Origin of the sequence: Hymenobacter artigasi, assembly GCF_012275535.1 — a bacterium.
GTDB lineage: Bacteria > Bacteroidota > Bacteroidia > Cytophagales > Hymenobacteraceae > Hymenobacter > Hymenobacter artigasi.
Genome location: NZ_JAAVTK010000004.1, coordinates 170,386 through 226,721, shown reverse-complemented (window position 1 = coordinate 226,721; position 56,336 = coordinate 170,386). Strand labels below are relative to the sequence as shown.

Genomic DNA, 56,336 nt, shown 5'->3' with positions numbered 1-56,336 from the left:
TCATATCGTGCTCGTAGCGCCAGTTTTGCTGCCGGATACGGGCCAGCATCACCTGCGGGTGCGTGCCGGTAAAGCGCTGCAGGGAGTCGACCTGGCTGTAGTCAAATTCCTCGGCGGGAGCCACGTTCTGAGCCACCCACTCGTCGGAATGCCACAGCTTATTGAAGGTTTCCTGCTTGCGCTGCATGGCGGCGGGCGTTTTCACCCAGCCGTAGTGGTGCACGGTGGCATCGAGCAGCTTCACGCGTAGCTTGCTGTTATCGGCCAACCGGAAACCCTGCGCGTCGCGGTACGAAGCCACGCCAATGCCGGGCCGCACAATGCGGATTTCGCGCCGGTACCAGCGGTAGGAATCGCCCACGTAGTCGTAGGAGCCGTAGAAATGCCGGTAATTCAGCAGCAGCCCCTGCACCGATTTATCATCTTTCCAGCGTTCCATTCCGACCCGGAGGGTGGCGTAATCGGATTCGTGCAGTACCTCATCGGCTTGCAGGTAGATGGCCCAGTCGGCATCGGCCGGCACGGCGGCCAGCGCTTTGTCGGTTTCCACGGCCAGCACCCGGCCGCCCTCGCGCAGAGAGTCGTCCCACACGGTTTCGATGATGCGGATTTTGGGGGAGTTGATTCTTTGAATCAGACCCAAGGTGTCATCGTCTGAATTGCCTACGGCTACTACTAATTCATCGCAGAGCGGCAATAGGGAATTGATGCTTTCGAGCACGGGGTAGTCGTACTTGATGGCGTTACGAACGAACGTGAAACCGACTACTTTCATACTTGGCCCAGTCGTTTCAACAGTCCTTCCTGCACCTGTTGCCATTCGTTAGGCTCACCGCCTTCCTGCCATAGTTCTTGAAGCTCCGATTCCCGCAGTACTTGCTTGACAGCTTTTCGAGCTTTTTTTAACATTTTATCGTCAACTGTCAACCCTATTTTTTGGATTGAAGCCGGCAACTCTTCCGGCACATCAGTAGCAGCCTGGCCCAGAGCAGCAGCGACAATCTCTGCTGCTGCTAACGCTGCTGAAGCCTCATCTACTTCAATGTATTCTTCCTCCGCACCCGCCTCGATAACGACCGAAAGCGCCTCATTGATAACGTCAAGACTCGGCGATTCTATGAATTCACCGACAAAATCCATTGCCGAATCATTTTCAAAATTCTGATGTCCCCAAGCTCCCATAAACGCTGTATTTTAATTAGTTATATGCAAATTATTTACCGCAGCTTCTCCTTCAGAATCTCCAGCTCCACGGCCGGCGAAATCCGCTCGTACAGAATATTAAACGCGGCATCCGTTATCGGCATGGTCACTTTGAGCTTCTTATTCAGTTCGTGAATAGACTTCACAGCGTAGTAGCCTTCGGCCACCATGTTCATTTCCAGCTGGGCCGATTTCACCGAGTAGCCGCGCCCCACCATGCTGCCGAAGGTGCGGTTGCGCGAGAACTGCGAGTAGGCCGTCACCAGCAAATCGCCGAGGTAGGCCGAGGCCGAGAGGTCGCGCGGCTGGGGGTTGATGGCCTGCAGGAAGCGGCGTATTTCCTGCACGGCGTTGCTCACCAGCACGGCCAGAAAGTTGTCGCCGTAGCCCAGGCCGTGGGCAATGCCGCCGGTGAGGGCGATGATGTTTTTCATAACCGCGCAATACTCGATGCCGTCGAGGTCTGTGGCGGGGTGGGCACTCACGAAGCGGTTGCGTAGCAGCTCGCAGAAAGCCAGCGCCAGCCCCGCATCGGGCGAGCCGATGGTGAGGTAGCTTTGCTTTTCGAGGGCCACTTCTTCGGCGTGGCACGGCCCGGCAATCACGCCCAGCTGCGTGCGCGGCAGTCGGAACCGCTCGGCCACGTAATCGGTCACGAGCTGGTTTTTGCCCGGAATCATGCCCTTGATGGCCGAAATCACGTTTTTGTGCTTCAGGGCGTCGCGGTCCAGCTTGTCGAGTACGGGCTGCACGAAGGCGGCCGGCACGGCCAGCACCAGCCAGTCGGCTTCCTCAATGGCTTCTTCCAGGTCGGTGGTAGGGTGCACGCGGTTGAGGTCGAGCTGCACCGCCGAGAGGTAGCGGGGGTTGTGGCGGGTGCGCAGCAGGTGCTGCACATCGTCTTTCGAGCGCAGCCACCAATCCACGCGGGAGCCGTTTTCGCTGAGGATTTTGGTGAGTGCGGTGGCCCAGGAGCCGCCGCCGAGCATGGCAATTTTTTCCAAAATGGATGGCTGAATAGTGTTGCGGTGGGAAGTTGAAGCGTCAAAGAACGGAAACTCCCCTCCTTTTTTAAGGAGGGGACATTTTGCAGAAAGCAAAATTGGGGTGATGAACCCGTTGAACGATGCGGGAACGACTCGCGCAAGGCATCGTTCGGGTATCGTTCAACGAGGCCAGCCACCCCAATCTCAGCTTTGCTGAAATGTCCCCTCCTTTTTTAAGGAGGGGAGTTTTCGTGTTTACTTGCCCGCTTCGGGGTCGTCCTTCAGCGCTTCTTTATTGAGCGATTTGGCATCCTTTATTTCCACGACGGAGCCATCTTTCAGGGTTTTGGCCACGGCCCGGAACGGCCCGCTCACCACCTGCGCCCCGGCCGGCACGCCGCTCAGAATCTCAATGTTCTGGAAGTCGCTGATGCCGGTTTTCACCGGCGTCATCACTGCCTTGCCGTCCTTTATTACGAATACCACTTCCTGGATATCGGCCTTTTTCGCGTTTGCACTCGGGTCCACGGCGGTGGCAGTGCCTACCCGGCCGCCCCGGCTGGGGCCGTTTTTGGCATCGTCGGTTTTGGCCGAGTCTGAGCGGGTGGTTACGGCAGCCAGCGGCACGCTAAGCACGCCGCCCTTGCGTTCGGTGATGATGTCGACGGAGGCCGTCATACCCGGGCGAAACGGCACCACAATGTGGCCGCGCACGTTGCGCAGCAGGTGCTGGTAGCTCTCGGGCAGCAGCCGGATGCGCACCTCAAACTCAGTCACGGCTTCGGCCGTGAGGGCGTCCTTAGCCGTGTTGGCAATGTTGGTCACGAGGCCCCGGAACTTCTCGTCCTTGTTGCTGTACGCGTCCACTTCCACTTCCACCGAGTCGCCGATGCTCACGTTGTTCACATCGTTCTCGTTCACGTTCACACGCACCTCCATGTTATTGAGATTGGCAATGCGCATGATTTCGGTACCGGCCATTTGGGTGGTGCCCACCACGCGCTCGCCCTTCTTCACGTTGAGCTTGCTCACGGTGCCGCTCACGGGCGCGTAAATCGTGGTTTTGTTGAGGTTTTTGCGGGCTTCCTCCAGCGAGGCCGAGGCCGCGCTCACGGTGCTTTGCGAAGCCCGGATAGTCTGGCGGGCGCTGTTGATTTCCTCCTGCGAGGCGTTGTAGGCGGCCTGGCTGGCTTCGTAGTCGGCCTGCGAAATCACCTTCTGCTTATACAGCGAGGAATTGCGGCGGAACGTGAGCTCCGTTTGCTTGGCCGAGGCCATCAGCTGCTGGAGGCGGGCCTGGGCCTGGCCCACATTGGCGCGCTGGGTGCCCACCTGGGCACTTTGCACGGCCACCTGGGCTTGGTAGTTATCGGGCCGAATGCGGAGCAGCAGCTGGCCCTTGCGGACAGAATCGCCTTCCTGCACGTAGAGCTCGATGATTTCGCCGGACACGTCGGGCGAAATTTTCACTTCGGTTTCGGGCTGCACCTTGCCCGAGGCGCTCACTTTCTCCACGATGTTGGTGGGGCCGGCCTTGGCCATCAGCACTTCCACGCCGGGGGTTTTGCCCACCCAGCCTTTTTTCTTTGCCACAATGTAGCCCCCGATGAGCACGAGCACCAAACCCAGCAGAATGTACAGTAAACGGTTGTTTTTCATAAGGTTTCATTTAACATTTATCAATTAACATGTAACAATTCACGCGTAATCGCACAGCTGTTAAATGATAAATGTTACTTGTTAAATGATTAGAGAGTCAGCGGCTTGCCCTGATAGAAATCGAGCACCTTGCGGCGGAAGAAAAATTCGTACTTGGCCTGAATCATGTCCGATTCGGCGGCCGTGAGGTTGTTGCGGGCGATGTTGAAATCGGTGCCGTTCAGCAGGCCGTTGTTGAAGCGGATTTCGGCGTTGCGGAAGGCCAGGGCCAGCGCGTCTACCTGCCGCGAGCTGGCCGCGAACCGGCGCTGGGCCGCCAGCGCATCGGCGTAGCTCTGCTCGATGGACTGGCGCAGCTGCAGCCGGACCTGCTCGGCCCGCACCTCGCTTTGCTGAATGTTGATTTGGGCCCGCTGCACGCCCACCCGAGTTTGCAGGCCGTTGAGGAGGGGTACGGTGAGGTTAAACTGCAGAAACTCGCCCCGGTTGTCGCGTAGCTGGTCCAGGAATTTGTAGGGCAGCACATCGAAGGCGGGTTGCACCGTCACGAAGTTCGAGGGCACAATTCCGGTCGGGGACGAAGGCGAAAGCTCAAAAACCGGCACCTTCGTAAACTGGTCGGTGCGCAGCGTCTGCTGGTTCCGTACCGACGAGAAGCCCGTCGAAACGCCCCCGGCCATGGTCAGGCGCGGATAGTAAGCGCCCCGGGCAATTTCGAGATTGCGCTGGGAGCTAAGCACACGCAGCTCGGCCGCCTTTATTTCGGGCAGCTTCTGGCGGGCCATTTCGTAGGTCGCGTTGGGGTCCAGCTCGGCATCGGCGATGGCCAGCTGGGTGGGGTCGGGCAGGGTGGGCGCCACTACTTCGAAGCGGCGGGCGTTGGCCGGGTCGAGGTTCATTTGCTGCACCAGGGCCAGCTGAGCCAGGGCCAGCTGGTTTTGGGCCGTCACGAGGGTACGCTCCTCGCCGGCCTGCTGGGCGCGGCTGTCAAGCAGGTTGCCTTCGGCCACGGCCCCGGCTTTCAGCAGCTTTTCGCTGCGGCTCACCTGCTCGCGCACGGTGCTCATGCGCGCCTCGGAGGCCCGGATGAGCTCCTGCGCCAACAGCAGCTGCAAAAACGACGAGGCCACGTTCAGCGACAGGTCGTTGCGCGCCTTCTCCACGTCGGCCCGCGTGGCCTGCGCATCGAGCTGCCCCTGCTTAATGGTATTGCGCAGCTGAAAGCCCGAAAACAACGTGACCTGCCCCTGGGCCGAGAAGTTGTTGGCCCGCACATTCACGGCCTGAAACTGGTTGGTGAAGGGGTCTTTGTTGGTGCCGAAGCTAAAGCTCTGGCTGCCGTTGAGGGCGGCCGTGGGCAGCAGGGCGGCGCGGTTCAGGCGCGTCACGGCCACCTGCTGCTGGGCGGTCAGCTCGCTTTGGCGCACGGTCAGGTTGTGCGTCACGGCGTAGTCAACGGCCGCTTGCAGCGTCCAGGGGCCACTGGGGGCCGCCGCGGGCTGGCCCAGGGCCGGCGGTGGCGCGGGCATGGTCTGGGCCTGGGCGCTGGCCGTGGCCAGCACCACGCCGACCATCAGCGCCAGCGGCCGGGGCCGCACCCGATGAAAAAATGGCGTATTCCTTCGTTTCATTGCGCAGAAAAATTGGTGCTTCTGTGGAGGTGGTATAATCGGTGGGCCGGGCATTTTATTACATGCCCCGGCCTTATTCCAGCGTTGGAATGTAGGTGATGCCCTGCACCCAGCTTAATTGACGCAGGTAGGCCAGGGTTATTTCTTTAATCGGGCTGTCCATTTCAATAAACTGCCGGGCGGCATCGTTGCGGCCCTTGCGGCTCACCATCATGGTGGCAATGTTGCACTGGTCGTGGGCAATAACCGAGGCGATGAAGGCAATGGAGCCGGGCACGTCGTTGGCATCGATGATGAGCGTGTGCAGCGCCCCCGAAAAATCGGCCGGAAAGCCGTCTACTTCCACAATGCGGATTACACCGCCGCCCCGGCTCTGGCCCACTACTTCCACGCGGTGGCCGGTGGCCCCATCCAGCAGGTTCAGCTTAATGGTGTTGGGGTGCATGGTGGACGCATTGCCCACGCTCTGAAAGGTATAGTGCAGGCCGGCCGCCTCGGCATGGTCAAACGCGGTGCGGATACGGGTGTCGTCGGGCGCGTAGCCCAGCAGGCCGGCCACAATGGCGCGGTCCGAGCCGTGGCCCTCGTAGGTGCGGGCAAACGAGTTGTAGAACGTGACCACCGCCTCGGTGGGCACGGCCCCCAGAATGCGAATGGCGGCCCGGGCAATACGCACCACGCCGGCCGTGTGCGACGAGCTGGGCCCAATCATCACGGGGCCAATCATATCAAAAATGCTGGATTTTTCAGCCATGGGCAGATGCCTTCGGTGCGGTTTGGAAAGCTAAAAGTAGCGGTTGCGCAGTGGACTACGCGGTTATTCAGGCTGGTGCCTGGCGCGCAGAAATTTTCCGGCGCAAATTCTTTTCTTCCGGAACTCAGCGACAAAGATGCGCGCCAACCGTTTGGGTTGCGAATTGTTCGGCCCGCCACCTGAAATCGCGCTTTGCAAACTCAGTATTTTAACGATATTTGTTGCGGGCCACCCAGCCTTTTCCCACCATCCCACTCACTCCCCTCTTCATGTCCCCCTCTCCCACCCAGGAGGAGTTTTCTCCCGCCGTGCTGGCGCAGCTGCGCCGGCTCCAGGAGAAATACGCCCCCGACGGCCAGGACCTGGCCGCCTACCTCGAAGGTCTCTACCACGCTAAATACATTAACTACTGGGATTACATTGAGTTAGACACCCTACTCTCCCTCCAGCGGCCGCTCACCAACATCCCCGACGAGCGGATTTTCATCATGTACCACCAGATTTCGGAGCTGTATTTCAAGCTCTGCCTCTGTGAATACGAACAGATTGGCGACCTCCAGCAACCGACTTTGGGTGAAGTTGTGCTGCGCCTAGGCCGCATCAACCGCTATTTCGACAACCTCATCGACTCGTTTGATGTGATGGTGGATGGCATGGACAAGCAGCAGTTCCTCGACTTCCGCATGGCCCTGATGCCCGCCTCGGGCTTCCAGAGCGTGCAGTACCGCATGATTGAGATTGCCAGCACCAGCCTCGAGAACCTCACCGACGAGGCCAAGCGCCAGGCCCTGGGCAAGGCCTCGGCCTACGACTACGACGAGCTGCTGGGCTGCATTTACTGGAAGGCCGGGGCCACCGTCGAAGCCAGCGGGGCCAAGGCCCTCACCCTCATCGAATTCGAGCGCAAGTACACCGCCGACCTCGTGCGCCACGCCGAAGCCTACCACCACCGCAACGTGTGGGCCGTGGTGCAGCGCCTGCCCGCAGAAGAACGCCAACACCCGCGCCTGCTGCGCGCCCTGCGCCAGCTCGACATCAGCGTGAACGTGAACTGGCCGCTGATGCACTTCAAATCGGCGGTGCGCTACCTGCAGCGCAACCCCACCGACGTGGCCGCTACGGGCGGTACCAACTGGCGCAGCTACCTGCCCCCCAAGTTCCAGCGCCGCATCTTCTACCCCCAGCTCTGGACTGCCCAGGAGCTGGAAGACTGGGGAAAGGGATGGGTGGATAGCGTGCTGGAGGAAACGGGTATAGGCGCGTAAGCGCAACCAGCGGCCGTAGCATTCAACTTTTACTACACTTATGAAATGGCACGCCAATTTCTGGATGTTCGTATTGCTAGGCAGCAATATGGGAGCTGCCACGGCTCAAGTAGCGAGCGATGGTAATATTAACCTGATTCCGATGTACGGCGGATTCAAAAAAAGCCGGGCACTGCAAAAAGCAGATGCCCGACTTCTCGCTGATTTTCCTGACCGACGGGTAGCCGCAACTCAATTTGCGCAACGGGGCTGGGATTTCTTTTATGCTAATGATTTTACAACGGCCATCAAACGGTTCAACCAAGCGTGGCTATTGGACAGCACCAATGCGTCTGCTTATTGGGGCTTCGGGGTAATTGAAGGTCAGCGCCAACACCCTACCGATGCCCTGCGCTATTTCCAAATCAGCCGGCGCCACAATCCCGCTAATCGGCGCTTATTGATTGATATGGCGCAGGCGTTGCTCAGTCGATACGATGTAACTCATCACTCGCCGGATTTGGATACGGCCGTAGCCAAGCTTCAGGAGTATCTGGCAGATACAAGTGATGCAAAGGGCACCACCGATGCGTACATGAAAATGGCTGTAGCTTATTTTTTCAAGCATGATTACAGCAATGCCTGGAAATACGTGGACTCGGCCAGTGCCCTGGATGCAACGGCCACGCACAACTGGGAATTCATACCCGAGCTTCAGAAAGCCTCCCCGCGCTAATAGATGGCGCCCAGCAAAAAACCGGAACCTGTCCAGCTGTATCCAGCGACAGGTTCCGGTTTTTCATTTTTGAACAGTTGTTACTCCGTCATCCGGCCCTTCTCGGCCCGCGTTTCGCCCATGCGCCAGTACACCAGCAGCGAGAGCAGCGCGCAGCCCGTTACGTACCAGTAGAACCATTCTTCCACGCCGTGCTGCTTGGCGAACAAGGCCACGTACTCGGCCGTGCCGCCAAAAATGGCCACCGTGAGGGCAAACGGCAAGCCCACGCCCAGGGCCCGGATTTCAGTGGGAAAAAGCTCCGCCTTCACCACCGCACTGATGGACGTGTAGCCGCTCACCACAAACAGCGCCGCGATGAGCAGGCCCGCCGCCACCCACGCATCCTGCGTGTGGGCCAGCTGCCGCAGCAGCGGCACCGTGCCCAGCGTGGCCCCAATACCAAACATGAGCAGCACCGGCCGCCGCCCCACCTTATCAGAAATAGCGCCCAGCAAGGGCTGAAACAACAGCGCCACCGCCATCACCCCGAATGAAATCAGGGTAGCCTGCTCCTTGGAAAAACCGGAGGTATTGACCAGGAATTTCTGGGCGTAAGTGGTGAAAGTGTAGAACGCCAGCGTACCGCCCAGCGTGAGGCCCACCACGGTGAGCACGGCCCGCGGGTGCTGCATCAGCATGCGAAACTGGCTGGGCGAGGGTGCCCGGCCCTCGCCTTCGGGGTCGGCTAAAAGGGCGTTTTGCTGCTGCTCGAAAGCGGCGGTTTCGCCCATGTGGGTGCGCAGGTATAGCGCGCCCAGCGCCGCCAGCGCCCCAATGACGAACGGCACACGCCAGCCCCAGGCCCCCAGCTGCGCGGGGGTGAGCAGTTGCTGCAAACCCAGCTGCACCACCAGCGCCAGCAGTTGCCCGCCCATTAGGGTGAGGTATTGAAAGCTGGACCAGAAGCCCCGGTGCTTCGCGCCGGCCATCTCGCTCAGGTAGGTGGCCGAGGTGCCGTACTCGCCCCCCACGCTGATGCCCTGCACCAGCCGGGCCAGCAACAGCAGCGCCGGCGCAAGCACTCCAATAGTAGCATAGCCCGGGGCGACCGCAATCAGCAGCGAGCCGCAAGCCATGAGCTGGACCGAGAGCAGCAATGCCGCCCGCCGGCCGTGGCGGTCGGCATACGCACCCAGTACCCAGGCCCCCAGCGGCCGCATCAGAAACCCCACCGCAAAAATCGCGGCCGTGTTCAGGAGCTGCGCTGTAGCACTGCCCTGCGGGAAGAACACGGGAGCGAAGTAGAGGGCGAAAGCCGAATAGGCATACCAGTCGTACCACTCGACAAGGTTGCCAATGGAGCCGCTGACAATAGAGCGCAACCGCGACACCGGTGCTGAAAGGGTAGTTGTAGTCATAGGGCAAATAAACGATTTGCGGCCCGCGATGGCTGAGGCCTCCTGATTTTTTGTGCGCCGGCTGCGCTGCTCCGGCGGCCGTAACTTTGCAGCAATGCCGGGCAACAACAAGCCTATACCCAAAAGGATAGCCACCTTTCATATACACAAATGTTAAAACAAGAATTAGAAGTACTTCTCGCCCCCGAAGTTGCTTTCGATGAGTTGGCGCGGTACGAAGCCATTTTGCAACAGGCCGGCCTGGCTCCGGGCGAAGCTGATTTTGTGCACTTACGCCGGCGTTCTATTGATGCCCGGGGCCGGCAACCCCTGGTGCGACTACGCGCCGACATTTACCAGAGCGCCCCACCGAGCGAGCTATTCGGTCCATGGTTTGTTTATCCAAATGTGAAAGCTAATAACCCACGTGTACTCATCATCGGGGCGGGTCCGGCGGGCCTATTTGCGGCGTTGCGCTGCCTGGAGCTGGGCCTGAAACCAATAGTGCTGGAGCGCGGGCGCGACGTGCGCGCCCGCCGTCGCGACCTCGCCGCCATTAACAAAGACCAGTTGGTAAACCCCGATTCCAATTACTGTTTTGGCGAAGGCGGAGCCGGCACGTATTCCGATGGCAAGCTCTATACCCGCGCCACCAAGCGCGGAGATGTGGGCCGCGTGCTCCGCCGCCTGGTGCAGCACGGCGCGACGCCCGACATTCTGGTGGACGCCCACCCCCACATCGGCACCAACAAATTGCCAGCCGTGGTGCAGGCCCTGCGCGAGGCCATCATCGACGCCGGCGGCGAGGTGCATTTCGAAACCCGCGTAACCGACCTGCTGCTCGACAATAACCAGCTGCGCGGCGTGGTGACGGCCACCGGCGCGACCGTTGAGGCGGAGGCCACCATTCTGGCCACCGGCCATTCGGCCCGCGACATTTATGAGCTACTGCACCGGCGCGGTGTGCTCATCGAGGCCAAGCCCTTTGCGCTGGGTGTACGCGTCGAGCATCCGCAGGAGCTGATTGACCAGGCCCAGTACCGCCGGATTGACCGCGGCCTGCTGCCGGCCGCCTCCTACTCGCTGGTACACCAAACGGAGGTGCGCGGCGAGCAGCGTGGCGTGTTCTCGTTTTGTATGTGCCCGGGCGGGTTCATAGTACCGGCGGCCACGGCCCCGGGCGAGGTCGTGGTGAACGGCATGAGCCCGAGCCGCCGCGACTCGCGCTATGCCAACTCCGGCATTGTGGCCGCCGTGGAGCTGGCCGACATGGACGTGAAGCAGTACGGCCCGCTGGCCGGCCTGCACTTTCAGCAGCAGATTGAGCAGCTGGCCTGCCGGGCGGCAGGCGGCACGCAGCACGCTCCGGCCCAGTTGCTCGGCGACTTTCTCAAAAACAAACAGTCTGCCAGCTTGCTCGAAACCTCTTACCAGCCCGGCCTGGTGTCGGTGCAAATGGACGATGTGCTGGGGTCGGTGCTGGCCGAGCGCCTGCGCCAGGGCTTCCGCGATTTCGGCCGGAAGATTCCCGGCTACGCCACCAACGCCGCCCAGATTGTGGGCGTGGAAAGCCGGACCTCGGCCCCCATCCGCATCCCGCGCGACAAGGACACGCTGCGGCATCCGGAGGTGGCGGGGCTGTACCCGTGCGGCGAGGGCGCGGGCTACGCGGGCGGCATCGTGTCGGCCGCGATGGACGGCGAGCGCTGCGCCGAAGCGGTGCGGGCGGCGGTGAGCCGCTAGGTTTTGCCGCTTCGGGCAGGCGGGGCACCCTTCGGCGGGGTGGCGCGTTAGGCTGGCTGAAACAGTGGCCTTTTCGTACTACTGAACTTACCTCAACAATCCGCACCCGCCCGCCGGGTGCCCGTTACCATACCATTATGAAAAAGACTCTTGTTCTCGGTGCTTCCGATAATCCGGCCCGCTACTCGTACCGGGCGGCGCACATGCTCAAAAACCACGGCCACGAAGTAGTGCCCGTCGGCATTCGCAAAGGCCAGGTGGCCGGGCTCGACATTCACACCGACCGGCCCCAGGAAACCGACATCGACACTGTGACGCTCTACGTGGGCCCGCAAAACCAACCCACCTGGTACGACTACATTCTGGACCTGCAGCCCAAGCGCATCCTCTTCAACCCCGGCACCGAAAACCCCGAGCTGGAACGCCTCGCCCAGCAGCGCGGCATCCAGACGGAGGAAGCCTGCACGCTGGTCCTGCTCTCGATTGGGCAGTATTAAATAAAAGCAGCATTTCGAATCGCGTGCCCCCCGAAACCCAGTTTCGGGGGGCACGCTTGCTTTAGTGGGATTTGCCAAAGGCCCTTGGGGAGGGTGTAATTCTGCATCTTTTTGGCCTGATTACGTACTGGAGCCGGGGCTGGTACGCCCGAATTCTGTACCGCCTAACGGAGGCCATCCGAAATGCCAGCAGCCCGCGCAAATACCTATTCGTCGTAGTTAAGTAGTACGTCGTGCTCCAGGGTGGTTGGCCTGCCGAGCAGCATAGCTCCCAAACAGCGTAAATGCCTGCGATTAATCACCCCTGCCAACTCACTCTATATTATGAAACCTCTTCTTCTCACTTCTCTGGGCCTGTTGCTGGGCACTTCGGCCTTGGCTCAGCACACCGGCATGCCGGGCATGGATATGTCGACGCCGATGCCCGCACCCAAGGCAAAGGCCAAGCCAGCTGCGCCCCGGCCCAAACCAAAATCAGCTGGCACGGCTCCGGTGCCGCCGCCCAGTCCCGCCGCCTCTTCGCCGGCTGAATCAACACAGCCCAAGCCCGCCGCGCCGGCCATGCCGGAAATGAATATGCCGGGCATGAACATGGGCACGGCCGCCGACAGCAGCGGCGACACGATGATGGACATGCGCAACTCGTTCTCGAAAAACCTGCCGATGACGCGCCAGGGCTCGGGCACGAGCTGGCACCCCGATTCCTCGCCGATGTACATGCAGATGTACCAGTCGAAGGGTTGGGACGTGATGCTGATGTATTCCGCATTCCTGCGCTACACCAGTCAGAATTTCAACCATAGCCAGCTACGTGGCGATGCTAATTTCCGCGCCAACACCTACGTAATGGGCATGGCCAACCACCTGGTGGGCCAGCGCGGGCTGTTCAGCATCCAGGCCATGGTGTCGGCCGATGCGCTGACGGTGGGCGGCGCGGGCTACCCGCTGCTGTTCCAGACCGGCGAGTCGTGGAAGGGCGAAAAGCTGTACGACCACCAGCACCCGCACGACCTTGTGAGCGCTCTGGCCGTGGGCTACACCTACGCCGCCAGCCAGGACGTGGACCTGACCGCCTACCTCGGCTACCCCGGCGAGCCGGCCATCGGGCCGCCCGTGTTCATGCACCGGCCCTCGGCGGCCAACCTGCCGGCGGCCCCGCTGGGCCACCACTGGCAGGATGCCACCCACATTCAGTTCGGGGTGGCCACGCTGGGCGTGCGCTACCGCAACGCCAAGCTCGAAGGCTCGCTCTTCACCGGCCGCGAGCCCAATGAAAACCGCTACAGCTTCGATAAGCCGCGCTTCGACTCCTACAGCGGGCGCCTCTCGGTGAACCCTTCGGATAATCTGGCGCTGCAGGTTTCGGCCGCCCACCTCAAGAGCCCCGAGGAGTTGGAACCCAACGACAACGTGGACCGCACCACAGCCTCGGTGCTGCACAACGCGAATGTGGGCAAGGCAAGCATCCTGTCCTCCACCTTCGTGTGGGGCATGAACCGGCACAGCGGCAGTGGCGAGGAAACGACGTATTCCAATTCCTTCCTGCTCGAAAGCAACTACCAGGCCCGCCAGTTCAACCTGTTTACCCGCCTCGAAACCCTCCAGCTGAACTACGACGAGCTGCTGCTGCCGGCCGCTACCGACGAGGCCGGGCATGCCAACCGCCAGGTATCGGCCTTCACGCTCGGCGCTTCGAAGTACATCGCCAAAACCAAAGCCGGCTGGCTCGACCTCGGCCTCACCGGCACCCTCAACACCTATAATATCGACAACGCCGCGCTGCTAAGTGCCTATGGTAAAAACCCGCTCTCCTTTGAAGTATACCTGCGCTTCATCGCTCCGCGCATGAGCATGCACATGGGCCACGGCGGCATGAAGCACGGCGGGATGAAGGGCATGAAAATGTAGCGTTGATAACCGGTCAGAATCTAAAAGCAGCGCCCGGGTCCCGGCGCTGCTTTTTTTGTTTGCTCCGAGGCCAAGGCAATGCCGACAAACGCCGTTTATATTTGCCCCAGAATACGGTGATGGATTGCCACCGCGAACCGCCGGAGCCCCGCGCCCCGCGCTGATGATTCCTACGAAACGGGCGGCCACCGGGGCCGCGCCGCATAGCTCATCATACCGTTCGCCCCCGTGACCCCACGCTTTGCCCTCGCCCGCCTGCGCACCCTCGGCACCACCGCCACCCTCCTTTTTCTATTGCGTTGGCTGCTGATTTGCGGCCTGATTGGCGCAATGGCCGGCACCGCCTCGGCGGGGTTTCTGGTAGCGCTCGACTGGGCCACGCGCTGGCGCGAAGCGCATCTGTGGGTTTTGGCGCTGCTGCCGGTGGCAGGCCTGCTCATCGGCGGGGCCTACCACTATTTTGGCAATAGCGTGGTGCGCGGCAACAACCTCATTCTGGATGAAATCCACCGCCCCAGCCAGCAGCTGCCGTTGCGCATGGTGCCGCTGGTGCTGGGCGGCACGCTGGCCACGCACCTGTTTGGCGGGTCGGCGGGCCGTGAGGGCACGGCTGTGCAGATGGGCGCGGCCCTGGCCGACCAGCTCACCCGCTGGCTGGGCCTGCGCCCCCGCGACCGCCGCCTGCTGCTCATCGCGGGCATGAGCGCGGGGTTTGCTTCCGTGTTTGGCACGCCGCTGGCCGGGGCCGTATTCGGGCTCGAAGTCTTTCTGCTGGGCTCCATTCGCTACGAAGCCGTGCTGCCCAGCTTCCTGGCGGCTGTCATGGCTGACTTCGTGACGCGGGCCTGGGGCGTGGGCCACACCCACTATCCCACGCTGGGCGAGCTGCCGCTCACGCCACTCCTATTGGGCTGCACCCTGGCGGCGGGCGCACTGTTTGGGCTGGCAGCCAGGGCCTTTGCTACGCTCACGCACACAATCAGCAAGGTTTTTGGCCGCATTGCCTATCCGCCGCTGCGGCCGGTGGTAGGCGGCGTACTGGTGGCCGGGCTGCTGTGGGCCGTGGGACCGGTGCGCTTTGGCGGGCTGGGCGTGCCGGTTATCGTCGAGGCCTTTCAGCACCCGCTCGTGCCCACCGACTGGGCCCTCAAGCTGGTGCTCACGGCCCTCACGCTGGGCTGCGGCTTCAAGGGGGGCGAGGTCACGCCGCTGTTTTTTATTGGCGCGGCGCTGGGCAGCGCGCTGGCCGTGGTGCTGCCGCTGCCGGTGGCGCTGCTGGCGGCCATGGGCTTCGTGGGCGTGTTTGCCGGCGCGGCCAATACGCCCCTGGCCTGCACCCTAATGGGACTAGAGTTATTCGGGGGCCATGCCGGCGTGTACCTGGCGCTGGCCAGCGTGGTGGCCTATTTGTTCTCAGGCCACCACGGTATTTATGGGTCGCAGGTGGTGGGGCAGGCCAAGCATTTGCGCCTGGGACGGCAGCAAGGCCGCCCGCTGAACGAGCTGCCCTAAATGGGCCTACAGCAGAATATCAAACGTAAGAGCGGGCATCACGAGCAGCTTCCGGCGCACGACGCGCATATCATCGGCTTGATAATCGGCCACGAATCCATTGGCGAACAACACGTTGATGCCTGCCCGAAAGTCATTGCTAAAGCGCATGTTCAGGCCCATTCCGCCGCCTACGTTGAAGTCCGTCAGGGTGCCTTTGTTGTAGCCCAGGTCCCAATGGTAGAGCGAATAAACGCCACCGATTGCGACGACTGGTTCCAGGCGCGGGTTTTTTAGGGGAATATAATAGGTGAGCAAACCGAGGCCTCCGGCACTAAATTCGTTTTGCCGATGCGAATCAAACACCTGCGTGGCCACCAGCCGCCCGCCAAAATGCTGCCCAAAACGACCTTCCGCCTGCACGCCCAGCACTTTGGGATTACCCAAGATGCCCAGCGCAACGGTATATTTTCGGTAGATAGCCGGCTTAATGGGGACTTCCTGTGCCGCAAGGCGTGAAACCGTCATCGAGAACAGGAGGAATGGTAGCAGTTTTTGCATAATAGTATTGATTAGCGCTTGCGAAGCTACTGCCTCGAATCGAACAAACGGAGTACGGCAAAAAACTTCTTTCCCGCAGGCAACCCTTTCCGCACTTTCCGCATCTGCCGCCCTAACTCACCATCCTTTCTGCTCCCGTGCCCACCCTTACCGTGACGACCGAAGCCGACCTCATCGCTGCTTGTGTGCGGGGCGAGCACCGGGCCCAGCGCCAGCTCTACGACCAGCTGGCCGGGCTGATGCTCACCGTGTGCCGCCGCTACCTCAAGCGCCGCGAAGATGCCGAAGAAGCCCTGATACTGGGTTTTGCCAAGATGTTTCGGGCCCTGCCCAACTACCGCTTCGAAGGCAGCTTCGAGGGCTGGGTGCGCCGCATCATGGTGAACGAAGCCCTGATGCAGCTGCGCCAGCGCGAGCTGATGACCGTGTCGATGGAGGACTTTGCCCAGCCCGAAAACCTGGCCACTACCGCCGCCACCGCCGACACCCAGCTACAAGCCGAAGACTTGCTGAACCTGCTGGCCACCTTACCCACCGGCTACCGCACCGTTTTCAACCTGTATGCCCTGGAAGGCTACGGCCACCAGGAAATTGCCGAGCTGCTGGGCATCAGCGAAGGCACCAGCAAATCGCAGCTGAGCAAGGCCCGCGCCATGCTCCAGCGGCGCGTTCAGTTTTCCGCCATTTCGGCGAATTAGCTCCTATAACTATGCTTCCCGAAGATAATATCGACGATTTATTCCGCCGCCAGCTCGACGGCCACGAAACGCCCCCCGGCGACGACCTTTGGGCGCGCCTGCAAAACAGCGCGCCCCAGCCCGAAGCCAACGACCCGCGCCTCGACGAGCTGTTTCAGAAAAGCTTGGGCGCCCACTCTACAGCCCCGCGCCGCGAGCTCTGGGAGCGCCTCGAAGATGAGCACCTGCGCCCCCGCCAGCGCCGTGCCGCCGCGTGGTGGCCCATGGCCATGGCCGCCGCCGTGCTCATTCTGCTGCTAGCCGGCGGGGCCGGTCTGTGGCTGGGGTTCCCCGCCGGCGATATGAGTGACAATGCAGTAGCTACCGGGAACAAAAAAACGACCACTCCTACTAATACACAGCCGGCAGCAGCGGCGTCCGTTCCTGCTGCTATTACTACCGCGGCGGCCGCCGCTACCACAGCAGCTGGTGCAACTGCCGAAGCCGTAGCAGCCGCGAATAACACCCCGGCAGCCACCAAAAACGCATTTTCCGCTTCAATTCAAAAAAACACCACGGCTCAGGCAACCCGCTCTCTGGCCCTGGCATCTACCGCATCAAAGGCCCAGAAGTCGGCCGAGCGGCCGTCGCCGCGCCACCCGCTGGGAAGTAGCCGGCAGCCGGACGCGGCGGCCCCCTCGCTCCCCCTCGTGGCCCGCACGATGCCGCCCGCCCCGGCCCGCAACCCCGCTGCTGACGAGCAGCGGCCGGCCCCGGTGGTAGCCGCCACCACACCCACGCCAGTGCCCGCGCCGGAAATCGTCCCCGCCCGCCTGGTGCCCGCCGCCGAGTTTATCGCGGTGGAGGTACGCAACGGCGCAGCCCCGGCCCGGCCCACCCGCACGGTGGCCTCGGCCCTGGCCGCCAACCCCGAGCCCGCCGAGCGTCGGCGGCTGGGCGGCCGCCTCCTGCACCTGGGCGGCCAGCTGGTGCGCGGCGAACGGGTCAGCCTGGCCGAAGTCACGGGCCTGCCCGAAAACGTGACCATTGAGGCCACCGTGGCCGGCCACCGGGTCACGAAATCCATTCAATTGTAATTCACCCTCTTCTTCATAGAAATCATGCAACGCGCTTTTCTCTCCTTCTTTCTGCTGCTGACGATGACGCTGGGCGGGCTGAATATGGCCCGCGCCACCGCCCTCGGGGCCACTGCCACCGTGCAGGACACCATTGTGGTGCGCCTGCCCAACAAAGCCACCCTGACCCTGACCGTGCGCAACGCCGCCCAGCTGCGCGACATGAAAAACTACCACCTCGATTCGCTCACTTCACGGCTGGCCACTTACATCACGCAGGCCGAAGCCGCCGCCAAAACCGGCACCACCGACCAGGTGACCATGCGCTTCTACCCCGACAAGGACCAGCCCGGCCAGAACCTCCCCGAAGAAATCCGCATCACGGCCCACAAGCCCGGTGCCAACGAAAGAGGCAGCACCAAAACGCAGGTGTTTCTGAACAAGAAATTCGGCCTCGTGGCTCATACCGACAACGACGGCAATACGTCGTACAACTTCAATAGCGACAAGAAAAAGAAGACGGCTGCCGACTCGCTGAAGCGGGTAAATCAGGAGCGCAGCTCTTCGGTTTCGTTCCGGCTGGCCTTCGGGCTCAACACTTTCGTGAACACCACGGCCAATGCCGTCAGCACCGGTGCCCCCGGGCTCGACTACTGGGGCTGGGGCGTGGGCTACCTCGACTTGGGCCTCGACTTCGTGCAGCCGCTGGCCTACAGCAAGCGGGCCAAGCTGGCCCTCACCTTCGGCCCGGAATTTTCGATGAACAATTTTCAGCTGCAAGGCAATAACCAGTGGGTGCAGGGCATCAGCACCACCTACTTCGAGCGTGCTCCCGATGTGAAGCAGGTCAACAGCTCGACCCTGTACCTGGGCAGCCTGAACCTGCCCGTGATGCTGCGCCTCAAGCTGCGCAACAAAGACGACCGACGCACGCTCTCAGCCGGCATCGGCGGCTTTGGCGGCTACCGCGTGGCCAGCAACATCGAAACCGAGTACAAGCTGACGGGCAGCGACTACAAATACCAGGATAAAATTTCCGGCCCGCTCAACCTCAACGACTGGCAGTACGGGGTGCAGGGCGAAATCGGCTTCCACTCCCTCCGCCTGTTTGCTAAGTACAACATGAACGAGCTGTTCCGCGACAACAAAGGCCCCAACACCCACGTGCTCTCCTTCGGCCTGAACCTTACCGGGTTCTAAAAGCCAGCCGTGCTAGTCCGGAATGCGCTTTTGGTCAAACAGAACGTCATGCAGAGCTCCGCTCCGCATGACGTTCTGCTTTAAAGCCGATAATCCTTACTGATTCCGAAAGAAATTATCCAGCAGAATAGCCGCTGAAATGGCCACGTTCAAACTCTCCGCTTGGCCGCCGGCCCCGCGCGGAATGTGCAGCCGGCGCGTGAGGGCCGCCCCCACGCCCGGCGTGAGGCCGTGCGATTCGGAGCCCATCACGAGCACGCCGGCGGGGCGCAGGGTGAGGCGGTGCACGTTGTTGCCCGCCAGGTCGGCCCCGAAGATGCCCACGGCGGGAGCCAGCGTGGGAAGCCACGCGGTGAGGTCGCGCTCCCAGACGCGCACCCGGGCGAATGCGCCCATGCTGGCGGCTACCGTTTTGGGGGCGTAGGCATCGGCGCAGCCGGGGCTGAGCACCACGCCGGGCAGGCCGTACCAGTCGGCTAGGCGCAGCAGGGTGCCGAGGTTGCCGGGGTCGCGCACTTCGTCGAGGGCGAGCAACAAACCGGTTTCGGGCAGCGTTAGGGGCAGGGCGGTTTCGGCGGGCAGGCGCACCACGGCCAAGGCGGTGTTATTGGTGGCCAGCGTGCCGAGCTGGGTGAGTTCGGTTTCGGTGGCGGGGCTGAGCGGCAGGCGGGCGGGCAGGCGGGCACGGTTTTGGTCGATAAATTCGGCCGTGGCCAGCACGTGTTCAACTTCCAGGTCGGAACTTAGCAGCTCCAACACGTTTTTGCCTCCCTCCACCAGGAACGCCCCGTGGCGGTGCCGGTACTTCTTCTGGTGCAGCGACTGCACGTATTTGCCAAGTGCTTTTGAAACCATTACTCGTTACTTATTTGCCAAAACTACGGCCTGCGCAGCGGCTCGGGCCGCTACTCGTGCTGCTGGGGCTGGCGGCGTGCTCGCCGTTTGGGCTGTTGCGGCCCAACCAGCGCCTGCTTAGCCGCGTCGAAATAAAGGGCGTAGAGCAGGCCGACAAAGAACGGCTGACCGCGCTGGCCCAGCAAAAGCCCAACACCCGGATTCCGCCCAAGCTGGGCATATACCAGCTGGGTTTCAGGTTTTACGATTCCGTACGCATCAAAAACCAGCTGCGCACAATTGCAACAACTTACGCGGCCAAGATGCAGGCCGCCGGCACCGACTCGGCCCAGCTGGGCAAGCTGCTGGCTCAGCGCGAGCGCAAAATCAAGCGCAAGCAGCTGGTGCTCGACAAGGGCAACGCCATCATGCGCCTGGGCGAGCCGCCCGTTATCTACGACTCGGCCCTTACCAGCCGCTCGGTAGAGCAAATGACCACCTACCTGCGCTCGCAGGGCTTTTTCCGGGCGCGGGTGTCGGCCACCGACACGGCCCGCTTCCAGCGCAGCATCTTGTTTCGGGCGCTGAATGCGGTGGGGTCGGTTTTTCCCGGCAAGTCCGATTCGCTCGATGCCGCCAAGCAATACCGCAGGGTGACGGTGACCTACAATATCACCGAAAACCAGCCTTTTCTGTATCGCCTGCAGGCCCCCAGCATTCCCGACTCGGGCGTGGCGGCCGTGGTGCGCCAGGGCCAGTCGGCCACGCTGCTGCACGAAAACGACCGGTATAATGAGGACTTGATTGGCCAGGAGCGCACCCGCCTCGAAACCCTGCTGAAAAACGCGGGCTACTTTGATTTTCGCCAGCAGTACATCACCCTCGAAGCCGATACCAGCTACGAAAAATTTACGGTGCGGCTGCGCACCTTCATCGCCAACCCCGGGCCGGACCAGGGCCACCGGCTGTACACGCTGCGCCAGGTGCGCTTCATCACCGATGCCGGCGTGGGCCGCACCCTGCGCAGCGCCACCGGCGACACCCTGCGCCGCGCCGGCACGCCCGGCGCGCTGCGCGCCCGCCCCAGCCTGGGCGTGCGGATGGATACCGTGGTCACGGACTCGATTCGCTTTGCCGCCTACCAGCAGAAATTCAGCACCGGCCTGCTGGCCAACAAGGTGAGGGTGCGCCCCGAGCAGCACTACAGCCTGGCCAATACCCTGCAAACCCAGCGCCTGCTGGCCGACCTGGATATGTTCCGGTTCAATACCGTGAACTACCGCAAGCTGCCCGACCCACCCACCGCCGACAGCACCAGCCGCACCCCCAGCACCGGCGAGCTGGTGGCCGTCATCAATGCCTCGCCCGCGCCCAAGTTCTCCCAGACCGTGGAAGTGGGCGCCACCTACGTGGCCTATCTGCCGGGGCCTTTTCTGAATTATCGCCTGAAAATCCGCAATCCCTTCGGGGGGGCCGAAGTGCTGGAATTTGGCGTGCGGGCTGGTTTTGAGGGCCAGCTCACCCGCGTGGCCAGCATTAGCGACACCACGGGCAACACCACGGACAACGTGTACACGACCCAGTTGGGGGCCACGGCGGCGCTGGTGCTGCCGCAGTTCCTGGTGCCCTTCCGCACCAACTACTTCCTCACCCGCTACAACCCCAAAACCCGTTTCTCGCTCTCCGAAACCTACGTAAAGCGCCCCGAATACATCCGGTCCAACTTCGAGTTTGCCTGGGATTATATCTGGCAGCGCTCGCCGTTTCATCAATACGTGTTTTCGCCGGTGGTTATCACCCTGGTGAATACGCCCTATACCAGCCCGGCCTTCGAGGCGCGTCTCAAAGCGCTTCAGCTCACGGAGGGCTCCTCGCTCTACCGGTCGTTCAGCAAGCAGGTCGAGCCGAGCTTCAGCTTCACGTCGCTCTACAACTCCAACGATTTCAACGAAACCCGCAACGCTTACTACCTGCGGCTGTTTGCCGAAGTCGGGGGCCTCACGCGGGGGCTCTACCAGAAGGCCCTCTTCGAAAGCACGAGCCTGAACGTGTACGACTTCGCCCGCGTCAGTGTCGATTACCGGCGCTACTACCGCCTCACGCCCCAAACGTATTTCGTGTGGCGCCTCAACGGCGGGGCCGTGCATGCCCTAAACCGCACCAACGACCCTACTACCCCCGAAAACGACCCGCAGTACATTGTGCCCTACGATAAGTCGTTTTTTGCCGGCGGCTCTACCAGCCTGCGGGCCTGGCAGCCACGCCGCCTGGGACCGGGCGGCTACACGCCTCTGCGCCCCAGCAACGGCCAGCTGGTGCGCGACTACCTCACCGAGCAGCCCGGTGAGCTGCTGCTGGAAGGCAGCGCCGAATACCGCTTCCCGATATACGGCTTCTTCAAGGGGGCGCTGTTCACTGATTTTGGCAACGTGTGGGGCCTGCAGGAAAGGAAAGACCCCAATACCGGCGACTACCTCCGCCCCGGCGCACAGTTTCAAATCAACAATTTCTACCGCCAGATTGCCGTGGGTTCGGGCTTTGGCCTGCGCTTCGATTTCACGTTCCTGATTCTGCGCCTCGACATCGCCACAAAAATATACGACCCCACGGCACCTACCACCGCCGATAAATGGGCCTTGCGCAACTTCGACACCAGCGCCAACCCCGTTTCCTTCAATCTGGGCATCGGGTACCCGTTCTAGTGGAGTGGCGGGTTGGCGGGTTGGTGGGTTGGTGGGTTGGTGAGTTGGTGGAGTAGTCAAACTGTTGCTTATAGATTGAACACTACAAGGCTGGCAGCTGGCCGCAGTTGCTCGCTGGCCGCAGTTTAGCGCGGAGCGCGTATCTGCTGGCCTGCCGTAAGGCGAATTTGCAACTCGCTGCCGCAGAGCGGCAATTATCTCCTGCCTTGCCAATGGCGATTTGCAAACTCGCCTTACCAATCAGCCAGCAGTTACGCGCTCCGCGCAAAACTGCGGCTAGCGGAACTACGGCCAGCAGTGGGTTGGGTGAATCTCCGATTACAAATTTCAGCGTGACGGGTTTTATTAGCTGTCGCAACGCGGCATTTATTCTACATGGTGCAGAGGAAAGGCGAGTTACAAACCCGCTTTGCCGATGGTGTGTGGTTATGCGCCACGCGCTAAACTACAGTCTGCCGCCGCCGCTGCGACCATCTGCAGGCTGGAAATCACAGCACATCCATAGCCAGAGCTAAAGATGGGAATGCCAAAAAGTTGTTTTGGCCAACGTATGATGATTTGCTGTCAGCGAACTTACTTTGTAATTCAAAGTAGTTTGAAAAACAATGAAAGCAATTGTCATTACCTCCCGGGAAGAGTCCTCCCTCCGCGAGCGTGCCATGATGTGGCTGCTGAGCAACGTCGTCTCCGTTCATGCGAAAGTTTACCGCCGCCGGCCCATCTGGGGGCTGAAACGGGAGGACATGCTGCGGTACCCCGCTGGTAGTCTGGGCCACGAGCTAGGGCTATTCCTGACCCGCGAAGGCCTTCAGCCCGTAGACCGCATAGAGCGGCACGACGCTTTTCACATCCTGCTGGATTTCAACACCACCATGGATGATGAAGCAGCGATGCTGTGTTTTTTGGTTGCCAATGGCAAAAATTCACCCTTTACTTTGGCTGCTACCCTCCTAATGGTCCTGGCGATGCCGGATAAATGGGGCATTTTCATTCCAGCCTTCCGACGCGGACGCCAGGCCCTGTCCATTGCCAACTGGAATTTCCTGCACCTGCTGGATGAGCCTTTTGCAGATGTGAAAGCCATTATTTTTCACCAGCCGGTGCATAGCGAGCGTTTGCTACGCAAAATCCCTCAATACCAAAGAATTGCCTCCGCCCGTCGCTGAACGAACCCGCTCGTTATTGCAACGATTGCAGGCGGGTTCGTTCAACGACGGGCGGGGTCGAGCCCCGCACCCTACTTCGTTTTCGCACACCCCTTCGGGGCTGATATAACTGCCCCCACAAGGTGGCCCCTCACTAATACCCGAGCAACTCGCCCAGCGCCACTGCTACTTTGGCCGCGCTCGGCAGCATCTGCTTCTCCAGCTCCACGTTGAGGGCAATGGCGGGCAGGTTGGCCGCGCCGAGGGTGAACACCGGCGCATCCAGCGCCGTGAAGCAGTGGCGCTGAATACGTCCGGCCAGGCTTTCGGCAAAGCTATTCATGAGCGATTCTTCGGTGAGGACGAGCACCTTGCCATGGCGGCGGGTGGCGGCCGTCACGGCATCAAAATCAAGCGGATTGAGGGTGCGCAAGTCTAGGATTTCGATTTGGCCGGGGAAATCGCGGCTGGCGGCTTTGGCCCAGTGCACGCCCATGCCGTAGGTCACGACTACGGCCGTGTTTCCCCGGGCGAGCTGCTCGGCATCGGCAGCCTGCGCAATGGCGGCCACGCCCAGCGGAATGACGTAGCCAGCGGCCGGCTCCACGGTTTTGGCTTCTTCAGTGCCGGGTACCTTACTCCAGTACAGGCCCTTGTGCTCCAGCATAATAACCGGATTGGGGTCGAGGAAAGCGGCGCGCATGAGGCCCTTCATGTCGGCCGCGTTGCTGGGGTACACCACCTTAATGCCCCGAATGGTAAGCAGCGTGCTTTCGATGGAGCCCGAATGGTACGGCCCGCCCCCACCATACGCCCCAATGGGCACGCGGATGAGCGCCGGAATCGGAAACTTGCCCATGGTGAGGTAGCAGGACTTACTGAGCTCCTCCACCAGCTGGTTGAGGGCCGGCCAGATGTAGTCGGCAAACTGGATTTCGACGATGGGCCGGGCACCCACGGCCGCCATGCCTGCCGTGCTGCCCACAATGTAGGCCTCCTGAATGGGCGTGTTGAAGACCCGGGCTTCGCCGTATTTCTTGGCAAGCAGCGCGGCCTCGCGGAACACGCCGCCCAACTCGCCGCCCACGTCCTGCCCATAGAACAGCGCTTCGGGGAATTCCTGCAGGATGTCGTCCACCGCGTGCAGGGCGGCATCCACCATAAGGGCTTTTTCGGCCCCGGCGGGGCTGCGCTCGCCGGCCTCTTCGGTCACGGCGGGCGGGGCGAACTCATGGTCGGCGAAAGTAGCCGGGTCGGGGTTAGGCGCGGCCAGGGCCTCGGCCCAGTCGGCGCGCACGGTAGCGCGGGCTTCAGCCCGCAGTCCGTCCAGTTCCTCCTCTGAAACTCCGAGCGCCAGCAGGCGCTGGTGCAGGCGGGGCAGCGGGTCCTGCTCCTGATGCGCGGCCAGGTCGGAGCGGTACCACTCGCGGCGTACGCCGCTGGTATGGTGGCCCAGCAGCGGGCACTTGGCGTGTACCAGCACCGGCCCGCGCCGGGCCCGGACGTGAGCAAATGCCTCGGCCAGCCCGGTGTGCGACGACTCGAAATCGGCCCCGTCCACCTGCATCCGGCGCAGGCCCGGGAAGCCCGCCGCAAACTCGTAGGCGTTCATGGCGCGCATCTCGCGGCCGGTGGCCGAGATGCCCCAGTCGTTGTCCTGCACCAGGTACACGATGGGCAGCTGGTGCAGAATGGCCATTTGCAGGGCCTCCGCCACTTCGCCCTCCGTCATGGCCCCGTCGCCGATGGAGCACAGCACCAACGGTTTCTCGGCCAGCCAGCCCGCCGATTTATTCAACGACTCAATCGCCAGTCCCTGCTTTTCGAAGTAGCTGATGGCGTGGGCCATGCCCGTTGCCGGTATAGCCTGCATGCCCGTGGCCGAGCTTTGGTGCGGGATAACCGGGATGCCCGCCCGCCGCAGCGAGGGGTGCGAATAATACGTGCGCCCGCCGCTGAACGGGTCATCGGCCTTGGCCAATAGCTGGAGCATGAGCTCATACGGGCGCAAGCCCAGGCCCAGCAGCAGGGCGTCGTCGCGGTAGTAGGGCGCGGCGTAGTCGTTGCCGGTGAGCAGGAAGGCGGCGGCCAGCTGCACGGCCTCGTGGCCCCGGGCGGTGGCATGCACGTAGCGCGAAGCGGTGGTCTTTTCTTCTTCGAAGAGCGTGGCCATTTCGGCGGCCGTGTGCATAAGGCGGTAGGTGCGGCGCAGCAGGTTGGCATCGTGCGCGGGCACGGCAGTGGCGGGCGCGGTGAAGGCCTCGGCGGCGGCCGCAGCCGCCGCGGCTACGCGGGGGTTGGCAAAGTCAGTGGTATCGGAAGCGACGGGCGCAGCAAAATCGGACATTGGGAGCAGGGCGGGGTGAGACTGCAAAAGTACGCCCCGCGCCCTCGTCCGTATCTTTGGGCCGGCTAGAGTTAAGAGCTAGAAGTTAAAAGTGATGCGTTATCAATTGCGAGCCACTCATTTTTAACCCCTAACTCTTAACTCCCAACTCCTAACTCACACAATGCCCTCCCCCACCATCCGCCCCGAAATTGAAGCCTGGCTGGCTGATTTTCAGCTTCGCCTCTGCCAGCAGCTCGAAACCGCCGACGGCGGACCTACGGCCTTCCTCACCGATGCCTGGCAGCGCGAGGGCGGCGGCGGCGGCCGCTCCAAAGTGCTGGAGCACGGCACTATCCTCGAAAAAGGCGGCGTGGGCTTTTCGGCTGTGTGGGGCGAGATGAGCGAAGCCGCCGCCCGGCAGCTGCACATGCCCGACCCGCATTTCTACGCCACCGGCGTGAGCGTGGTGTTGCACCCGCGCAGCCCGCGCATCCCCATCATCCACATGAACGTGCGGTATTTTGAGGCCGGCAACGGCGAAGCCTGGTTCGGCGGCGGCATCGATTTGACCCCGATTTACGTGGACGAGCCCCAGGCCCGCCGCTTCCACGCGCAGTTGAAAGCCGTGTGCGACCGCCACAACCCGGAATACTACCCCAAGTTCACGCGCTGGGCCGACGACTATTTCTACCTCCCGCACCGCCAGGAAACGCGCGGCGTGGGCGGCATTTTCTACGACCGGCTGACCGTAGGCAAGGACGGCAGCGCCGAGGAATTATTCGCCTTCATGCGCGATGTGGCCGAGCTATTCGGCCCCTTCTATACCCAGCTCATGGCCGAAAACCACGCCCTGCCCTTCACCGGGCGCGAAGAAGCCTGGCAAAGCCAGCGCCGCGCCCGCTACGCCGAATTCAACCTGGCCTTCGACCGGGGCACGCGCTTCGGCCTCGAAACCGGCGGCCGCACTGAGTCCATCCTCATGAGCCTGCCCCCGCGCACCGGCTGGGCCTACAACCCCGCGCCGCCTGCCCCCGGCACCCCGGAGGCCAGCACCCTGGCCTGGCTCCGCAAGGGCGTAGACTGGCTGGCCGATGCTTGAAGCCATCCAACACCTTGACCGGCAGCTGCTGCTGGCCATCAACCACGCCCACAACCCCGTGCTGGATGCGGTGATGGTTTTTGCTTCTAATCGCCTGGTTTGGTTTCCGGCCTATGCGGTACTTATCGGGTGGCTAATTTATCATTTCCGGCGGCGGGCAGTGCTGCTTCTACCGCTCGTGGTTACCGCCGTGGCGCTAGCCGACAGCATCACCAGCCGCTTATTCAAGCCGTTTTTTGCCCGCCCCCGCCCCTGCCACGATGTCCGGGTTTTTCCTTACCTGCACTTGCCCGATGGCTGCGGCGGCCAGTTTGGGTTCCTGTCCTCGCACGCCGCGAACTCCATTGCCCTAGCCGTTTTCTTGGCGTTGGCATTGCCCGCCAGCCGCTTTCGGACCCTCAAATTGCTGGTTTTTGGCTGGGCCATTCTACTGTCTTACAGCCGCATGTACCTCGGGGCCCACTACCCGACCGATGTACTGGGCGGGGCGGCCATTGGCGCGCTGCTGGGCTGGGGCGCGGCCATGTTGTTCAGCCGCTGGGGCAACCCGCTGGGGCGCTAGCGGAAGGTTCGGATGCCGTTGTCGTAATAAATCAGGCGGCCGCCATTATCCTCGAAAAAAGCAAACGGGTAAGCCATGCCTTTCACGGCCACCTTCCAGGCTTTGACCAGGTTCTCGGTCGTGTTCCCAGCGGTATTTAGGTTATAGTAGCCGAATTCGGCTTCCGCGCAATTGGTGGCCAAGCCGAGGTTGCTGGGGTCGAAAGCTGCTACGGCGGCAAAAAATAGTGTCCGCAGCTGTGGGACCCTCAGTGCGGGCTGAGCATTGAGTTGGGTGCCCCTGGTCAGGGTTCCAGCGGTGTAATACAACACCCCGCCCTTGAAAGCATAGTTTATCTGATTCGTAAAAATTCGCAGGCCGTTAGCATACTCGTCCACGCTCACATGGTCGGTGACGAGTGGCGCGTAGGGCGGATAATACGTCTGTACCGAATCGTGCCAAAAGCGCACGTAACGCACCCGGTTGAGGTCGAGGCTGTTCTGGGCGAAAAGAACATTGGCCCGCTGCACCTGAGCCGGGGAGATGGCGTGGGCCGTGGCGGGCATCACCACCAGTTCACTACAGCCTGAGTCGGCGGCAATGGCAGGGTCTGCCTCCGACTTTGAACAAGCAAGCAGCACCGGAGCTAGGGCGCAGGCAGCAATCAAGAGATATTTCATAGCGTGGAAACAGGTGTTTCAGGCTTGACCGGTATCCTGGCTTATTCGTTGCAGCCACCCCCAATTAATTTTCCTCACCGGCCCAGCAGCTTCGCCACATACTTACCCACGATGTCGAATTCCAGGTTCACCGTTTCGCCGGCCTTCAATTGCTGAAAGCTGGTGTGCTCGTAGGTGTAGGGAATGATGGCCACCGTGAAGCCCGCATCGGTGCTCTCGAAGCAGGTGAGGCTGGTGCCGTTCACGCAGATGGAGCCTTTCTCGACGGTGAGGCGGCCGGGGCCGGCTTCGTGCCCGAAGCGGAACAGCCAAGAGCCGTCCTGGTCGGTCACGTTTAGGCAGGTAGCCGTGGCGTCGACGTGGCCCTGCACGATGTGGCCGTCGAAGCGGCCGTTGGCGGCCAGGCAGCGCTCCAGGTTTACGTGGCGGCCGGGCTGCCACTGGCTCAGGTTGGTCACGCGCATGGTTTCGTCGATGGCCGTTACGACGTGGGTGCCGGCCGCCGCGTCCACGGCTACCACGGTGAGGCACACGCCGTCGTGGGCCACGCTCTGGTCGATTTTCAATTCCGCCGCGAAGGGCGAGGCCACGGTGAAATGGCGGTTGCTGCCCTGGTCTTCAAAGGCTACGATGGTACCCAGGGCTTCAATAATTCCAGTAAACATGAATCGCGGATTTAGTCGGTTTTTCGGAGTTCGCGCAGGCCAGTGCTGCGCCCACAATGCAAAGAACGGCTCTACCACGCGGTAGAGCCGTTCTGGTTGTAACCGCCCGGTACGGGGCGGGGTTATGCGCGGCGGTTATTTGTCGCCTTTCTCGAAGGGACGCCAGTCGAGCTCGCCGGGCAGGCCGCCGGTCTTTTTGCGCAGGAATACGGTCTGGTCGTCGTCCTCGCGCTTGCCGAAGGTCACGTCGGCCCGGCACTCCAGGCAGCGCACCGAGGTGTACTTGAACTTGCCCTGGGCCACGCGGCTGGTGAGGTCCAGATTGTCGGACCCGCAGATGCCGCAGGCCGCCACATCGGCGAAGCTCAAACGCTCGTATTCGGCTACCGTTTCGTGAAAGTTATTGCCCTGCACGGTAAAGTGAAACTGGCGGCGCCCGATGCGCTTGGTCGTCATCATTTGCAACATTCTACTGCAATAAAAGAGGTTAATTGATGCTTTAAAATTACGAATTATCACCCTCAAAAACAAGTCGATATCCTGAGAAAACTGCACAAAAAAGGTGCCGCGAGGCACCTTTTTTTAGTAGCTGAGAATCTGCCTATTGCTGCACAAATTTTACCGTGCGGCGGGTGCTGCCCGTGCTTACTTCGCAGATATAATTGCCTTTGGCCAGCGGCGCGAGGCGAAGCGAAGCTTCGTCGCCATCGGCGGCCGGCAGCTGCTGTTGCGCCACTACCGCGCCCCGGGCATCGAGCACGCGCACCTTCAGCGGCTGGCCGCGCAGCGCGGCCGGCAGCACCAACGTGAGCAGGCCGCTCCCAATGGGATTGGGGTACAGGCGGAGGGCATCGTTGGCACCGGCCGCCGCCGGACTGGTGGCCAGCGGAGCCGTGGGATGCAGGGCATTATAGGCTGTCACAAAATTCGGAATGCCGTAGCCCAGCGTGTTATCGGGGGCAATGGCCTGGGTGGCGGTGCTGCGCAGGGCCACAATCACCTGCTGGGCCGTGAGCGTGGGGTTGGCCTGCCAGAAGCCGGCCGCCATGCCCGCCAGCACGGGGCAGGCAAAGGAGGTGCCATTGCCCCGGTAAGCGCCGCCGTTGGGTGAGAGCACCGCCGTGGCCTGCCCCATGGCCGACAGCGTGGGCTTGATGCGGCCATCGGCCGTGGGGCCGTAGGAGCTGAAAACCGCGTGGTTACCCAGCGAATCCACGGCCCCAACGGACATAATAGAATCGGCATCAGCGGGGGCCGACACGTAGCGCCAGGCGTGGTTGCCCTCGTTGCCGGCGGCGCTCACCACCAGCATGCCCACGCGGGCAGCCATGGTAGCGGCCCGCGAGCTAATGGCGTTGCGGCCGGTCAGGTCGGCGTAGGTGTAAGACACGGATGGCGCATCGAAATCCGTGTAGCCCAGCGAGGAGCTGATGACGTCCACGCCCACCGAGTCGGCGTATTCGGCGGCAGCCAGCCAGTTAGCTTCTTCGATGGGGTGCTCGGAATACACATCCTCCGTGATGCACAGGTGGAACGTGGCCTTGGGCGCGGTGCCGATGAAGAAGCCCGGCTTATTGGCCGCCATCGTCGATAAGCAGTTGGTACCGTGGTCGCTGCGGCCGTACACGCTGGTGCCGCCATCCACAAAGTTGCGGGTACTGGCCAGGCGCTGCTCCTGGAACAGGGGGCGCAGGGCCGAAATAGTATCGGTGCCGGGAAAGCCGGCGTCGAACACGGCGATTTGCATGCCATCGCCCCGGAAACCGGCATCGTGCATGGCTAGCGCGCCAATCTGCTGGTTCTGGCGGTAGGCCGGGCCATACTGGGCGCGGGTGGCCAGGGTGCCCCGGGCAGCCGGTTCGGGCAGCTGCGTGGGCGTGGTGAACGGGGCCGGGGCCCGGTAGCTGCGGTTGAGGGTGCTGGCGCGGCTCACTTTGGGCAGGGCCATTATGCGGGTCAGGGTGAGGGAATCGCAGGAAACCACGGCCGCGTTAAACCAGCGGGACGTGTACAGCACCTGCGGCCCACCAGTCACGGCCCGAATCTGGGCCACGTAGGCGGGATTCACGGGCAGGTCGCGGGGCAGCACGGCGATGCCCTGCCGGGTACGCCGCGTCAGCGACCGGGCCGACAGAAACGCCTGCGGCTGTGCCACCGAAAACGGCGTGCCCGCCTTATCCCGAAAATACACCAGATGGCGGCGTACGGTGCCCTGCGCCGCCGCCGGAGCGGCGGCCAGGGCATTCAGCGCGCCGGCCACCAGGGCCAGGCTTACCCATTTGAACGAAAGTGGCACCATAGGTTGCGGGGAACAGCGAGGGGAATAAAATCAGCCGCGGGTGGCTTAATTCACTTTGTATTCAATCAGGGTTTCGCGGCGCGAATAGCCGAAAGTATACGACTTAGGCACGAAGACGACATTGCCCCCGGAACCGACATAGTAGAAATTCGAAAAGCGTCTTTTCCGTCGAAATACCGGCCCCACGCCTTTCGCGAACACCTGCTGGTAGGTGTTCACGTAGTAAGCATCGTCGGCCTGGGCCAGGCCCTCGTTGGTGGTAGTGGCCGTGGCCGGGTAGGTTTGCGAGGCGCCGTTGGCGGCGGTGCTGAACGGCTCCCCCACGCGGCGGTAGCGGCGGGTTTCGGCCGTCACCGTGTCGGCGGAGTTGTTGTTGTAGGCGTTGAAATTCCAGAGGCGGCCTTCGCGCACCGGAAATATCAACTCCAGCGTGCGCCGGTTGTCGCGGTTGAGGATAACCGACTGCGCCGACGGGCTCAGGGTGAACACGCTGTCGTCGACCCACACAGCCGTAGAGGTCAGGCGCTTGGAGCGCACCAGCCGGTAGGATGTTTTGCCGGCCGCATCGGCGAATGCGCTGGCAATGGTTTCCTTGAATTGGAAAGCACTAACCGTAGGCACGCTGGGCGTAACCTGGCTGCCCTGGCCATTAGCCCGGCTCCAGGTGGTGTCCGATACGGCGTAAATCCAGTAGTTGCCCACGGCCACCGGGTAGTAGCCCAGGCCCGCATCGGGCAGGGCCTCCACCGCGTTTTTGCAGCCGGCGAAACCCATTGCCAGGGCACCCGCGGCCAGAGCCAAGCCGGCCCGGCGGGTAGCCACCGGCAAATTCCAGGAAGAAAATAGTCGTTGCATGAGCAGTGCGCAGCGGGTAATTGAAAGGAAATAAGTATGTAGTCCGTAATAAGTAGCCAGTAATCAGATTACAGCTATCTGAAAATCAGTCGATTGATTTCCGTCTGACTACCGATTACTGACTACTTAGAGGCCAGCGGTGGCCGTGGCGGCAAAAGGTAAGGGGAATTCGCCGATGACGTGGCGCTCAATCCAGCCGCCGCCCAGCACGTCGTGGCCGTCGTAGAACACGGCGGCCTGCCCGGGCGTAATGGCGTGCACGGGCTCCTCGAAATACACGCGGATTTTGCCATCCACCTCCTCCAGAAAAGCCGCCGCGCCGTCGTGGTTGTAGCGCACTTTCACCACGGCCGGCACCAGGCCGCGCCCCACTAGGGTGGCTTCTTTGCCCATGTTGAGCTTGCCCACCACGGTGGCCGTGCTGGCCAGTTCTTCATAGTTGCCCAGCACCACTTCGTTGGTATCGGGACGGATTTCGAGCACGAACGCGGGGTAGCCCAGGGCCACGCCCAGCCCCTTGCGCTGCCCGATGGTGTAGAACGGATAACCTTCGTGCTTGCCGATAACGCGGCCGTTTTTGGTCACGAAATTGCCACCGGCCACGCGCGCCTCCAGGCCTGGTACGCGCCGACGCAAGAAGCCCCGGTAGTCGTTATCCGGAATAAAGCAGATTTCGTAGCTCTCGGGCTTGTTCACCAGTTCGGTGAAACCGCGCCGGCGGGCTTCGTCATAGATTTCGGTTTTGCGCATGCCGCCCAGCGGGAACAGCGTGCGGCTCAAGCTCGCCTGGCTCACGCCCCACAGGGCATAGCTTTGGTCCTTGTTTTCATCGAGGCCTTTGCTCACCACGAAGCGGCCGGTTTCGGCATCCTTGCGGATATTAGCGTAGTGGCCCGTGGCAATGAACTCGCAGCCGAGTTGGTCGGCGCGGCGCAGCAGGGCATCCCACTTAATGTGGGTGTTGCAGAGCACGCAGGGGTTGGGCGTGCGGCCGGCGAGGTATTCTTCGGTGAAGTTATCAATCACGAAATCGCCGAACTCGTCGCGGATATCGATGATGTAATGCGGGAAGCCGAGCTGCACGGCAATGTCGCGGGCATCGTTGATGCTGTCGAGCGAGCAGCAGCCGGTTTCCTTTTTGGAGCCGCCGGCGCTGGCGTAGTCCCAGGTTTTCATGGTCATCCCGACTACTTCGTAGCCTTGCTCATGCAGGAGCACGGCGGCCACGCTGCTATCAATTCCGCCGCTCATCGCGACGAGGACTCTTCCTTTTACTTCGGTATTCATAGTGGTTTGCAATTCACCCGGAGCTTGAAAGGTTCCGGCCGGCAACTACAAAGGTACTCTCGGGAGTTTTGAGTGTTGAGGGTTGAATGTTGAGTTTGGTTCTACTAACTCAACATTCAACCCTTAACACTCAAAACCCCCTATTTCCCCCGCCCTTCCACAATAATCTTGAGCGTGTAGAGTAGCACCCGAAAATCCATGGCCAGGCTCATGTTCTCGATGTAGAGAATGTCGAATTTGAGCCGTTCCACCATCTGGGCCACGGTTTCGGCGTAGCCGTATTTCACCTGGCCCAGCGAGGTGAGGCCCGGGCGCACGCGGTGCAGGTGCCGGTAGTGGGGCGCTATTTTCACAATCTGGTCGATGAAAAACTGGCGCTCCGGGCGCGGGCCCACAATGCTCATGTCGCCCTTGAGCACGTTCCAGAACTGGGGCAGCTCATCGAGGCGCACCTTGCGCATGAAGCGGCCCCACTTGGTGATGCGCGGGTCGTGGTCGGAGCTCAGGGCCGGGCCCATCTTCTCGGCATCGGTGAACATCGACCGGAACTTGATGATGCGGAACGGGTGGCCGTCGCGCCCGATGCGCTCCTGCCGGTAAAACACCGGCCCGGGCGACGACAGCTTCACCATGACGGCCGTGAAGGCGTAGACCCAGCAGGCCAGCAGCATAAACAGCGCCGAGCCCACCACATCAATCAACCGCTTGAGCACCACCTGCCACACGGGCAGCAGGTCCTGCTTGATTTCAATGAGCGGCGTGCCGAATAAGTGGTTGACTTTCACCGAGCCCAGCAGCATCTGGTACAGGTCGGGCAGGATGCTCACGCGGGCCGGCGTGCCCTCCAGCAGGGCCAGAATATCCTGAATGAGCAGGTGCTCGCTGGGCTCGATGGCAATGACAATCTGCTCGATTTTGAGGGCGCGCACCAAGGCCGGCAGGCGCTGGTAGGAGCCCCGCGCGGGCAGCTCGGCGGCCAGGGTCTCATCAATAGTATCGCCCACCGGCGCAAAGCCCACCAGGCGCAGGCCCAGGTGCCGGCTAGTGCGCGAAAGCTCATGAAATGTGTTCAAAGCCAGGGCATTGGAGCCTACCAGCAGCGTGGGGAAGAAAATCCGCTGCTTGCGAATCTGGCGCTGCACGCTGCTCACGGCCACGGTGCGCAAAATGGCCGTGATGAAGAAATGCAGCAGGTAGTAGGCCGTAAATGTCTTGTAATAAGCCCGGTAGTTCACCACGCCCTGGTCGTCGAGCAGCAGGGTGAAGAAGATAACCACCGCGCCCAGCATGGCCACGCGGGCCAGCCGCAGGATTTCGCCGAGGCGCGATTTGCGGTAAATGTCGCGGTACTCGCCCACCAGCGTGTAGAGCACCGTCCAGAAAATGGCGATGAATATGGCCGACCCGGTGAGGTCGAACAGCACGCCTTCGGTGAAGTGATAGCCGGTCAGCTCGTTGAGCAAATACTTGCGCACGAGGTAAAAACACATCCAGGCAAACAGCGCCGCGCCAAAATCGGCGGCCACCAGCTTGATATATTGAAAGCGACGAATTAACTGCAAAACGGTGGGCGGGGTAGTATTTTCGCGGCCTGTGGAGACGTACCGCTCCCGGCAAAGGTAGGGAAAGCCGGTAGTTGTCCGGCGGCTTCTTTTTGGGCCGGCAAATGTGCCTCCGGGCCCCTGCGTCCGGCTTTTATTCATTTATTTCAGTCTTTTATCATCTCACCGCTTCAGGATTCATATCGGCACCAGGGACAGCGGCGGGCACTGGCCCGCGAGCTGCGGCTGCGCGGCATTCACGACGAACGGGTGCTGCAGGCCCTGGCAACCGTGCCGCGTCACCTCTTTTTTGCGCCCGCCTTCGAGGCCCACGCCTACCAGGACAAGGCGTTTCCCATTGGCGAGGGCCAGACGATTTCGCAGCCCTACACCGTAGCCTACCAAACCCAGCTGCTCGACCTGCAGCCCACCGACCGGGTGCTGGAGGTGGGCACCGGCTCGGGCTACCAGTGCGCCGTGCTGCTCCAGCTCACGCCGCACGTCGACAGCATTGAGTTTAACGAAGTGCTGTTTGCCCGCACGCGGCAGCTGCTGGCCACGCTGGGGGCCGGCGGGGCCGGGCTGCATTGCGGCGACGGCTCGGTGGGCCTGCCCGACCGCGCCCCGTTCGATGCCATCCTCGTCACGGCCGGCGCACCGGGGCTGCCGCCGGCCCTGCTGCGCCAGCTGCGCGTGGGTGGCCGCCTCGTGATACCCGTGGGCGACAGCCAGACCCAGCGCATGGTGCGCGTGACCCGCGAAGGGGCCGAGGCCTTTGTGCGCGAAGAATTTGAAGAGTTCCGGTTCGTGCCGCTGCTCGGGGCCGGGGGCTGGCGCTCGTAGGAGCTTGCTTCGTACTTTTCCCAGTTTCCCGGGTGTAATTTGCCTGCGATTATTCCCCGGCGCTCTTGCTCCCCCAGCGGCAAGGTCGCCGGGGGTATTTTTTTCTCACCCCCTCTTTCCCGCTTCTCCAATTTTCTGCTTATGATAAAAATGTTACGCTCTTTTAGAAGTGGACTGCTGGCTGTGGCCTTTGCCCTCGGCGGTGGCTTCGTGGCCCTGGCCCAAACGCCCGAAGGCGTGGTGCGCAAATACCCCGAGCACCAAACCGGCTACCGCTGCGCGTTCGACAGCGCCCAGCAGGCGGCGTTTGCGCGGCAGCCGGGCGCGGCCGCCGCCTACCGCGCCTTTCTGCAGGACGTGGCCCGCATGCCCGCCGCCACCCAGGCGCGCCTGCTGGCCGCCCCCGACGTGACGGTACCCGTGGTGATTCACATCATCCACACCGGCGGCAGCAACAACATTTCTGACGCGCAGGTGAATGATGCGCTGCGGGTTATTAACGAAGACTACAGCAAAACCAACCGCGATACGGCCGATGTGATTCCGGCCTTTCAGGCGCTGTATGCCAACATTGGCTTTCGGATGAAACTGGCCCGCCGCGACCCCAGCGGCAACTGCACCACGGGCATTACCCGCACGTATTCGACGGATACCAACATTGGCGACGACCGTGTGAAAAGCCTGATTACCTGGCCGCAGGATAAGTACCTCAACATCTGGGTGTGCACCAGCGCCAACGGCGCCGGCGGCTACGCCTACCTGCCGTGCTCCGGCGGCGCGGCCGATGGCATTGTGATTCGGAACGCGCAGTTTGGCAGCATTGGCACTTCGGGCGGCAGCAACCTGTCGGTGCGCTCCCTTACCCACGAAATTGGCCATTACTTTGGCCTGCCCCACACCTGGGGCGGCAGCAACACGCCGGGCCTGGCCAGCAATTGCAGCCTCGACGACGGCATTGCCGACACGCCCAATACCACGGGCTCGCAAACCAGCTGCTCGGCGGCCTATGGCACGGGCACGGTGCTCACCAGCTTCAACCCCTGCGGCCCGCTGGCCAACGTGCAGAACTACATGGACTATTCCTCGTGCTCGCGCATGTTCACGCTGGGCCAGCGCGCCGTGATGCGCGCCTCGCTGCAGCTGAGCTGCCGGCAGGCACTCACCAGCGCCGCCAACCTGCTGGCCACCGGCACCAACGATGGCTACGCGGCCCCCAACTGCGCCCCGATAGCGGCGTTCCAGGCCTCGGCCACCACCGTCTGCGATGGCTCGACAGTGACTTTTACCGATTATTCCTACAACGCCAGCCTGACGGCGGCTACCTACGCGTGGCAGTTTCCGGGCGGCGTGCCCGCCACTTCTACCCTGCGCAACCCAGTGGTGACGTACCCCACGGGCGGCCTGTATAACGCCACGCTGGCCGTAACGGCCGGCGGTGCCACGGGCACGGCTACGCGCACGGGCCTGGTGCAGGTGGTGGGGCCTGGCTCTGCCCTGGTGGGCGCGGTAGCAGAGTCGTTTGAAGCCGCCGGCTTTCCGGCCAACTTCACGGCTCCCGACCTGCGCAACTGGACTAATTCCTCGAACACTGCCTCGACGGCGGCGCGGTGGATTCGGCGGGCCGGCTCGCCTGGCGGCTTGGCCGTGAGCGACGGCGCGGCCTGCGTGCTGGTGGCCAGCTCGGTACTGACGGCCGGCACCCAGACCATGCTCACCTCGCCCAACATTAACCTGAGCGGCCTCACGGTGGCCGACCAGCCGGCCGTGACCTTCGACCGGGCCTACGCCCTGCGGGCGGGCCAGGCCAATGAGTCGCTGGCCGTGCAGTTCAGCAACGACTGCGGCCAGACCTGGGCCACGCAGCGCAGCTTCTTCTCGCTCGTGCTCAATACCCGCGACACGCTGCGCACCTACGGCTACACTCCGCTGGCCGCTTCGGAGTGGAAAAGCCTGCGGGTAGATATCCCGGCCGGCTACCTGACCGGCCACTTCCAGGTGCGCCTCACCTTGCAGAGCAACGGCGGCAACTACTTCTACCTCGACCACATGGCCGTGGGGGCGGCGCCGCTCCTGGCCACGCGCCTGGGGGCCGGCAGCCTGCCGGCACGGGTGTACCCCAACCCGCTCACCGCTGAGTCGGTGGTGGAGTTTACCCTGGCCGTTCCCGGCCCGGTCGAACTGCGGCTGACCGACTTGCTGGGTCGGCCGGTGGGCGCGGCTACGCGGGCTACCGGCCGACCCAGTCTGCAAACGCTGCCGCTACTGCCAGCTGGCACGGCCCGCCCGGCGCCCGGCATCTATCTGGTTGAACTACGCACCACCAACGGGCGTTCGACCAGCAAAATCGTAATCCCCTGATTAATAACTCACCCGTTCTGCCACTGGAACGTGTTGGATTCAGGGTTTTTCGGTAAATTTGGAAGGCCTCTCTCCAAGGCAATTTTTATTGTGGCCCCAGCCGCATGTTTTCTTCCCTCTTTTCTAATAAACCCAATTTTTCTCCTAAAATTTTCTCATGTTGAAAAAACTATTACCCACGGCGCTGACCCTGGCTTTGGCCCTGACGGGCCTGCGTGCCAGCGCCCAAAACACAACCACCGAGCGCAGCCCCAACTGGTGCGGGGCCGTGGCCGAGCAGGAGCGCTACTTCGCCGAGCACCCCGGTGCCCGCGAAGCCCAGCGCGCCATGTACAAGCAGTTGGAAGCGCTGGCCGCCACGCAGCAAAACCGAGTGTCGTACGTAACCGATGTGACCATTCCCGTGGTCGTGCACATCATTCATGCCGGCGGCCCTGAGAACATCAGCGACCGGCAGATTAACAGCGCCATCGACCAGCTCAATACCGACTACCAGAAGCTGAACCCGGATACGGCCAACACGGTACCGGTATTCCGGGCGCGCGCGGCCTCCATCGGCTTCCAGTTCCGGCTGGCCAAGAAGGACCCCAACGGCAACTGCACCACGGGCATCACGCGGCACTACGCCCCCAGCCTGATTAACGACGACCAGAGTGGCTCGGTGCAGTCCCTGGTTATCTGGGACCGTCAGCGCTACCTCAACATCTGGATTGTGAGCAGCATCGGTACGCCCACGTCGGGCGGCATTGTGCTGGGCTACTCCAACCTGCCGCAGAACTCCACGGCCCAGCGCGACGGCTTTGTAGCCCGTGGCGACTGGTTCGGCAACCAGGGCACCAGCTCGCCCGGCCGCGCCCAAAGCCGTACCGCCACCCACGAAATCGGCCATTACTTCGGCCTGAGCCACCCCTGGGGCCAGACCAACAACCCCGGCACCGGCAACTGCAGCGGCGACGACGGCGTGGCCGACACCCCCACCACCGACGGCACCTTCAACTGCGACCTGACGTACTCGCCCTGCACCGACCCGGCTACCGGCCAGCGCATTCTGGCCAACGTGCAGAACATCATGGACTACGCCTCGTGCCCCACCATGTTCACGCAGGGCCAGAAGACCCTGATGCGCAACGTACTGGCCACGCGCCCCGAGCGCACCGGCCTCACCACCCAGGCCAACCTGGTGGCCACCGGCACCAACGACGGCTACATCGCCCCCGCCAGCTGCGCCCCGGTGGCGGCCTTTGCGCCCGCCGCCGGCGTGAGCACCAGCGTGTGCATCAACACGCCGGTCACACTGACCGACTACTCCTACAACTTCTCGTCGGGCGGCGGCGCACTCACCTACGCCTGGTCGTTCCCCGGCGGCACGCCGGCTACGGCAACCGGAGCTTCGGTTTCGGTATCGTACGCGGCGGCCGGCTTCTACCCCGTAACGGAAACGGTGAGCAACACCTCGGGTAGCAGCACCAGCACCGTCACCAACTACATTCGGGTAGAAGGCCCGACGGGCGGCGAAGTGGCTCCCTACGCGGAGTCGTTTGAAGACACCAACTTCCCCAATCTGTTTGCCGACCCCACGCTGCGCAACTACACCACTTCGGGCTTCACCAGCGCCGGGGTTGCGGCGCCAAACTACCGCTGGGTACGGCAGGCCAACGTGCCCGCCGCCACCGGTACCGGCTACCTCATTGTGCAGGACCGGGTGATTCCGGCAGGTGCCACCTCCCAGCTCATCACGCCCAACATCAACCTGGCCTCGGTACCCCGCCCGGCTTCGCTGAGCTTCTCGCGGGCCTTTGCCCTGCGCACGATTGCCAGCAACGAGCAGCTGCGCATTTCGTTCAGCAGCGACTGCGGCGTAACCTGGTCGACGCCCACCGTGCTCGACGTCACGGCGCTCACCACCCAGGGCCTCACCCCCATCGACGGTTACGTGCCCACCAGCAGCGCCAGCTGGCAGACCACCACGGTGGCCATTCCGGCCCAGTTCCAAGGCAGCGGCTTGTTCAAAGTGCGCTTCCAGATGGTGAACGGCACCACCGCCGGCAACAACTTCTACTTCGATAACCTGCGCATTGCCGGCCCGCTGGCTGCCAAAGCCGATGCGTTGGCCAGCCGCGGCATCAGCGTGTACCCCAACCCGATGACCAACGAAACGGCCGTGCACCTCAACCTCACGGCCGCCACGCAGGTGCAGGTGCGCCTCACCGACGTGCTGGGTCGCAACGTGGTATCGCTGCCCGCCAAAATGTATAGCGCCGGCCAGCAGAGCGTATCGCTGCAAAGCGCCGGCCAGGCCCTCAAGGCGGGTGTGTACGTGGTGCACATCTCGCTCGATGGCGAAACCTTCACCAGCAAGCTCAACGTGGAATAGTCCCGCGCCCGGCAGCTTCTTGCTGATTCAAAAGACCCCGTCCGAAATCGGATGGGGTCTTTTTTTGGGCCTACCCGCAGGCCTTCGCGGCCTGAGGGCCGTACCTTTGCGCCACTATTTTCAGCCTCCCGCAGGCCGTTTTACTTTTTCTCCATGCGCAAGCAAAAACCCGTTTCCGACTCGTTCGTCATCATGACTGAGCTGGTACTGCCCAACGATACCAATACCCTCAACAACCTCATGGGGGGGCGCATGATGCACCTCATGGACATTGCCGCCGCCATCGCGGCTCAGAAGCACTCCAATCGCATCGTGGTCACGGCTTCGGTCGATAACGTGTCGTTCCGCGACAGCATCCGGCTGGGCAACGTGGTCACGCTCCAGGCCCAAGTGACGCGCGCGTTCAGCTCCAGCATGGAAGTGCACATCGATGTGTGGGCCGAGGACATCCCCAACGGCACCAAGCTCAAAACGAACGAGGCCTTTTTCACCTTCGTGGCCGTGGACCAGAGCGGCCGGCCCATCGACGTGCCCGATGCCGTGCCCGAAACCGAGGAGGAAATCCGGCTTTTCGACGGCGCCCTGCGCCGTCGGCAATTACGCCTGGTGCTGGCCGGCCGCATGCAGCCCGCCGAAGCCCAGGAACTGAAGGCCTTGTTCGATTTGAAATAACCGGTATACTTGCCCCGGTAAATAAGTCCGATTCCTCCCACCTCAACCGCCGCGCCATGTCTGCCGAAAAGCTGGCCTTTCTGCAAAACTTCTACACCGATGTGACGCTCTACGTGCCCGCCGAGCCAGCAACCGAAGCGTCCGTTGCCGCCGCGCCGGTTGCGCCGGCGGTTGCCGCCCCGCCCGCGCCCGCCCCACCACCGGCCCCAAAACCCGAGCCGCCCGCGCCAACCCGCACCTCCAGCATGCCGCCCATGGCCTACAGCAAGCCTTCGGCCGGCCTGGAGCGGCTCACGTCCAGCGCCCTGCACCCGGTAGCGGCGGCGGGGCCGCCCGCGCCGGAAATACCGCGCCCGGCCCCGGCTGCTTCGGCTGAAATGGCCCCGGCAGCCCCGGCTGTGCCGCCGGTCATGCGCACGCCGTTCACGGTGATGGGCGATAATGCGCAGGGCGTCATCCTGTTGTTCCGCCTGCCGTCAGACCAGTTTCTCAAAATGCACCGCAACGTGTTTCTCAATAAGATGCTTCAGGCCCTGAGCCTGGTGATGGCCGACGTGCTGCTGGTGAACGTGGAGTCGGACCTGCCCGTGGCGCTGGTGAACCTGCGCCGGGAGCTGGCCGCCACGCGCATCGTGGCCTTCGGCAAAAACCTGCTCGATACCACCATCCGCAACACCCAGATTTACGAGCCGGTGCAGTTTCCCAGCCTCGGCCTTTCCTATCTCGCATCGGCTACCGTCGATTTGGTGGAGTACGATGTCAGCCTGAAAAAGCGCCTCTGGCCCGGCTTGCAGCGCATGTTTCTGGGGTAAGCTTTACTTCGGCTTTAGCTAAAGACCAGGGTGGCAGAGTGGAGATTGCCGTCGTGCGTGAGCCCGCCGAAGGAAGCTTTTAGCGGTTCCTCCGTAGGTTCGAATCCTACCCCTGGTCCAACAAAAAATGCCCATCTGAATGCAGATGGGCATTTTTTATGTTTTTGCGAGTACGCTATTTCAGCACCTCTGCCAGCTTGGCCGACAGGGCTTCGCCGCGCAGGTTTTTGGCGATAATTTTCCCCTGCGGGTCAATCAAAAACGACTGCGGGATGGCCTTCACGCCGTAGGCCGCGCCGGCTACGCTTTGCCAGCCGGCCAGGTCCGAAACGTGGTGCCAGGTGAGGCCGTCGGCAGCAATGGCTTTCTCCCACTTGCCCTTTTCCTGGTCCAGCGACACGGAGTAAATGGTGAAGCCTTTGCCCTTGTCCTTGAACTGGTTGTAGGACCGTACCACGTTGGGGTTTTCCTGGCGGCAGGGTCCGCACCAGCTTGCCCAGAAATCAATGAGGACGTACTTACCGCGCAGACTGCTCAGGGCCAGCTTGGAGCCGTCGGGCTGGGGCAGGTTGATGTCGGGGGCCAAGGCACCCTGGGCGGTGGCGCGCATCGGCTCGAGGCGGGCCGTGAGCTCCTTGGTAAATGGCGAATTGGGATTAGCCTTGCGCTGAATGGTTGCCACAGAATCGGCAAACATGAATTCCTCTTCGGGATTGATGAAAGCGCCCACCGCAAAGCCGCCCACTACAGACGTTACGTTGCGCCGAATAAGGGCCTTAATCTTGGCCGTATTACTGCCCTGAATGGCGTAATACTCCTTCTCGATGGCCTTCATCTCCTCGGTTTTGCCGGCCTGCCCGGCCGCGCCGTAGCGCTTGCTGATGTCTTCAAGCTGGCCCTTGCTGCCTTCCATCACCTGCGTTAGCTGGCGCAGTACCTCGGCATCTTTGCTGCCCTTCACGCTGTAGGTGGTGGGCAGGCTTTTGGCGTCGCCGCTGAGCTCTACGTGGGTTTTATTATCGAGCAGCAACAGCACCTGGTTGGCATCGTCCAGCTTGAGCTGGTAGATGCCGGGGGTCGCGGTGGCACCCTTCAGGGTAAACTTACCGGCGGCATCGGTTTTAGCGGTGGCCTTCTCTACAAACTGGTTAGAATTGAGCTCCGAAAGGTGCAGCACAGTACCGGCCGGGGCGTTTTTCAGCTGGCCCGAAATCTCGTAGCCATCGGCGGCGGCGGCATTCTGGCAGGCGTTGGCCATGCCCAGCACGGTGGCAGCCAGGAAAACAGATTTTATCATTGGGTGAGACATGTGCGTGAACTTGTGAATCAAAATGGCCAACGCGAGGCCGTGGATGGTTTGTTCCGAATGGCTGAGTGCGGCTGCATCCAGCTGTCATCCTAAGCTTGCGAAGGACCTTCTCACGTCGAATTGTCTGCGTCGCAGTCAACAAATGTGACGTGAGAAGGTCCTTCGCAAGCTCAGGATGACAGACGGCTTAAGATGACATTCCTTACCCGTCCAGCCCGGCGCGCAGCAGCTGGTTGGCCAGCTTGGGGTCGGCCTTGCCGCCGGTGAGCTTCATGAGCTCGCCCATGAACATGCCGGTGAGCGACTTTTTGCCGGCGCGGTACTCGGCTACTTTGGCGGGATTAGCATCGAGCACCTGCTGCACGAGGCCGGCCAGCTCGCCGTTGTCGGCCTGCGTGAGCAGGCCCAGGCTTTCGGCCGCGCCGGTCGCGTTGGCCGTTGGATGGTCGAGCAAATGCGGAAACAGTTGCTTGCTGGCCACCGAATAGTTGATTTTTCCGGCGTCAATCAGCTCGATGATGCCGGCCAGTTGGGCGGCGTCGAGCGGGAAGTCGGCCATGGTGAGGGCGCGCTCGTTCAGGTAGGACTTCACGGGGCCCATCACCCAGTTGGCCGCTGCTTTGGCGTTGGGCGTGAGGCGCGAGAGGTCGTCGAAGAACAGGGCCACTTCCTTCTGGTCGATGAGCACCGAGGCATCGTAGTCGTTCAGGCCCAGCTCGCCCACGAAGCGCGAATAGAGCTGCTGCGGCAGGGCCGGCAACTCGGCGGCCACGCGGTGCAGCCACTCGTCGGATATCACCAGCGGCGGCAGGTCGGGCTCGGGAAAATAGCGGTAGTCGTTGAGGGTTTCCTTGCTGCGCTGGCCGTTGGTGGTGCCGCTGGGGGCGTCGAAGCCCCGGGTTTCGCTGTCCACTTCGCCACCGGCTTCGATGATGGCAATCTGCCGCTCGATTTCGTAGGCAATGGCGCGCTGCACGTTGCGGAAGGAGTTCATGTTCTTCACCTCCACCTTCATACCGAACTGCGCGGCCCCGTGTAGCATCACCGAGATGTTGGCATCGCAGCGCAGCGAGCCTTCCTCCATGTTGCCGTCGCAGATGCCGAGGTACTCCACCAGCTTCTTGATTTCGGTGAGGTAGGCGTAGGCCTCGTCGCCGGTCCGGATGTCGGGCTCGCTCACAATTTCGATGAGCGGTACGCCGGCGCGGTTCAGGTCAACAAGGGTTTCGGTTTCGCCGGCCAGGTGCATCGACTTGCCCGCGTCTTCCTCCATGTGAATGCGGGTAATGCCGATGCGCTTCACCTCTTCGCCCACCCGCACGTCGAGGTGGCCGTCGTAGCAAATCGGGGTTTTGTCCTGCGTAATCTGGTAGCCTTTGGGCAGGTCGGGATAGAAGTAGTTTTTGCGGGCAAACAGGTTGTCGCGCCGAATCTGGCAATTGGTGGCCAGGCCCATTTTCATGGCAAATTCCACGGCCGTGCGGTTCACCCGGGGCAGGGTGCCGGGGTGGCCGAGGGTAATCACCGACAGGTTGGTGTTGGGGGCAACGCCGTACTCATTCTCATCGGAAGAGTACATCTTGCTGTGCGTGAGCAGCTGGGCGTGAACTTCCAGGCCGATAACGGGCTGGTATTTGGCAAGGGTGGCTTCGTCCATATTCTGAAAAAACGCGGGGTCTTACTGGGTATTCAGCCTTAAAGGTAACGGGTAGGCGGAAGCCGGCACGCATGGCGGGGTGGCCCGGGCCCAATTTTTCGACCTCACTGCGGCCGGCAGGCCGGGCTGGCAGTACGCTTAGTAGCGTCGGGGCATCCGGCTGCCGCCGTAATACGGCTGGCGGGTGGGGGCTTCGAGGGTGTAAAAAAGCGGCACGGTGAGGTAGCTGGTCATCACCTGCCCATCGCGCCGGCCGGGCACAAACTGGCGCTGGAGGCTGGCCACCGCCCGCAGCACGGCACTATTGAGAAACCCGGCCGTGGACTGCACCACGCGGGCGTGGGCAATGCGGCCATCGGGGGCTACGGCCAGCTCTACGTCTACTTCGCGCCGCCAGCCATACTGTACCATGTCCGGCAGGTGGCCCACGGCGCGGCGCGCGGCGGCCAGCTCCTGGCGGTTGAGGCGCACCGCCTTGGTGAGCTCCTTCAGCAGGCGCTCTTCGCCGCCGGGGTACAGGGGCAATTGCTCGTAGGCGAAGTAAGGCACGGGGTAGCCGTTGGCATCGTAGCAGGTGCCCACGCCGCAGCGGCCGTCCTGGCAATGCTCGCGGCGCTTGAGGGTGCCATCGGGGTAATACGTGAGCAGGTCGCCGTGGCGCACGCCGCGCACATAGTCTTCCTTGGTACACATCTGGCCACTCTCGTACCAAGTGGTGACGCAGCCGTAGCGCACGCCCCTTGCCACGTTGGCATACGGAATGTATTGCTTCAGATTGCCCGAAGGATAATACACCCGCGTGGTGCCGCTGAGGCTGTCACGGAACGTCGTTTCGGCGCACATGGCCGTGGTATCGGAGGAATTGGCGGGCTGGTAGTCAGGCGTGAAAAAGCTACTGATGGGGCTGGGCGTAGCGGCCCGGGGCGCTTGCGCCCGGCCGGCCAGCGGCCCCGCCAGCAAAAGGCTCAGATAGAGTAACCGTGTTTTCACCGGACAAGAAAAGAAGGAGCTGAGAACCCGGGAAACACTACTTGTCCTTGCCCAAAACCGTTGCACCGGTCAGACCGGTTGTCGTTGTTGCGAAATCGTGCTCACTTCAACCGGTCAGACCGCCTAGGGCGGTCAGACCGGCGCACCAGCTCGCCATTAAACAGTAGACAAATAGATTTGGGTAAGGACGAAAAAGCAGTGCCGGACACTCAACTCTCCGAAATTACATACTGGCCGTCAAAACGCCAGCAACTACTTAACTCAGCGGCTGCTGGAGTAGTTGCCACTGTTTCCTTTTTCCCATACGAATAGCTTACTCGGCCGCCAGGAAAGTGACTTTGAGGGCATCGTCGTAAGCGTTCGACATGGCCCAGCCATTTATAGGGTGTCCAAGCTTGATGGGCAGATAATACAACACCGAAACCGGCTCTTGGTCCACCATTCCAGCGGCGACAAAAGGCTTTATGGCTTTCACTGCCTCCAGCACGGCCTGGCCCATGCGGGCAGTTGGAGCGCGCACCACGGTAGTCCCGATTATGGTGGCTTCGGCATCAACCAACAGTTTGATGACAACCGTCCCGAAACCATGTCTGAGCACCTCTTCGGTGGGGAGCACGGCGGCTTGCTCAATCGCCGCAATCAGCCCGGCGGTGCCCCTCGGGTACTGTGGCAGCTGTTTATCCGGCTGGCATTCCCTGGGCAACCCGGCGGCGGTGAAGCATTGCTGGCTCACTTTCTTATCATGGGCGTACACAATGGTCCGGCTCAAGGCACCAGTGGCATCAAAGAGCTGTAGCTCGCCCTGTCGCTGCCCGCTAAGGAAATCTTCCCGCCGGTAAAGCTTCCCAGCCTCGTCATAGCTCAACACTACGCCATGCCGGATACCCAGCCGGACATTGGCAAACGGGATAACCCGCCAGAGCTTGCCCGAGGAATAATATTCGCGCATAATGCCGCTCACGCTGTCGCGCATGGCTATCTGGGCCCAATGGTCGGCACCAACCGAGTTTGGCAGTTGTTTGCCGGTAGGCGTCAGGTAAATAGATACTTTCGGTGGGACCGCCGGAGGAGCAGTTTGGCCAGATGCGCCAAAAGCCCCACTTACCAAACCGGCAGTTAGAACAATCACCTTCTTGTCAAACAACAACATACGGCAGCTATAGCGGAAGAAAACGGGCAGGTTTAGGGCTGTAGCAGCCGCTTACTTCAGCGGCCGCTGCAGCTGCTGCATGGCCATCATCTGCTGCAGGCTTTTATTCATGCCTTCGTTCGAGCCGTCGAGGAAAATGACGTTGCCTTGGCCCTGTTCGGCAAAGTGTTTGATGGCTTCGGTCCACATCGAGAAATAGACCATGGCTGGGTCAAGGTTGTTCTTGGTCATTTCCTCCACGGCATGGGCCAAGCCCTTGGTTACTTCCTCGCGGAACAGGGCCACGCCCTGGCCGCGCAGCTGGGCCGCGATTTTCTCGGCTTCGGCGGCAATTTTAATGGCGTTGCCCTCGGCCTCGGCGGCTTTGGTTTTGGTGATGAGCAGGGCCTGGCCTTCATTTTCGGCGGCGGCTTTCAGGTTGTTGCTGGCCACTACTTTGGCCATCGAGCGCATGATTTCCTCGTCGAAGGCAATGTCGTTGAGCTGCAAATCAATGAGGTGGTAGCCCCAGCTTTCGAGCGTGGCATCGAGTTGGTCCTTCACATGGAGCACGATTTCGCCGCGCAGGCTGAGCACGGCCGCCTGGCGCTGCGTGGCCACAAAGGCCCGGATGCTGCCCTCCACGGTGCGTACCAGCGCCTGCATCAGGCTTTGCTCGTCCACAAACTTGAAGGCCACGTTCTTGATGGCTTCCTCACTCTGGTCGAAGGCCGCGTACACGAGCATGGCCTTGAAGTTGACGTTGGCCTGGTCGATGGTAATGGCCTGGAAATTCAACTCCAGCGAGCGGTTCTGGATGGAAATCCGCTTGTACACCGCCTCAATAAACGGCAGCTTGAAATTCAGCCCCGGCGACATAATGCGCCGGTACTTGCCGAATACCGTGACCACCGCTACCGTGCCCTGCGGCACAATGACGTAGCAGAGAAACAGCGTGAGGCCGATGAGCCCGAGCAGAATGAGGGCGAAGGTGGACATGGAGGCTAAAAATTTGAGGCTCAAATGTAATGGCTGCCGTTACTTTTCGTAGTGGTAGCGGCAGGAAATCACGAAGATATTATTTGCATCAACTTCATACACCAGACGGTGCTCCTGCGTGATGCGCCGCGACCAGAAGCCACTGAATTCCCCTTTCAGTGGCTCCGGTTTGCCAGTGCCCTCAAACGGCGTACGCTGGCATTCGCGCAACAGCTGATTTATTTTGCGTACGGTTTTACGGTCAGACTCCTGCCAGTATTGGTAGTGCTCAAAGGCATTGGGAGTAAAAACGATATTTCTCATTCCGCCGGCAACTCAAACGGCACTGTTTGTCCACGCCGCAATTGCGCGATGGACTCGCGCAAATTGGTAGCATTGGCGGGATTACTGAGCAGGTAGTCCGTCGTGTCCATCTCGACAGATTTGACTTTGGCTGCCCGCTTGGGCCGGGCGCTTTCTACGAACGCGAGGTTGCGCAGCACTTCCAGCGCAAATTCCAAGCGCTCGGCGGGGACGTTGACGATGATTTCCATACGTTGGTAAAGTTAGGCGGCGCTGGCTTGGTTCATTGTTTCAGTGCCTCAAAAAAAATCCGCCGCATGCCGACCGCACTGAAACGGTATCAAGCGGCAGAAATCAGTCCTTCCGCCTTCGCAATAGCCGCGCCCAGCCCGGCTACGTTCTTGCCACCGGCCGTGGCGAAGAAGGGCTGCCCGCCGCCGCCGCCCTGGATTTCCTTGGCCAACTCGCGCACCAGCGTGGTGGCGTTGAGCTTGCCGGCCTGGGCAATTTCATCGGCCAGCATCACGGCCAGCTGGGGCTTGCCGTCGATTTCAGCGCCGAGGATGGCCACGAGGTTTGGCACGGCCTGACGCAGGTTGAAAGCCAGGGTTTTGAGGGATTCGGCCGAGCCGGCCTGCACTTGCGCGGCCAGGAAATTCACGCCGTTCAGCTCTTTCACCTGGCCCACCAGCTGGTCCTTTTGCTGATTGATGCTTTGCTGGGCAAACTGCTCAATTTGCTTGCGCAGGGTGGCAATTTCCTCGTTCTGCTTCTCCAGACTGGTGAGCAGGTGCTGGGGGTTGCCGAGGGTTTCGCGCACCTGGTTGAGCAGGTCGAGCTGCTGGTCGACGTAGGCTTCGGCGCCGAGGCCGGTCACGGCCTCAATGCGGCGCACGCCCGCGCCCACGGCGCTTTCGGCCGTGATTTTGAGGTAGCCGATGGTGCCCGTGTTGGGTACGTGCAGGCCCCCGCAGAGCTCCACCGAGAAGTTGCGGTCGAAGGTGATGACGCGCACGAACTCGCCGTACTTCTCGCCGAACAGGGCCATGGCGCCCAAGTCTTTCGCCTCGGCAATGGGCACGTTGCGGCGCTCCACCAGCGGAATTTGCTGGCGGATGCGGCCGTTCACCAGCTGCTCAATTTCGCGCAGCTGGGCCTCGGTCACTTTCGTGAAGTGCGAGAAGTCAAAGCGCAGCAGCTTCTCGTTCACCAGCGAGCCTTTTTGCTGTACGTGGCTGCCCAGCACCTCGCGCAGGGCGGCCTGCAGCAAGTGCGTGGCCGAGTGGTTCTGGCGAATCTGGGTGCGACGGGCAGCGTCGGGGATGGTCAGGAAATCGGCCGTCAGGTCCTGCGGCAGCTCCAGCACGGTGTGCACGATGAGGTCATTTTCCTTCTTCGTATCAATCACGCGCACCTTGCTAAGCGGCGATTCCAGGTAGCCGGTGTCGCCAATTTGTCCGCCGCTTTCGGCGTAGAAAGCCGTTTGGTCGAGCACCAGTTGGTACTCGGTTTTGCCCTTGGCGGTGGTTTTGCGGTAGCGCAGGATGCGGGCCGGGGCCTCATCCAAATCGTAGCCCACAAAGGCAGGCTGCTCCTCCGAGTCGGCCACCGTTACCCAGTCGCTCTGCTCGGTTTCCTGGGCATTGCGGCTGCGGTTTTTCTGCTGCGCCAGCTCCTTCTGGAAGCCTTCCTCGTCCACGGTCAGGCCCTTTTCGCGGGCGATGAGGGCGGTGAGGTCGAGCGGGAAGCCGAAGGTATCGGACAGCTCAAAGGCAGTTTTGCCGTCGATAATGCCACCGTTGGCGCGGGCGGCTTCCTCCAGCGCATCGAGCCGGCGCAGACCGGTTTCCAGCGTTTTCAGGAAGGCAATTTCCTCCTCCTCAATCACGCGCTGCACGAAAGCCGTCTGGGCTTTCAGCTCGGGGAAAATATTGCGCATCTGGTCGGCCAGCACGGGCACCAGCTTGAACAGGAAGGGCTGCTTCTGATTCAGCGACGAGAAGGAATAGCGCACGGCCCGGCGCAGGATGCGGCGAATTACGTAGCCGGCCTTCACGTTGCTCGGCAGCTGGCCGTCGGCAATGGTGAAGGCGATGGTGCGAATGTGGTCGGCAATCACGCGGATAGCGATGTCCGTTTTCTCGTTTTCGGTGGTGGGCTGGTCGGTTACCTTAGCCGGGGCAGTGCCGTGGTACTCCACCCCTACTTCCTTGGCAATGAACTGGATGAGCGGCTGAAAAACATCGGTGTCGTAGTTCGACTTCACGCCCGACACGGCCATCATCAGGCGCTCGAAGCCCATGCCGGTGTCCACGCTCTGCTCGGGCAGCTTGATTAGGGATTTATCGGCCAGGCGCTGGAATTCCATGAACACGTTGTTCCAGATTTCCACCACCTGCGGGTGGTCGGCGTTCACGAGGTCGCGGCCGGGGGTGGCGGCGCGCTCCTCGTCGGAGCGCAGGTCGATGTGGATTTCGGTGCACGGGCCGCAGGGGCCGGTATCGCCCATCTCCCAGAAGTTGTCCTTCTTGTTGCCGGGCAGAATGCGGTCGTCGGTGGTGTATTGGCGCCAGAGGTTCTGGGTTTCGGTGTCGGGGCCGGTGCCGTCGGCTTTGTCGCCTTCAAAATACGTGACGTAGAGACGGTCTTTTTCCAGCTTGAACACGTCGGTGAGCAGCTCCCAGGCCCAGGCAATGGCCTCGGTTTTGAAGTAGTCGCCGAACGACCAGTTGCCCAGCATCTCGAACATGGTGTGGTGGTAGGTATCGTAGCCTACTTCCTCCAAATCGTTGTGCTTACCGCTCACGCGCAGGCACTTCTGGGTATCGGCAATGCGCTTGTAGGGCGCGGGCTTGTTGCCCAGGAAATAGTCCTTGAACGGGGCCATGCCCGAGTTGATGAACAGCAGCGTGGGGTCGTCCTTCACCACAATCGGGGCCGAGGGTACGATGTGGTGGCCTTTGCTGGCGAAGAAATCGAGGAACTGCTGGCGGACAGCGGAAGCGGTGGGAAGTGACATAAGCGAGGAGGCATAACGACCGAAATTGCGGCCGATGCGGTTTTTTTAGGTACTTTTCGGAGTAATTGCAAAGGTAGCCATATGCCCTATAAAGAGCGCAGCATTGAGAAACAGTACTTCACCATCGGCGAAGTAGCCGCCCAGTTCAAGGTGGCCGAGTCGCTGGTGCGCTTCTGGGAAACCGAATTTGAAGAATTACGGCCCCGCCGCAGTAAGAAAGGCAACCGTTTATATACGCCGCAGGATATCGAGATTTTCCGCACCATTTACCACCTGGTGAAGGAGCGCGGCTATACTATTCCCGGCGCGCGCGACATGCTCAAGCAGAAGGGCCCGCAGCTCAAGGAGAAGATTGACGTGGTGCAGAGTCTGGAGAAGGTGCGGGCGTTTCTGGTATCGCTCAAGAAGGAGTTGGATGTGGCGCGGCCGGAGTAGGCCCACCTCACCCCCCGGCCCCCTCTCCTTTGGGAGAGGGGGAGCCTGACGACTTCTTGTTTTTTTCTTTTCTTTTTGCTCAGGAATTATGGATAGCGGAGGCAACGAGAAGCCGGCCTATTTTCATGCTTTTATGACGGATGCGGAAACTTGGCGGAATTCGCTCAAGGACTATTCGCGGGCGAATCGGCAGAAGGCTACGGAGGCGGAGAATGTGCTTTGGCAATTAGTACGGGGCAATAAGTTGGGGCCGCGCTTTCGGCGGCAGCATGCCATTGAGCGATACATTGTCGATTTTATTTGTCTGCCTGCCTGGCTAATTATCGAAGTGGATGGCGAGTATCATTTTGAGGTTGAGCAAGCCGAATATGATGGGGGCCGCACGTACGATTTGCACGAATTAGGCTTCCACATCATGCGCTTCACCAACCAAGAAGTTCTCCAACACCCCGATTACGTCCTGAAACAAATTTCTACCCACTTACTAAAACACTCACCCAACCCGCAAGGATGTCGTCAGGCTCCCCCTCTCCCAAAGGAGAGGGGGCCGGGGGGTGAGGTGACCCAATGAACGACCTCCTCTTCCACGAACTTGCCCTCACGCTGCTCCCCGGCGTCGGCCCGCAGCTCACCCGCCAGCTGATGAGCTACGGCGGCTCGGCCAAAAGCGTGCTGATGATGCCGCCCGGCAAGCTGCGCCGCATTCCCGGCGTGGGCGAGGTCACCGTAAAAAACCTCACCGGTCCGGAACGGGAAAAAGCCTTCCGCAAGGCGGAAGCCGACCTAAAAAAGGCCGAAAAGGAAGGCGTCGAAATCCTGTTTTACACCAGCAAGCGCTTCCCCAGCCGCCTGAAGCTGATTTCGGATGCGCCGGTTATTCTCTACTACCAGGGCACGGCCGATTTGAACGCGCCCAAAATCGTGGCCCTCGTGGGCACCCGCCAGGCCACCGACTACGGCCGCGAGCAAACCGAGCGCATCATCACCGGCTTGCTGCCGCACCAGCCGCTGGTGGTGAGCGGCCTGGCTTACGGCATCGACATTATAGCGCACCGCGCTGCCCTGCAGGAAGGCCTCGAAACCGTGGGCGTGATGGCCACCGGCCTCGATATCATTTACCCCGCCGCACACCGCAAAACGGCCGAGAAAATGCGTGAGCAAGGCGGCCTGCTCACCGAATTCCCCTTTGGCACGCCGCCCGACCGCTACAACTTCCCGGCTCGCAACCGCATCATTGCGGGCCTGAGCGACGGCACTGTAGTGGTAGAAGCCGCCATCAAGGGCGGTGCCCTCATCACCGCCGAGCTAGCCCTGAGCTACGACCGCGACGTGCTGGCCGTGCCCGGCAACCTGGGCTCGGCCGTTTCGGCCGGCTGCAACGCCCTGATTCGCGACAACAAAGCCGCCCTCTACGCCGAGCCCCGCGACCTGGAGCAGCTCCTGAACTGGGACGCGGCTCTGCACCAGTCGGGCAAGTTCAAGCCGGCACCCTCCTACTCGGCCGATGATTTCACGGCCGACGAGTTCAGCCTCATAACTGTGCTGAACACCGCGCCCGGCCGCGAGCTGCACATGGACGAGCTGGCCTGGAAAGCCCAGGTGGCCATCTACGCCGTCGCTTCGCTACTGCTTACGCTGGAGTTTCGGGGCGTGGTGCGGGCGCTGCCGGGGAAGAAGTTTGGCTTGGTCTAGACCACGGATTGGCTCGGATTTAAACGGATTTCACGGATTTTGTATTCGATAGCGCACGCATGAGCAAATTGCTGTTTAATAATTTATTGATTGAAGCAGAAGGGTTTGGGGTGGCCCTGCCTAACCGCGGCCTGGCCTTTGGCGATGGCTTCTTCGAAACCCTCGTTTTCACCGACGGCCGCCTGCGCCTCGCTGCCGACCACCACACCCGCATGCAGCAGGCCGCCGCCGCCCTGTACCTCACGCTGCCCGCTGCCCTGGCCACCCCCGAAGCATTGGAAGCGACCCTGACCCGCCTCGTTACCGCCAACCAGCTACCCGCCGCCCGCCTGCGCCTGCAGCTCTGGCGCACCGGCGGCGGCCGCTACACCCCCACCACCGACGCCGCCGAATGGCTGGCCACCGCCGAAGCTTTCTTGCCTGACGACACAGCCATCGCGAATGCTGATTTTGCCGTCGAAAACCACTCCATTCATTCGCCGCTTAGCTTTTGTAAAGGCCCGCAGTCGTGGCTCTACGTGCGAGCCGCTCATGAACGGCAGCAGCGCGGGCTCGATGAAATCATTCTTTGCGATGCGGCCGGGCATGTGGCGGAGGCGGGCGCGGCGGCTATTTTTTGGCTGAAAGATGGGGTGCTGTTTACGCCTTCGCTCGAAACGGGCTGCGTGGCGGGCGTGCGTCGGGCGCAGGTGTTGCGGGCGGCACGGACGGCGGGCATGGCGTGCCGGGAAGGACTATTTCTGCAAAAAGAATTGCTGGCGGCAGAAGCTGTTTTTACGGCTAATGTCGCGGCGATGCGAATAGTACATTCAGTAGCTGGCACAGCCTACAAACCTATTCACAATGGACTGATTACCATTTTGATGAATTTGGGTCAGGCTACTGAACAAAGTATCCCATTGGCACAGTAACCGTGTCGGCCCCGTTGGCTTTAGGTTCAAATTTCATCGACTTAATCACTCGTATTGATTCCGCATCCAACAAACTCAATGATTCTTCAGAAGCTCCGGCAGTCATATTTCGCTTAACGACCTCAATTTTTGCCGGTATTCCATCGGCCGAAATGATGGCCCTGACAAAAATGCGCCCTTCCGTTTGAGCACGTAGCGCCGGAACCGGGTACTTGGTCAGATGCTGAATCGTACGAATAAACTGAGCATATCCTGCCTGCCGGGCTCCCGAATCTGCTTCGTGCCAAAAACGAGCTAGTATGGGTGAAGTCAGCGGAATCGGCATTCCTGTTTTTGTCGGTACAATATGGCTTCTGGCGGGCGCGGCAGGCAGGCTCCGTTGCAAATGCACCCGCATTCCCGGCGCAGCATAAACTTCGCCACTACCCTGCGCCAAGCAGCCGGCCGTCGCAGCCAAACATAGTCCCGGGATTAGTAGGCTTATTTCCATATTGTTGCGAATGAAATCAACACGACCAGCAACGCCCTTTGCAAAGCGTTATTGCTCAATAAAGCGCATGGGCACCACCAGCGAATCCTGCACCGACTTGGAGCGCACGAAGCGCAGGGCCCCCAGCACGCGTTGCGCCTCAGCATCAAGGGCCTGAATGGCGCTGGGCAGATAGGCGCTTTCGGGCAGGGCCAACTCGCGGCGCATCACGCGCGGCGGCTGGCGCACCGAGCCATCGGGCCGCACCAGCACCCGCACCAACAGGCGGCCGGTGGGCAGCGGGGCCTTCGGCTGCGCGGCGGTGGGCTTAGCCCCATCCGGAAATTTGGCGTGTTCCGATACGAAGGCAAAAAACTCGGTGCGGCCTGCCACCAGCTTGGCGGGGTCGGCCTCGTGCCAGAAGCGCGGCAGAATGGGCGACTGCAGCTTCGCGGCGACTTTGGCTACCGGCAGGCGGCCCTGCGGCAGCATGGGGAAGCCCGGCGCGGCGTATTGGGCATGCGCCGTGCCGGCCGCCAACAGCGCGCTTCCCAGCAATGCCAAACTTAGCGCGAGGCTTCTCATGCCGCCTATACGGCTACCGGCGCTTTTATCGCCGGCCAGGGCTCATAATTCTCCAGCTTGAAGTCCTCATATTGGAATCCAAAAATATCCGTTACCTCGGGGTTTATCAGCATCCGGGGCAGCGGTTTGGGCTCGCGCTCCAACTGTAGGCGGGCCTGCTCCAGGTGGTTGCTGTAGAGGTGGGTGTCGCCGCCGGTCCAGATGAACTCGCCGGGTTGCAGGCCCACTACCTGGGCTACCATGAGGGTGAGCAGCGCATAGCTGGCAATGTTGAACGGTACGCCCAAAAACACGTCGGCCGAGCGCTGGTAGAGCTGGCACGAGAGCTTGCCATCGGCCACGTAGAACTGAAACAGGGCGTGGCAGGGCTGCAATTTCATTTCGGGCAGCTCGGCCACATTCCAGGCCGAAACGAGGATGCGGCGCGAGTCGGGCTGCGTCCTGAGCTGCTGGATAATCTGCGAAATCTGGTCGATGTGGCCGCCGTGGCCATCGGGCCAGGAGCGCCACTGGTGGCCGTATACGGGGCCGAGGTCGCCGTTGGCGTCGGCCCACTCATCCCAGATTTTCACGCCGTGCTCCTTGAGGTAGGCAATGTTGGTATCGCCCTGCAAAAACCACAGCAATTCGTGGATGATGCTCTTCAAATGCACCTTTTTGGTGGTCACCAGCGGGAAGCCCTCGGCCAGATTGAACCGCATTTGGGGGCCGAAAATGGATACCGTGCCGGTGCCCGTCCGGTCGGTTTTCACGGTGCCAGTGTCGAGGATTTGGCGGAGGAGGGCTTGGTATTGGCGCATGGGGTGTGACGTAACTGGACCCTCAAAAATAGAGAAGGCTGCCTAAGCGGGCAGCCTTCTCTATTTTTGAAAATGGTAATGACTAGCTAAACAGTCACTTTTGTTTCGTGCTTTTGCACAGCAGCCCGGATGCGGGAAGCCATGCCGTATAGGTCATCCAGTGAAATAATATCAACTCGCTCACCCCCTTCAATATCAAACAACGTCACGTATTTCTTGCTGCTGTTGAAGTGCAAACGACAAATTGGCTTGCGGTTATTATCGTCCAACAAAATGCC

At 61.6% G+C, this 56,336-nt stretch carries 51 protein-coding genes, 1 pseudogene and 1 riboswitch (2 of these 53 only partly in view); of the genes and pseudogenes, 23 read left to right on the top strand and 29 right to left on the bottom strand.

What is annotated here, in order from left to right; translation table 11 throughout:
- The 6 genes from HBN54_RS09145 to sdaAB all read right to left on the bottom strand — a co-directional run.
- On the bottom strand, positions 1-775 hold the 5' portion of the coding sequence (locus tag HBN54_RS09145) for a glycosyltransferase family protein (protein WP_168672889.1). 98 nt of this gene lie to the left of the window's left edge; only the first 775 of its 873 coding nucleotides appear in the window; the start codon lies at positions 773-775; its stop codon lies off the left edge, out of view.
- Positions 772-1,182, bottom strand: coding sequence for a DUF4259 domain-containing protein (locus tag HBN54_RS09140; RefSeq protein ID WP_168672888.1), 411 nt, complete (start codon positions 1,180-1,182; stop codon positions 772-774). Before HBN54_RS09140 ends, HBN54_RS09145 begins: the two co-directional genes overlap by 4 nt.
- Before the next feature lie 35 nt (positions 1,183-1,217).
- The gene (locus HBN54_RS09135) at positions 1,218-2,207 is read right to left on the bottom strand and encodes an NAD(P)H-dependent glycerol-3-phosphate dehydrogenase (protein ID WP_235955454.1); all 990 of its coding nucleotides are present in this window, start codon (positions 2,205-2,207) and stop codon (positions 1,218-1,220) included.
- 237 nt (positions 2,208-2,444) lie between these two features.
- Positions 2,445-3,848, bottom strand: coding sequence for an efflux RND transporter periplasmic adaptor subunit (locus tag HBN54_RS09130; RefSeq protein WP_168672887.1), 1,404 nt, complete (start codon positions 3,846-3,848; stop codon positions 2,445-2,447).
- A gap of 89 nt (positions 3,849-3,937) precedes the next feature.
- The gene (locus HBN54_RS09125; protein WP_168672886.1) at positions 3,938-5,479 is read right to left on the bottom strand and encodes a TolC family protein; all 1,542 of its coding nucleotides are present in this window, start codon (positions 5,477-5,479) and stop codon (positions 3,938-3,940) included.
- Between the two features lie 73 nt (positions 5,480-5,552).
- Entirely contained in the window at positions 5,553-6,233 is a 681-nt protein-coding gene (sdaAB, locus tag HBN54_RS09120; RefSeq protein WP_168672885.1) for an L-serine ammonia-lyase, iron-sulfur-dependent subunit beta, read from the bottom strand.
- A 269-nt stretch (positions 6,234-6,502) separates the two neighbouring features.
- On the opposite strand from sdaAB, the gene HBN54_RS09115 reads away from it, so the two are divergent.
- Together HBN54_RS09115 and HBN54_RS09110 are read left to right on the top strand one after the other, a co-directional pair.
- The gene (locus HBN54_RS09115; RefSeq protein ID WP_168672884.1) at positions 6,503-7,498 is read left to right on the top strand and encodes a tryptophan 2,3-dioxygenase family protein; all 996 of its coding nucleotides are present in this window, start codon (positions 6,503-6,505) and stop codon (positions 7,496-7,498) included.
- 40 nt (positions 7,499-7,538) lie between these two features.
- On the top strand, positions 7,539-8,213 hold the full coding sequence (locus tag HBN54_RS09110; RefSeq protein WP_168672883.1) for a tetratricopeptide repeat protein: 675 nt from the start codon (positions 7,539-7,541) through the stop codon (positions 8,211-8,213).
- An 80-nt stretch (positions 8,214-8,293) separates the two neighbouring features.
- Here the strand turns inward: HBN54_RS09110 and HBN54_RS09105 are convergent, their stop codons facing one another.
- Positions 8,294-9,613, bottom strand: a complete 1,320-nt coding sequence (locus HBN54_RS09105; protein WP_168672882.1) for an MFS transporter — start codon at positions 9,611-9,613, stop codon at positions 8,294-8,296.
- A gap of 150 nt (positions 9,614-9,763) precedes the next feature.
- On the opposite strand from HBN54_RS09105, the gene HBN54_RS09100 reads away from it, so the two are divergent.
- The 4 genes from HBN54_RS09100 (at position 9,764) to HBN54_RS09085 (ending at position 15,252) form a co-directional block, all read left to right on the top strand.
- Positions 9,764-11,335, top strand: a complete 1,572-nt coding sequence (locus HBN54_RS09100) for an NAD(P)/FAD-dependent oxidoreductase (protein WP_168672881.1) — start codon at positions 9,764-9,766, stop codon at positions 11,333-11,335.
- 137 nt (positions 11,336-11,472) lie between these two features.
- Complete coding sequence (locus HBN54_RS09095) at positions 11,473-11,832, top strand: CoA-binding protein (RefSeq protein WP_168672880.1); 360 nt, start codon at positions 11,473-11,475, stop codon at positions 11,830-11,832.
- A gap of 324 nt (positions 11,833-12,156) precedes the next feature.
- A complete protein-coding gene (locus tag HBN54_RS09090) occupies positions 12,157-13,740 on the top strand; it encodes a hypothetical protein (protein ID WP_168672879.1) in 1,584 nt (527 codons plus the stop codon).
- Between the two features lie 106 nt (positions 13,741-13,846).
- A riboswitch (Fluoride riboswitch) is annotated at positions 13,847-13,920 on the top strand.
- A 48-nt stretch (positions 13,921-13,968) separates the two neighbouring features.
- A complete protein-coding gene (locus HBN54_RS09085) occupies positions 13,969-15,252 on the top strand; it encodes a chloride channel protein (RefSeq protein WP_317170197.1) in 1,284 nt (427 codons plus the stop codon).
- 6 nt (positions 15,253-15,258) lie between these two features.
- On the opposite strand, the gene HBN54_RS09080 is transcribed toward HBN54_RS09085, so the two are convergent.
- Entirely contained in the window at positions 15,259-15,792 is a 534-nt protein-coding gene (locus HBN54_RS09080) for a hypothetical protein (protein WP_168672878.1), read from the bottom strand.
- 137 nt (positions 15,793-15,929) lie between these two features.
- Here HBN54_RS09080 and HBN54_RS09075 point away from each other — a divergent pair, with 137 nt between their 5' ends.
- From HBN54_RS09075 to HBN54_RS09065, 3 genes are read left to right on the top strand one after another with little or no spacing between them, the layout of a single operon-like run.
- Complete coding sequence (locus tag HBN54_RS09075) at positions 15,930-16,490, top strand: RNA polymerase sigma factor (protein WP_317170196.1); 561 nt, start codon at positions 15,930-15,932, stop codon at positions 16,488-16,490.
- A gap of 11 nt (positions 16,491-16,501) precedes the next feature.
- Positions 16,502-17,566, top strand: a complete 1,065-nt coding sequence (locus tag HBN54_RS09070; RefSeq protein ID WP_168672877.1) for a hypothetical protein — start codon at positions 16,502-16,504, stop codon at positions 17,564-17,566.
- A 24-nt stretch (positions 17,567-17,590) separates the two neighbouring features.
- Positions 17,591-18,745 (top strand): PorT family protein, encoded by a 1,155-nt coding sequence (locus tag HBN54_RS09065; protein ID WP_168672876.1) that lies wholly within the window; start codon positions 17,591-17,593, stop codon positions 18,743-18,745.
- Positions 18,746-18,841: 96 nt separating this feature from the next.
- On the opposite strand, the gene HBN54_RS09060 is transcribed toward HBN54_RS09065, so the two are convergent.
- Positions 18,842-19,600: an RNA methyltransferase gene (locus tag HBN54_RS09060; protein WP_168672875.1), complete on the bottom strand. Its 759-nt coding sequence runs from the start codon at positions 19,598-19,600 to the stop codon at positions 18,842-18,844.
- Positions 19,601-19,614: 14 nt separating this feature from the next.
- Here HBN54_RS09060 and tamL point away from each other — a divergent pair, with 14 nt between their 5' ends.
- Positions 19,615-22,281: a translocation and assembly module lipoprotein TamL gene (gene tamL / locus HBN54_RS09055; protein WP_168672874.1), complete on the top strand. Its 2,667-nt coding sequence runs from the start codon at positions 19,615-19,617 to the stop codon at positions 22,279-22,281.
- 605 nt (positions 22,282-22,886) lie between these two features.
- Complete coding sequence (locus HBN54_RS09050) at positions 22,887-23,447, top strand: hypothetical protein (protein ID WP_168672873.1); 561 nt, start codon at positions 22,887-22,889, stop codon at positions 23,445-23,447.
- A 133-nt stretch (positions 23,448-23,580) separates the two neighbouring features.
- Here HBN54_RS09050 and HBN54_RS09045 read toward each other — a convergent pair whose 3' ends face one another.
- Positions 23,581-25,773: an alpha-ketoacid dehydrogenase subunit alpha/beta gene (locus HBN54_RS09045; RefSeq protein WP_210427994.1), complete on the bottom strand. Its 2,193-nt coding sequence runs from the start codon at positions 25,771-25,773 to the stop codon at positions 23,581-23,583.
- Positions 25,774-25,936: 163 nt separating this feature from the next.
- Here HBN54_RS09045 and hemF point away from each other — a divergent pair, with 163 nt between their 5' ends.
- Positions 25,937-26,854: an oxygen-dependent coproporphyrinogen oxidase gene (hemF, locus tag HBN54_RS09040; RefSeq protein WP_168672872.1), complete on the top strand. Its 918-nt coding sequence runs from the start codon at positions 25,937-25,939 to the stop codon at positions 26,852-26,854.
- Positions 26,847-27,416 (top strand): phosphatase PAP2 family protein, encoded by a 570-nt coding sequence (locus HBN54_RS09035; protein WP_168672871.1) that lies wholly within the window; start codon positions 26,847-26,849, stop codon positions 27,414-27,416. The genes hemF and HBN54_RS09035 overlap by 8 nt, the downstream gene beginning before the upstream one ends.
- On the opposite strand, the gene HBN54_RS09030 is transcribed toward HBN54_RS09035, so the two are convergent.
- The 7 genes from HBN54_RS09030 to HBN54_RS09000 all read right to left on the bottom strand — a co-directional run bounded on the left by HBN54_RS09030 (position 27,413) and on the right by HBN54_RS09000 (position 34,743).
- Positions 27,413-28,075, bottom strand: coding sequence for a hypothetical protein (locus HBN54_RS09030; RefSeq protein ID WP_168672870.1), 663 nt, complete (start codon positions 28,073-28,075; stop codon positions 27,413-27,415). The genes HBN54_RS09035 and HBN54_RS09030 overlap by 4 nt on opposite strands.
- A 74-nt stretch (positions 28,076-28,149) precedes the next feature.
- The gene (locus HBN54_RS09025; RefSeq protein WP_168672869.1) at positions 28,150-28,740 is read right to left on the bottom strand and encodes a riboflavin synthase; all 591 of its coding nucleotides are present in this window, start codon (positions 28,738-28,740) and stop codon (positions 28,150-28,152) included.
- Positions 28,741-28,875: 135 nt separating this feature from the next.
- The gene (locus tag HBN54_RS09020) at positions 28,876-29,208 is read right to left on the bottom strand and encodes a hypothetical protein (protein WP_168672868.1); all 333 of its coding nucleotides are present in this window, start codon (positions 29,206-29,208) and stop codon (positions 28,876-28,878) included.
- A gap of 133 nt (positions 29,209-29,341) precedes the next feature.
- Positions 29,342-31,039: a S8 family serine peptidase gene (locus tag HBN54_RS09015; protein ID WP_168672867.1), complete on the bottom strand. Its 1,698-nt coding sequence runs from the start codon at positions 31,037-31,039 to the stop codon at positions 29,342-29,344.
- Between the two features lie 45 nt (positions 31,040-31,084).
- Positions 31,085-31,894, bottom strand: coding sequence for a hypothetical protein (locus tag HBN54_RS09010; RefSeq protein WP_168672866.1), 810 nt, complete (start codon positions 31,892-31,894; stop codon positions 31,085-31,087).
- 126 nt (positions 31,895-32,020) lie between these two features.
- Positions 32,021-33,181, bottom strand: coding sequence for a tRNA 2-thiouridine(34) synthase MnmA (gene mnmA, locus HBN54_RS09005; protein ID WP_168672865.1), 1,161 nt, complete (start codon positions 33,179-33,181; stop codon positions 32,021-32,023).
- 140 nt (positions 33,182-33,321) lie between these two features.
- The gene (locus tag HBN54_RS09000) at positions 33,322-34,743 is read right to left on the bottom strand and encodes a sugar transferase (RefSeq protein WP_235955453.1); all 1,422 of its coding nucleotides are present in this window, start codon (positions 34,741-34,743) and stop codon (positions 33,322-33,324) included.
- A gap of 159 nt (positions 34,744-34,902) precedes the next feature.
- Between HBN54_RS09000 and HBN54_RS08995 the strand changes: the two genes are divergently transcribed.
- The 6 genes and pseudogenes from HBN54_RS08995 to HBN54_RS08970 all read left to right on the top strand — a co-directional run bounded on the left by HBN54_RS08995 (position 34,903) and on the right by HBN54_RS08970 (position 41,899).
- The gene (locus tag HBN54_RS08995) at positions 34,903-35,565 is read left to right on the top strand and encodes a protein-L-isoaspartate(D-aspartate) O-methyltransferase (RefSeq protein WP_168673014.1); all 663 of its coding nucleotides are present in this window, start codon (positions 34,903-34,905) and stop codon (positions 35,563-35,565) included.
- A 141-nt stretch (positions 35,566-35,706) separates the two neighbouring features.
- Positions 35,707-37,923 (top strand): M43 family zinc metalloprotease, encoded by a 2,217-nt coding sequence (locus HBN54_RS08990; RefSeq protein ID WP_168672864.1) that lies wholly within the window; start codon positions 35,707-35,709, stop codon positions 37,921-37,923.
- 157 nt (positions 37,924-38,080) lie between these two features.
- A complete protein-coding gene (locus tag HBN54_RS08985) occupies positions 38,081-40,297 on the top strand; it encodes a M43 family zinc metalloprotease (RefSeq protein WP_168672863.1) in 2,217 nt (738 codons plus the stop codon).
- Positions 40,298-40,450: 153 nt separating this feature from the next.
- The gene (locus HBN54_RS08980) at positions 40,451-40,969 is read left to right on the top strand and encodes an acyl-CoA thioesterase (RefSeq protein ID WP_168672862.1); all 519 of its coding nucleotides are present in this window, start codon (positions 40,451-40,453) and stop codon (positions 40,967-40,969) included.
- 56 nt (positions 40,970-41,025) lie between these two features.
- Positions 41,026-41,781: a hypothetical protein gene (locus HBN54_RS23820; RefSeq protein WP_210427993.1), complete on the top strand. Its 756-nt coding sequence runs from the start codon at positions 41,026-41,028 to the stop codon at positions 41,779-41,781.
- A gap of 24 nt (positions 41,782-41,805) precedes the next feature.
- A pseudogene (locus HBN54_RS08970) lies at positions 41,806-41,899 on the top strand.
- Positions 41,900-41,956: 57 nt separating this feature from the next.
- On the opposite strand, the gene HBN54_RS08965 reads toward HBN54_RS08970, so the two are convergent.
- From HBN54_RS08965 to alaS, 8 genes are all read right to left on the bottom strand, one after another.
- A complete protein-coding gene (locus HBN54_RS08965; protein WP_168672861.1) occupies positions 41,957-43,078 on the bottom strand; it encodes a TlpA disulfide reductase family protein in 1,122 nt (373 codons plus the stop codon).
- 214 nt (positions 43,079-43,292) lie between these two features.
- Positions 43,293-44,747 (bottom strand): Asp-tRNA(Asn)/Glu-tRNA(Gln) amidotransferase subunit GatB, encoded by a 1,455-nt coding sequence (gene gatB, locus HBN54_RS08960; RefSeq protein WP_168672860.1) that lies wholly within the window; start codon positions 44,745-44,747, stop codon positions 43,293-43,295.
- A gap of 138 nt (positions 44,748-44,885) precedes the next feature.
- Positions 44,886-45,737: an energy transducer TonB gene (locus HBN54_RS08955; protein WP_168672859.1), complete on the bottom strand. Its 852-nt coding sequence runs from the start codon at positions 45,735-45,737 to the stop codon at positions 44,886-44,888.
- A gap of 313 nt (positions 45,738-46,050) precedes the next feature.
- Positions 46,051-46,881, bottom strand: coding sequence for a hypothetical protein (locus HBN54_RS08950; RefSeq protein ID WP_210427992.1), 831 nt, complete (start codon positions 46,879-46,881; stop codon positions 46,051-46,053).
- 57 nt (positions 46,882-46,938) lie between these two features.
- The gene (locus HBN54_RS08945) at positions 46,939-47,865 is read right to left on the bottom strand and encodes an SPFH domain-containing protein (RefSeq protein WP_168672857.1); all 927 of its coding nucleotides are present in this window, start codon (positions 47,863-47,865) and stop codon (positions 46,939-46,941) included.
- A 39-nt stretch (positions 47,866-47,904) separates the two neighbouring features.
- Positions 47,905-48,168 (bottom strand): Txe/YoeB family addiction module toxin, encoded by a 264-nt coding sequence (locus HBN54_RS08940; RefSeq protein ID WP_168672856.1) that lies wholly within the window; start codon positions 48,166-48,168, stop codon positions 47,905-47,907.
- Positions 48,165-48,398 carry a type II toxin-antitoxin system Phd/YefM family antitoxin gene (locus HBN54_RS08935; protein ID WP_168672855.1) on the bottom strand — a complete coding sequence of 78 codons (234 nt, stop codon included), beginning with the start codon at positions 48,396-48,398 and terminating at the stop codon, positions 48,165-48,167. The genes HBN54_RS08940 and HBN54_RS08935 overlap by 4 nt, the downstream gene beginning before the upstream one ends.
- An 89-nt stretch (positions 48,399-48,487) precedes the next feature.
- A complete protein-coding gene (gene alaS, locus HBN54_RS08930; RefSeq protein WP_168672854.1) occupies positions 48,488-51,166 on the bottom strand; it encodes an alanine--tRNA ligase in 2,679 nt (892 codons plus the stop codon).
- Positions 51,167-51,247: 81 nt separating this feature from the next.
- Between alaS and HBN54_RS08925 the strand changes: the two genes are divergently transcribed.
- The 4 genes from HBN54_RS08925 to HBN54_RS08910 all read left to right on the top strand — a co-directional run bounded on the left by HBN54_RS08925 (position 51,248) and on the right by HBN54_RS08910 (position 54,204).
- Entirely contained in the window at positions 51,248-51,601 is a 354-nt protein-coding gene (locus HBN54_RS08925) for a MerR family transcriptional regulator (protein ID WP_168672853.1), read from the top strand.
- 88 nt (positions 51,602-51,689) lie between these two features.
- On the top strand, positions 51,690-52,172 hold the full coding sequence (locus tag HBN54_RS08920) for an endonuclease domain-containing protein (RefSeq protein ID WP_168672852.1): 483 nt from the start codon (positions 51,690-51,692) through the stop codon (positions 52,170-52,172).
- Positions 52,169-53,293 carry a DNA-processing protein DprA gene (gene dprA / locus HBN54_RS08915; RefSeq protein WP_168672851.1) on the top strand — a complete coding sequence of 375 codons (1,125 nt, stop codon included), beginning with the start codon at positions 52,169-52,171 and terminating at the stop codon, positions 53,291-53,293. The genes HBN54_RS08920 and dprA overlap by 4 nt, the downstream gene beginning before the upstream one ends.
- A gap of 59 nt (positions 53,294-53,352) precedes the next feature.
- Positions 53,353-54,204, top strand: coding sequence for an aminotransferase class IV (locus HBN54_RS08910; RefSeq protein WP_168672850.1), 852 nt, complete (start codon positions 53,353-53,355; stop codon positions 54,202-54,204).
- Here HBN54_RS08910 and HBN54_RS08905 read toward each other — a convergent pair.
- The 4 genes from HBN54_RS08905 to HBN54_RS08890 all read right to left on the bottom strand — a co-directional run.
- Positions 54,173-54,661 carry an energy transducer TonB gene (locus HBN54_RS08905; RefSeq protein WP_168672849.1) on the bottom strand — a complete coding sequence of 163 codons (489 nt, stop codon included), beginning with the start codon at positions 54,659-54,661 and terminating at the stop codon, positions 54,173-54,175. The genes HBN54_RS08910 and HBN54_RS08905 overlap by 32 nt on opposite strands.
- Before the next feature lie 81 nt (positions 54,662-54,742).
- Entirely contained in the window at positions 54,743-55,258 is a 516-nt protein-coding gene (locus HBN54_RS08900; protein WP_210427991.1) for a hypothetical protein, read from the bottom strand.
- A 5-nt stretch (positions 55,259-55,263) separates the two neighbouring features.
- Complete coding sequence (locus tag HBN54_RS08895) at positions 55,264-56,058, bottom strand: thymidylate synthase (RefSeq protein WP_168672847.1); 795 nt, start codon at positions 56,056-56,058, stop codon at positions 55,264-55,266.
- Positions 56,059-56,144: 86 nt separating this feature from the next.
- A protein-coding gene (locus HBN54_RS08890; protein WP_168672846.1) for a type I restriction endonuclease crosses the window boundary here: on the bottom strand, positions 56,145-56,336 show its 3' portion. The gene runs 912 nt beyond the window's last position; the window shows 192 of its 1,104 coding nt (coding positions 913-1,104); the start codon falls outside the window, past its right edge; it ends in the stop codon at positions 56,145-56,147.

What these genes read in the sequence shown, in the direction of transcription:
- HBN54_RS09140 (WP_168672888.1), bottom strand. Translation starts at nt 1,182, where the DNA reads ATGGGAGCTTGGGGACATCAGAATTTTGAAAATGATTCGGCAATGGAT.
- HBN54_RS09130 (WP_168672887.1), bottom strand. Translation starts at nt 3,848, where the DNA reads ATGAAAAACAACCGTTTACTGTACATTCTGCTGGGTTTGGTGCTCGTG.
- HBN54_RS09125 (WP_168672886.1), bottom strand. Translation starts at nt 5,479, where the DNA reads ATGAAACGAAGGAATACGCCATTTTTTCATCGGGTGCGGCCCCGGCCG.
- sdaAB (WP_168672885.1), bottom strand. Translation starts at nt 6,233, where the DNA reads ATGGCTGAAAAATCCAGCATTTTTGATATGATTGGCCCCGTGATGATT.
- HBN54_RS09115 (WP_168672884.1), top strand. Translation starts at nt 6,503, where the DNA reads ATGTCCCCCTCTCCCACCCAGGAGGAGTTTTCTCCCGCCGTGCTGGCG.
- HBN54_RS09110 (WP_168672883.1), top strand. Translation starts at nt 7,539, where the DNA reads ATGAAATGGCACGCCAATTTCTGGATGTTCGTATTGCTAGGCAGCAAT.
- HBN54_RS09105 (WP_168672882.1), bottom strand. Translation starts at nt 9,613, where the DNA reads ATGACTACAACTACCCTTTCAGCACCGGTGTCGCGGTTGCGCTCTATT.
- HBN54_RS09100 (WP_168672881.1), top strand. Translation starts at nt 9,764, where the DNA reads ATGTTAAAACAAGAATTAGAAGTACTTCTCGCCCCCGAAGTTGCTTTC.
- HBN54_RS09095 (WP_168672880.1), top strand. Translation starts at nt 11,473, where the DNA reads ATGAAAAAGACTCTTGTTCTCGGTGCTTCCGATAATCCGGCCCGCTAC.
- HBN54_RS09090 (WP_168672879.1), top strand. Translation starts at nt 12,157, where the DNA reads ATGAAACCTCTTCTTCTCACTTCTCTGGGCCTGTTGCTGGGCACTTCG.
- HBN54_RS09080 (WP_168672878.1), bottom strand. Translation starts at nt 15,792, where the DNA reads ATGCAAAAACTGCTACCATTCCTCCTGTTCTCGATGACGGTTTCACGC.
- HBN54_RS09070 (WP_168672877.1), top strand. Translation starts at nt 16,502, where the DNA reads ATGCTTCCCGAAGATAATATCGACGATTTATTCCGCCGCCAGCTCGAC.
- HBN54_RS09065 (WP_168672876.1), top strand. Translation starts at nt 17,591, where the DNA reads ATGCAACGCGCTTTTCTCTCCTTCTTTCTGCTGCTGACGATGACGCTG.
- HBN54_RS09060 (WP_168672875.1), bottom strand. Translation starts at nt 19,600, where the DNA reads ATGGTTTCAAAAGCACTTGGCAAATACGTGCAGTCGCTGCACCAGAAG.
- HBN54_RS09050 (WP_168672873.1), top strand. Translation starts at nt 22,887, where the DNA reads ATGAAAGCAATTGTCATTACCTCCCGGGAAGAGTCCTCCCTCCGCGAG.
- HBN54_RS09045 (WP_210427994.1), bottom strand. Translation starts at nt 25,773, where the DNA reads ATGTCCGATTTTGCTGCGCCCGTCGCTTCCGATACCACTGACTTTGCC.
- hemF (WP_168672872.1), top strand. Translation starts at nt 25,937, where the DNA reads ATGCCCTCCCCCACCATCCGCCCCGAAATTGAAGCCTGGCTGGCTGAT.
- HBN54_RS09035 (WP_168672871.1), top strand. Translation starts at nt 26,847, where the DNA reads ATGCTTGAAGCCATCCAACACCTTGACCGGCAGCTGCTGCTGGCCATC.
- HBN54_RS09030 (WP_168672870.1), bottom strand. Translation starts at nt 28,075, where the DNA reads ATGAAATATCTCTTGATTGCTGCCTGCGCCCTAGCTCCGGTGCTGCTT.
- HBN54_RS09025 (WP_168672869.1), bottom strand. Translation starts at nt 28,740, where the DNA reads ATGTTTACTGGAATTATTGAAGCCCTGGGTACCATCGTAGCCTTTGAA.
- HBN54_RS09020 (WP_168672868.1), bottom strand. Translation starts at nt 29,208, where the DNA reads ATGTTGCAAATGATGACGACCAAGCGCATCGGGCGCCGCCAGTTTCAC.
- HBN54_RS09015 (WP_168672867.1), bottom strand. Translation starts at nt 31,039, where the DNA reads ATGGTGCCACTTTCGTTCAAATGGGTAAGCCTGGCCCTGGTGGCCGGC.
- HBN54_RS09010 (WP_168672866.1), bottom strand. Translation starts at nt 31,894, where the DNA reads ATGCAACGACTATTTTCTTCCTGGAATTTGCCGGTGGCTACCCGCCGG.
- mnmA (WP_168672865.1), bottom strand. Translation starts at nt 33,181, where the DNA reads ATGAATACCGAAGTAAAAGGAAGAGTCCTCGTCGCGATGAGCGGCGGA.
- HBN54_RS08990 (WP_168672864.1), top strand. Translation starts at nt 35,707, where the DNA reads ATGATAAAAATGTTACGCTCTTTTAGAAGTGGACTGCTGGCTGTGGCC.
- HBN54_RS08985 (WP_168672863.1), top strand. Translation starts at nt 38,081, where the DNA reads ATGTTGAAAAAACTATTACCCACGGCGCTGACCCTGGCTTTGGCCCTG.
- HBN54_RS08980 (WP_168672862.1), top strand. Translation starts at nt 40,451, where the DNA reads ATGCGCAAGCAAAAACCCGTTTCCGACTCGTTCGTCATCATGACTGAG.
- HBN54_RS23820 (WP_210427993.1), top strand. Translation starts at nt 41,026, where the DNA reads ATGTCTGCCGAAAAGCTGGCCTTTCTGCAAAACTTCTACACCGATGTG.
- HBN54_RS08965 (WP_168672861.1), bottom strand. Translation starts at nt 43,078, where the DNA reads ATGATAAAATCTGTTTTCCTGGCTGCCACCGTGCTGGGCATGGCCAAC.
- gatB (WP_168672860.1), bottom strand. Translation starts at nt 44,747, where the DNA reads ATGGACGAAGCCACCCTTGCCAAATACCAGCCCGTTATCGGCCTGGAA.
- HBN54_RS08945 (WP_168672857.1), bottom strand. Translation starts at nt 47,865, where the DNA reads ATGTCCACCTTCGCCCTCATTCTGCTCGGGCTCATCGGCCTCACGCTG.
- HBN54_RS08940 (WP_168672856.1), bottom strand. Translation starts at nt 48,168, where the DNA reads ATGAGAAATATCGTTTTTACTCCCAATGCCTTTGAGCACTACCAATAC.
- HBN54_RS08935 (WP_168672855.1), bottom strand. Translation starts at nt 48,398, where the DNA reads ATGGAAATCATCGTCAACGTCCCCGCCGAGCGCTTGGAATTTGCGCTG.
- alaS (WP_168672854.1), bottom strand. Translation starts at nt 51,166, where the DNA reads ATGTCACTTCCCACCGCTTCCGCTGTCCGCCAGCAGTTCCTCGATTTC.
- HBN54_RS08925 (WP_168672853.1), top strand. Translation starts at nt 51,248, where the DNA reads ATGCCCTATAAAGAGCGCAGCATTGAGAAACAGTACTTCACCATCGGC.
- HBN54_RS08920 (WP_168672852.1), top strand. Translation starts at nt 51,690, where the DNA reads ATGGATAGCGGAGGCAACGAGAAGCCGGCCTATTTTCATGCTTTTATG.
- dprA (WP_168672851.1), top strand. Translation starts at nt 52,169, where the DNA reads ATGAACGACCTCCTCTTCCACGAACTTGCCCTCACGCTGCTCCCCGGC.
- HBN54_RS08910 (WP_168672850.1), top strand. Translation starts at nt 53,353, where the DNA reads ATGAGCAAATTGCTGTTTAATAATTTATTGATTGAAGCAGAAGGGTTT.
- HBN54_RS08900 (WP_210427991.1), bottom strand. Translation starts at nt 55,258, where the DNA reads ATGAGAAGCCTCGCGCTAAGTTTGGCATTGCTGGGAAGCGCGCTGTTG.
- HBN54_RS08895 (WP_168672847.1), bottom strand. Translation starts at nt 56,058, where the DNA reads ATGCGCCAATACCAAGCCCTCCTCCGCCAAATCCTCGACACTGGCACC.